This window comes from Stenotrophomonas sp. GD04145, from assembly GCF_029835135.1.
In the GTDB taxonomy this organism is placed as follows: domain Bacteria; phylum Pseudomonadota; class Gammaproteobacteria; order Xanthomonadales; family Xanthomonadaceae; genus Stenotrophomonas; species Stenotrophomonas maltophilia_P.
The window spans coordinates 1-56494 of record NZ_JAODZG010000011.1 but is presented as its reverse complement, the minus strand read 5'-3'; the positions used below and the strand labels follow the sequence as shown (position 1 = coordinate 56494).

Here is a 56494-nt window from a genome sequence, read left to right as displayed (position 1 = left end):
GAACGCTGCGGAAGCGAGCGACTGCGGGATGGTGCCGCTTATCCGAATCGAACGGATGACCTACTGTTTACAAGACAGTTGCTCTACCAACTGAGCTAAAGCGGCATGGGTGACGCACGGGCGGCAGCGCCGCAGTGGGGGGATTCTAGCGCAGTCGCGCGCATTCCAGCGACTGTTGCCGGGCGGCGCCGCTGCGCTGCTGCACCTGCGCAGGCTGTGCGGTGCCGGCCAGCTGCCCGTCCACCCACCACTGGCCGGCGTCGCCGCTGGCCACCAGGCGCGGCTGGAAGCCGGCGGCCTGCACCGCAGCGATACGCCGCTCGGCGCCTTCGCGGTTGCGGTACTGGCCCAGCGCCACGGCGTTGGCGTCCTCACCCTGGCTGATGATGTAGTAGTCGCCCAGGCCCGCAGCGACGATGCGCTTGACCGTGGCCTGCGCCTCTTCGCGGCTGGCGGCGGCCGGCAGCAGCACGCGGTAGCGGGCACTGCCGCTGGCGGCCGGCTGCTCGCGCAGGCGCGCCTGGCTGAGCAGTGCGCCGGCCCGGCCCTGCGCCACGCTGGCGGCGGCACGATCGGCGAACGGACCCAGCGCGATGCAGCGCGGCGGCTCGCTGGCGGCAGGCGCCTGCGCAACCACCGCTGCGACCGGCGCTGGCGTCGGGCTGGAGGTTGCCTCCGCAGCCGGCGCTTTGGCCGGTTCGGCTTGCGGCTTGGCCGGCGCGGCAGGGGCAGGAGTGGACGCCACGGCGGTCGCCGCTGCGGGGTCGCGCTCCACCAGTGCTGGCGCCGGTGCCTCCGACGATGCCTGCGCGGCCACCGCCGCATCGGTGCCGCCGGGCACCCAGCGCAGTTCGGCCACGCCGGCGGGCCGCGGTGGCGGCGCAGGCTTCTGCGGCGCATCGCGCAGCAGCCACCAGCAGGCAACGCCAAGATTGAGGATGGCCAGGACGACGATCAGGGCACGGGTGAGCATGCGCGGATACTAGCCTGCAGGCTGGTGCACCGCCCAGCGGGCGAGGCCGTCCAGCACCAGCGAGGGGTGGTAGTCGGCGCCGTCCAGCAATGGCATCAGCGCGGGCGCGCCGCCACCGTGCACCAGCAGCGACGGCATCACACCCAGCAGTGCCTGCGCCTGCTGCGCACTGCGCTCGACCAGCGCCACCGCAGCACCATCGCAACCGGAGGCGAGTGCGTCGGCGGTGTCATTGGCAAACTCGCTGTAATCGCCGCCACTGGCGGGCAGCTGCACGGCGCGCGCATGCAGTGCTTCGCGCATGGTGGTGGGTGATGCGGCGATGCGGCCGCCGTGATGCTGGCCACGGGCATCGAGCAGGTCGATGGTCAGCGCCGTGCCCACGCCCACCACCAGCACCGGGCGCTGCGCCTTGGCGGCGGCCAGCAGGGCAAGGAAGCGATCCACGCCGAACTTCTCCGGGCGCGCGTAGGCGATGCGCACGCCTGCGCATTCGGCGCTGGTGCGCACCACATGCACGTGGTCGAAGCGCCGCTGCAGCTGGTCCAGCATGGCGCTGGTCAGCGAAGGTGCGGCCACGCTGGCGACGAACGCCGTCGCGCCGCTGGGCAGGCTGTGCGGCGGCTGCCCGGCCATGCCTTCGGCGCCATGCGCCCAGGCCTGTACGTCACCCGCGCGATCCCCCTGCAACGGCGCGAACTTGAAGCGCGAATTGCCCAGGTCGAACAACCAGTCGCTCATGCCGCCCTCACCGTGACTTCGCCGGCATGCAGGCGGCGCTCGCAGCCGTCGATGCTCACGCGCAGCGCGCCGTCATCGGCCAGGCCCAGTGCGGTGCCGTGCTGCCACTGCCCCTCCAGCTCGACGCGCACCTCGCGGCCGGCCAGCATGTCGAAGGCGGCGTAGCGCGGCAGGAACGGGGCCAGCCCTTCGCGATCGAATTCCTCCAGCGCCGGCAGCAGCCGTGCAAGCACGCCGGCGACGACGATGTTGCGGTCGACCGGCGCGCCGGCCAGTGTGTCCAGATCCACCCAGGGCTGGGTGATCTGCTCGGCGAACGAGGGCGGCATGTGCGTGTTGATGCCGATGCCGATCACCGCGCGGGCCGGACCGGCGTATTCGCCGCCACCTTCGGCGAGCAGGCCAACCAGCTTGCGACGGCCATCGACGATCAGATCATTCGGCCACTTCAGCTGCGCCTGGGTGAAACCCAGATCGTGCAGCGCTTCGGCCACGGCGATGCCGGCAACCAGGCTCAGCCCCGCCAGCCGGCCAAGGCCCCCGGAGAACAGGCGCAGCACCGACAGATAGACGTGGGCCGCCAGCGGCGAGGCCCAGGTGCGGCCGCGCCGCCCCCGCCCTCCGGTCTGGCGTTCGGCCAGCAGGACGCTGACCCCGCGCTGGGGCGCGCTGCACCGCAGCAATTCGGCATTGGTGGAATCCACCGTCCAGGCCACCTGCAGGTCATGCAGCAGGGACAGGGCATCGGCCGGCAGGGCGGCACGGATGGCCGCCGGGTCCAGCAGCTCGACCGGGCGGGTCAGGCCATAGCCTTCGCCGGCACGGCCCTCGATATCGACACCTGCGGCCCTAAGCCCTTGAATGCGCTTCCAAATTGCCGCCCGGGTCTGGCCCAGCTCACGGGCCAGGGCGTCGCCGGACAGGCGACCGGCAGCGAGTTTGGCCAGCAATTGGCGATCGTCCACGGCAGCTTCCACGAAGTCAGGACGGAATTATGCGGGAAAGCCGCCAGCGACGCCCGCCACGGGGCCGGCGGCGGGCTTCCAATCCGGTGCCGGGTTCGGGCTAGAATCGGGAACTCACCTTACCTTAACGTGGATGTCGTCAATGCGCCGTTATGCCCATTGCCTGATCCTGCTGACGATGCCCTTCGCGGCGTCGGCCACAGCAGCACTGGATGACAGCCGCGGCGCCTGTGTGTCCTCCAACGGCGATGCCGCCTCGCAGCGCGCACCGACGGCATCGACCACCACGGCCAAGCCTGCTCCGGCACGCCCGGCGGCCAGCAGTGCCACCAGCACCGGCGGTGGCGGCAGCGATGAGGACATGCTGCAGCGGCTGCGTGCGCCGAAGTGGCACAGCTACCTGCCGGGAATGTTCCGCTGATCAAGTCGTTGCTGCAGTGGCTGCGGCCCGCACCGCGGCCGATCGAAGACGCATACTGGGATGAGGCCTGCCGCCGTGCGGCATGGCTGCAGGGGCTTTCCGACGAACGACGCGCCCGGCTGCGCACGCTGGCGGCGCGCTTCCTGCATGAGAAGACCATCACCCCGATCGGCAACCTGCAGCTGCAGGCCGCCGACGGCGTGCTGCTGGCGGCCCTGTGCTGCCTGCCACTGCTCGAGTTCGGCGAGGTGGGGCTGCAGGGCTGGTCGCAGCTGATCGTGTACCCCGACGCATTCCGCGTGCATCGCAGCCACATGGATGCGGCGGGCGTGCTGCACGAATGGGACGACGAGCTGATCGGCGAATCGTGGGACAGCGGGCCGTTGATCCTGTCCTGGGCCGACGTGCAGGCCGATCTGGCCGCACCGCACGAGGGCTACTGCGTGGCCGTGCACGAGATGGTGCACAAGCTCGATGCGCTCGATGGCGCGATGGACGGCACGCCGCCGCTGCCGCGTGCGTGGCAGCGTGAGTGGGCTGCTGTCTTCCAGCAGTCCTACGATGCGTTCTGCGCGCAGGTGGATGCCGGCCAGGAGACGCTGATCGACCCGTATGCCGCGGAAGCACCGGAGGAGTTCTTCGCGGTCGCCAGCGAGTACCACTTCTCCGCCCCGGACGTGCTGGCCGAAGCGCTGCCCGATGTTGCCGCACATCTGCGGCGCTTCTATGGTGAACCGCCGGCGCGGGGTGGCTGAGCCATGTCATGGGTTCGCCGGGCGTGGTCCGGCGCTACCGTTTGGCCGTAGGTAGCGCCGGGCCATGCCCGGCGGCGTGGATTACGGGCCCGGCGGCAGACGCACTTCGAAGCGGGCGCCTTCCAGTTCGCTGGAACGGCCGACCGCCAGTTCGCCGCGGTAATCCTTGATCAGGTCCTGCACGATCGACAGGCCGATGCCGTGGCCCTGCACGCGTTCGTCGCCACGTACGCCACGCTGCAGCACCTTGCCGATATCGTCCGGCGCGATGCCCGGGCCGTCGTCGTCCACGGCCAGCAGCAGGCCGGCGCGGCGTGCATTCGGTGCCGGCAGGGGCTGCGCGGTCAGCAGGACACGGCGCTTGGCCCACTTGAAGGCGTTTTCCAGCAGATTGCCCAGCAGTTCCTGCAGGTCACCCGGCTCGCCATGGAAGCGCGCGGCCGGATCGATGTCGAACTCGCACAGCACGCCCTTGGCCGCATAGACCTTTTCCAGGCCCCGCACGATCTCTTCGGCGTTGGACTCGATCGGCAACGGTGCGGAGAACAGCTTGTGGCCCGACGACGCAGCGCGCGCCAGCTGATAGGACACCAGGTTATTCATGCGTTGCAGCTGCACGTCCAGCTCTTCGCGCAGCGCGCCATCACCGGCACCGCTGTCCATCTGCGTGCGCAGCACCGCGATCGGCGTTTTCAGGCTGTGCGCAAGATCCGCCAGGGTGTTGCGCTGGCGTTCGAGGTTCTCGCGCTCACTCTCGATGAAGGCATTGATGCTGTCGGTCAGCGGTTCCAGCTCGCGTGGGTGGCGCTCGCTCATGCGCTCGGTCTCGCCGCGCTGCACCTTGGTCAGCTCGGTGATCACGCGACGCAGCGGACGCAGGCTCCACTGCAGGATGACGGTCTGCAGCAGCAGCAGGATCAGGCCGATGCCACCCAGGTAGAACCAGACACGGCTGCGGAACACCCGCAGCTGCGCACCGAGCGCGCGCGAGTCTTCCATTACGTAGATGGTGTACGGGAACTCGGTGGCGGGATCGGCATCGGCGTCCCACACCAGGCCCAGGCCGTAGCGGTACACCGAGCCCTGGCTGCCGTCGATCTGGATCATCGGCAGCGGGCCTTCGAATACCTCCTGGCGTGGCGCAAGCAGGCCGCCGCCGACGGTGGGCAGCATCGGGCCTTCGGCCGACATTGAATTGCCCTTGCCGTCCGGCATCACCACCTGCAGGTAGAGACCGCTGCCGGGCACGTCGAAGCGCGGGTCCGGTGGCTGCTCGCGGATGTACAGCGAACGGTCACGGGTGAAATCGATGCCCGCCGCATAGGCAGTGGCGTAGTTCTTCAGGCGCTCACGCAGGTTGGCCCTCGCCGTATCGGCGAAGGCGGCGTCGAGCGCGTAACCGGCCAGGGCCAGGAACGCGACCAGGCCCACGGACGCGGCGAACAGCTGGCGCGCCTGCAGGGAGCGCGGCCGCCAGCGTCGGAAGAACCACAGACGGCCGGACATCGTGCAATCGCCAGGGTGAGCCGGCTCAGCCCTCGTTACGCGGGATCGCGAAACGGTAGCCGCGGCCGCGCACGGTCTCGATCGGCTTCAGCTCGCCGTCCGGGTCCAGCTTCTTGCGCAGGCGGCCGATGAACACTTCCAGCACGTTCGAGTCGCGGTCGAAGTCCTGCTGGTAGATGTGCTCGGTGAGGTCGGCCTTGGAGACCAGTTCACCGGCATGCATCATCAGGTACTCCAGCACCTTGTACTCGTAGCTGGTCAGGTCGACATTGCTGCCGGAGACGCTGACCGTCTGCGCGGCGAGATCCAGTGCGACCGGGCCGCATTCCAGCGTCGGCTTGCTCCAGCCGGCGGCGCGGCGCAGCAGCGCGTTGACGCGGGCCAGCAGCTCTTCGACGTGGAACGGCTTGACCAGGTAATCGTCGGCGCCCTGCTTCAGGCCCTCGACCTTGTCCTGCCAGCTCGACCGCGCGGTCAGGATCAGCACCGGGAACTTCTTGCCCTCGTCACGCAGCGCCTTGATCAGCTCCATGCCCGACATCTTGGGCAGGCCGAGGTCGATGATGCCGACGTCGAACGGGACTTCGCGCCCCATGTAGAGGCCTTCCTCGCCGTCCTGCGCAGCATCGACGGCAAAGCCTTCGCGCTTGAGCCGGGCTGCCAGGGTCTCACGCAGCGGGGCTTCGTCTTCGACCAGAAGGATACGCATGAACTCTCCCTAGTGTCCTGGGTGTGGCCCGGAGGCCAGTGGGGTACGGGTTGATAGCGACAACTATCCCTGTTCAGGGGTTATCGCCGCGTAGTGAAGACATATCCGACCGCGGCGTGCGCGGCTGTGAACGCGACGGGGCGGGGTCGTCCATGTAGCGGACCCGGCCCCGGTCATCCATGTACTTGACCCGGTTGATATCACGACCATCGAACGGCACCCGTTCGGCGCCCAGGATGTGGCCACCGGTGGTGCGCTGCACGCGGCGCACGGCATCGGACAGCGAGCGCTCGTCGCCACGGCCACCCCGCTCGCTCCGCTCCATCATCTCCGCCCGGCCGTGTTCCGCACGCGGGGGCTGCTGTGCCATTGCCGACGACAGCGGCGCAGCCGCCAGCACCACGCAGGTGGCCAGGGCAATGCGGCAATGGAGGGGAGCGGAAGACATCGATGCGATCCTAGCCGAGCACGGCGATTCGTTCAAAAGTCGTAAATCCGGGAACCGGGTACGGGACCCGGTCTTTACAATTCCTTTGCAAATTCTTGGTTTGGGGCAGTGAATCCGATCTGAACTTTTCCGGGCGAACCGCAGGTTTGTTCATCTAAGTGAACATTCGGGACGAATCGGCCGGCGTTGTCAAGTCAGGAATGTGACGGGCATCACGCCGCGGCACGATCAGCGTCGCGCTCGGTGACGGCAAGGGCCTGTTCGACCAATGTCCAGTCGGCGCCTGGACGGTGCGCACCCTCGCTCAATACCTGGCGGAACGCGCGCCCACCGGGCTGCCCATGGAACAGGCCGAGCAGGTGACGGGTGATGTGCTTCAGGGCCATGCCCTCGCCCAGACGGGCCTCGACATACGGGCGCAACGCGCGCAGCAGATCCGCGCGCGGCCGCAGCGGCGTACCGGTGTGCAGCGCTTCCAGCTGATGCAGCAGATAGGGATCGTGGTACGCGGCCCGGCCCAGCATCACGCCATCGACATGGCCGGCCTGGGCCTGCACGGCTTCGATGCTGGCCAGGCCACCGTTGAGCACCACCGGCAACGCGGGCCGCTCCCGCTTCAGGCGGTAGGCCCAGTCGTACTTCAGCGGCGGAACCTCACGGTTCTCCTTGGGCGACAGGCCCTTCAGCCAGGCATTGCGCGCGTGCACCACCACCATCGCTGCACCGGCAGCGACCTGGCGGTCGACGAAGCGGGCGAACGCCTCGTACTCGTTGTCCTCATCCACGCCCAGACGGCACTTCACCGTCACCGGGATGTCGACCGCATCGACCATCGCGGCCACGCATTCGGCCACCAGCACCGGCTCGCGCATCAGGCAGGCACCGAAGCGGCCCGCCTGCACGCGATCGGACGGGCAGCCGCAGTTGAGGTTGACCTCGTCGTAGCCCCAGTCCACGGCGATGCGCGCGGCCTGCGCCAGCAGGGCCGGATCGCTGCCACCCAGCTGCAGGGCCAGCGGCTGTTCGCTGCGGTCGAAGCCGAGCAGGCGCTCGCGGTCACCATGGATGACCGCGTTGGCGTGCACCATCTCCGTGTACAGCCGCGCCCCGGGCGCCAGCACGCGGTGGAACACGCGGCAATGGCGGTCCGTCCAGTCCATCATCGGGGCGACGGACAGGCGCAGGGAATCGGCGTAACGGGCGGTGGCGGACGTCATCGGGGTGCTGATTGTGGAGACTGGCATTGCCAGTGAGATCAATAGTTTACACCGGGTGGCTGAATGACGCCGGGGCGTCAGGCGGTGTGCGAAGCGTCGGTGCCCGATTGCCGGTGTGGCACACGCCGCCATCCCATCAAATACGAATGAGAAGTGATATCATTTGAGCGCCGCATGACGATGTGCGGCATGGATGTCCCAAGCAGACGGAACATGTAATGCAGCAACGCACCTATATCGAACTGGTCCTGGAGCTGTTCGCCTTCATCAGCCTGTGCATGGCGATGACGACCTCCGGCACCCCGGTGCTGGTTTTTGGTCTCACAACCATCCTGCTCACGGTATGGATACCCTTCCAACGGCGCGAGATTCATCGCTTCACCCGCGCCGTGTCGATTGCGCTGGTCATTGCGGCAGCAGCCAGGATCGTCATTCATTTCCTACCCAATCCATCCATCTAGGAATCGAATTCGAGGAGGCTGTTCCGATACGCCACTGCGGTGGCGTTGTTGCTCTGTGCGCCGGGCGCGCACGCGCAGGTGGAGCAGATACAAGATACCCCGTGCGAAGGGTGTTCATACGCTCAGATGCAGGCGGCCGCGCTCCCGCCGCAGACACGCCGGTTCCGGCAACCGTATACGATGCATTGCAGAGCCCGGCCAGGATGAACAACGCGATCGAGCAGTTGAATGCCTCCTGGCTCGCCCGCGGGTATGCGGCGCACATGACGTTCGTCAATTTGGTCAGCGGAAAGAACATCTCGCTGACTGCGGGCCGCCCGGTGACCACCCTGAACTTCGCCGATGGCTCCAGCATCAAGGCCTCGTACGACATCGAGATGAAAAGCTGGGCGCCTATTCCCGGCACCGGCCGCGACGTTCACGGCAACCCGGTTCCAGAGACGAAAGCAGACGTTGCCAAGGACGGCAAGCCGGTGGTGTACGAGTTCCCCGGTGGCATCACCAGTGACGCCTACATGGACTTCAGTCGCTACCTCTTCGATCTGGGCGTGCGCCCCAACATCGGGCCGGGCGACAACCAGATGATCTGCACCAGCGAAGTGATGGACGCCGACATGCGGGTGGAAGTCAGGTGCATGGGCCGCAGGCACTGATGCAACAACGCGGGTGACCGCCGCTGCGGTCACCCGGGTGCCCCCTGCCGAAGCGCTTATGGACCCATGTCCCAGCACAGGTGGCGGCGATTGATGAGTGCGAACTCAGTGCCCGCCGCCGCGCCCACCCACCTGCTCGATCAGCGTCTGGCTGGCTGCATTGAGCCCCACCACCGTCACTTCCGCTCCATGCGCGGCCAGTTTTTCCTGCGCGCGCTCCAGCGCGGCCACGGCGGTCAGGTCCCACAGATGGGCATCGCGCAGATCAATCTGCACCTTCGGTGCCACGTGCTGGTAATCAAACGCCGCGCCCAGCTGGCCGGCGGAAGCAAAGAACACCTGTCCGCGCACGCGGTAGACCTGCGTGTCGTCCGCCTCCTCGCGCTGCACCTCCAGCATGCGGCCCACCTTGCGCGCGAAGAACAGGGCCGACAGCAGCACACCGCTGAGCACGCCCTTGGCCAGGTCGTGGGTGGCGACGGTGACCACCACGGTCAGCAACATCACGGCCGAGGAACTGCGCGGGTGCGTGCGCAGGTCGCGCAGCGAGCGCCAGCTGAAGGTGCCGATGCTGACCATGATCATCACCGCCACCAGTGCCGCCATCGGAATCTGCCGTACCAGGTCGCTGCCGTACACCACCATCGCCAGCAGCACGACGCCGGCCACCAGGCATGACAGGCGACCGCGGCCGCCGGAGCTCACGTTGATGATCGACTGGCCGATCATCGCGCAGCCGGCCATGCCGCCGAGGAAGCCGGTGACCGTGTTGGCCACGCCCTGGCCGACGCATTCGCGGTTGCGCTCGCTGGGCGTTTCGGTGATGTCCTCGACGATCTGCAGGGTCATCATCGATTCGAGCAGGCCGACCACGGCCAGCGTGGCCGACACCGGCAGCAGGATGCGCAGCGTTTCCCAGGTGAGCGGTACATCGGGAATGAGGAAGCGCGGCAGGCTGTCGGGCAGCTGGCCCATGTCGCCGACGCTGCGCACGTCGATGCCGAAGCCGATCACCACGGCAGTGAGCACCACGATCGCCACCAGCGGCGACGGCACCACCCGGGTGATGCGCGGCAGCAGGTAGATGATCGCCAGCGCGGCCGCACACAGCACGTACACGGTCGGGCCGCGGCCAACCAGCTCGGGCAGCTGGGCGAGGAAGATCAGGATCGCCAGCGCGTTGACGAAGCCGGTGATGACCGAGCGCGAGACGAAGCGCATCAGCGAGCCCAGTTTGAACACACCTGCCAGCACCTGCAGCAAGCCGGCCAGGATGCTGGCGGCGAACAGGTACTGCACGCCGTGGTCCTTGACCAGGTCGACCATCACCAGCGCCATCGCGCCAGTGGCAGCAGAGATCATGCCAGGGCGGCCACCCGCGATGGCGGTGATGACGGCGATGGAGAAGGCGGCGTACAGGCCGACCTTGGGGTCGACGCCGGCAATGAGCGAGAACGCGATGGCCTCGGGAATCAGGGCCAGGGCGACGACGATGCCGGACAACAGGTCGCCACGGACGTTGCCGAGCCATTGCTGGCGCAGGGGATAGGACGTTTGCATGGGAAAGCTCCGCGCGCAGGCGGGCGTGGCCGCATGGCGCTGCAGTGGAAAGACACGGGTTCCTGAGCCGGGCGGGCCGGCTGCCGATGTGCGGCAAGGGTCAGGGTGGCGTGATCACTGCAGGCGGGTGTCGGTACGTGGGAGGGGCGCAGTCTACGGGAAGCGGCTGCATGAAGGTAGCGCGGTCGGCCGCCAGACGCAGCGGAGCATGGCTCCGCTCTACAATCGGGTCATGGCTACCGATCGCCCCCACTTCTTCGACCCCACCACCGAACAGGGGGTGCTGCGCCTGTCGATTGCCGGTGCGTTGCTGCTGGCGCTGACTGCTGTGGTGTTCGGCCTGCTGGCCAATTCCTCGCTCATCATCTTCGATGGCATCTACGGGCTGATCGATGTGGTGATGACCTGGCTGTCGCTGCTGGTCGCGCGCCTGATCGCGCTGTCGACCAACACCGATGCGCTGCAGTCGCGCCTCAACCAGCGCTTTACCATGGGCTTCTGGCACCTGGAACCGATCGTGCTGGGCGTGAGCGGCACGCTGATGATCGGTGCGGCGCTGTATGCACTGGTCAATGCCGTGGACGCGCTGATGTCCGGCGGCCGCCACATCGCGCTGGGGCCGGCGATGATCTTCGCCGCGCTGTCCCTGCTGGCCGAGGCAGCGCTGGGCGTGTTCGTGCTGCGCGCCAACCGCCGCATCGGTTCGGAGTTCATCGCGCTGGACGCGAAGAACTGGATGATCGCGGCCAGCATGTCGGCCTGCTATCTGGTCGCCTTCCTGGGCGGCGCGCTGGTGCGTGGCACCGCGTGGGACTGGATCGGGCCGTACATCGACCCGGCCATCCTCGCCTTCGTCTGCGTACTGGTGATGATCGCGCCGCTGGGCACGGTGCGGCGGGCATTGGCCGGCATCCTGCTGGTGACTCCGCCGGAGCTGCAGGCCCACGTGGACGCGGTGGCGCGCACGATCGTCGCCAGGCATGGCTTCGTCGAACACCGAAGCTATGTGGCGCAGGTGGGACGTGGCGAGCAGATCGAGCTGTTCTTCGTGGTCCCGGCCGATGATCCGCCGCGGCCCCTGCGGGAGTGGGACCAACTGCGTGACGAGATCGGCGATGCACTGGGCGAAGCCTCGCCGGACCGGTGGCTGACGATCATGTTCACCACCGATCGGGAATGGACGATCTAGACAGGCAGGACGATCGGTCAAATTTCTCAGACGGTCTGTCACCCATCGTCCTTGGAAAGCGGGCAAAGTAGGCTCCAACGCACTACCACCCACTGACCAGGAGCATCCCGATGTCCATCGAAAAGGTTCTGTACACCGCCCAGGCGACCTCCACCGGCGGCCGCGAAGGCCGTTCCGTCTCCTCCGACAACGTGCTCGACATCCAGCTGTCGACCCCGCGCGAGCTGGGCGGCGCGGGTGGCCCGGGCACCAACCCGGAGCAGCTGTTCGCCGCCGGCTACTCGGCCTGCTTCCTGGGCGCGCTGAAGTTCGTGGCCGGCCAGGCCAAGGTCGCGCTGCCGGCCGACACCACCGTGACCGGCAAGGTGGGCATCGGCCAGATCCCGACCGGCTTCGGCATCGAGGCCGAGCTGACCATCAACGTGCCGGGCGTGCCGCGCGAGCAGGTTGAAGCGCTTGTGCAGAAGGCGCACATCGTGTGCCCGTACTCGAATGCCACCCGCGGCAACATCGACGTGACGCTGATCGTCGCCTGACCGCAAAAAAATGGGCGGATACCGGTCGAAACCAGGCATCCGCCCATCCCACCCCGGGTGGGCCCCGGCACGCGGCCGGGGACGCATTCGCTTACTTCTCGCTGGTGATGAGCTGTACGACGCTGGAGAAATCCAGCTTGCCGCGCCCGGCCTGGTGATTCATCGAATACAGGTTGCGGGCCACTTCACCCAGCGGGATCGAGGCGCCGACACTCATCGCCGCTTCCACTGCCAGGCCCATGTCCTTGAGCATGAGGTCGCTGCCGAAGCCGCCGCTGTAGCCACGCGAGGCCGGCGCATTCTCCAGCACGCCCGGCCACGGATTGCACACTTCGGTGGCCCAGCTGCGGCCGGTGCTCACCGCCATCATCTGCGACAGCACCTTCGGGTCCAGACCGTGCGCCACGCCCAGTGCGATGGCCTCGCCGGTGACGGCCATGATCACGCCCAGCGCCATGTTGTTGCACAGCTTGGCCACCTGGCCGGCACCACTGGCGCCAACGTGGAAGATGTTCCTGCCCATCGCCTGCAGCACCGGGCGCGCACGCTCCAGTGCATCCTCTTCACCACCGACGATGAAGGTGAGGGTGCCGGCCTGGGCACCGGCCGTGCCGCCGGAAACCGGCGCATCAATCATCTGCAGGCCGCGTGCAGCCGCCGCTTCGGACACCTTGCGGGCGCTGGCCGGAGCGATCGTGCTGCAGTCGATGACCAGCGCGCCGGCCGGAATCGCGGCGAGAATGCCGTCATCGCCGAGGTACAGGCCTTCGACATGGCGACTGGCCGGCAGCATCGAAATCACCACCTCGGCGTCGGCCAGGGTGTCACGAGCTGACGACGCGGCACCGGCACCGGCGTCGACGGCGGCCTGCACGGCGGCCGGCACCAGATCGAACACGCGCACGGTGTGGCCGTTCTTGACCAGATTGGCGGCCATCGGGCCACCCATGTTGCCCAACCCAATGAATGCAATGCGGCTCATGCCAGGCTCCTTTCAGCGGCAGGGGTACCCAGGTCGGCCAGCGGATGCGCGGCATCGGCCCAGGGCGAAGCGAAGAACGTATCGGCCCACGCGGCGCTGGCCTCGGCCAGCGTGGCCGGGTTCCACGACGGCGTGCGGTCCTTGTCGATCAGCAGCGCACGGATGCCTTCGGCGAAATCGCCGTGGGCGGCGCAGTGCAGGGCGACGATGTATTCCAGGCGGTAGACCGCAGCCAGATCCTGGCCCGCGCAGCGGCGCTGCAGCTCGAACGCCAGCCGCGCCGAACCGGGCGCGCCGGCCGCGAGGGTCTTCTGGGCGGCCTGCAGCCAGGCATCCTCGGTCTGCAGGTGGGCGATGCCTTCGACGATGGCATCGAGGTCATCGCCGCCGCACAGTGCGTCGACCTTCGCCGCGTTGGCCAGCAGCGGACCGGTCGCGGCATCGCTGGCATACGATTGCAGCAGGTGGCCCAGGCGCTCGTGGTTGCTCGCGGCGTCGCGCGACCAGGCCACCTGCAGCAGTGCATCGAACACATCGCTGCGGCGCGCTTCGGCCACGTGCACGTCGGCCAGGCCGGCATAGATCGCATCGCCCGGGTTGAGCAGTGCACCGGTCAAGGCCAGGAACAGGCCCCCCTTGCCTGGCACGCGCGGCAGCAGCCAGCTGCCACCCACGTCCGGGAACAGACCGACGGTGATCTCCGGGAACGCGAGCTTGGAGCGCTCGCTGACCACGCGGTGGCTGGCACCGGACATCAGGCCGATGCCCCCTCCCATGACGATGCCATGGCCCCAGCACAGGATCGGCTTGGCATAGGTGTGGATGAGGTAATCCACGCGGTACTCGACGTCGAAGAACTCGGCCGCGTAGTCGTTGTCGCGGATATCGCTGCGGCCGGCCTCGCGGAATGCACGCATGCTCTGGTACAGGCTGTGCAGGTCACCGCCGGCGCAGAACGCCTTCTCACCGGCGCCCTGCAGCACCACCATCGCGATGCCGTCGTCGTCGGCCCAGGCATTGAGCTGCTTCAGCAGCAGGTGCGCCATCGGCAGCGAGAAGCCATTGAGCGTGCGCGGCGCGTTCAGCGTGGCGATGCCGATGCGCGCGCCATTACCGGCCACGCGCTCTTCGAACAGGACCGGCGCTTCGTCGGCGACCGTGGTCATGCGTTCTTCCACTGCGCGGCGCGCTTTTCCAGGAAGGCGTTCACGCCCTCGACCTGGTCGGCGGTATCGAACAGATCGACGAAGGCCTCGCGTTCGGCCACCAGCGCCGAGGCGTGGGTACCGGTGCGGGTGGACTGCACCAGCGTCTTGCAGGCCGCGATGCTGGTCGGGCTCTGCTTGCCGGCCTTCTTCGCCCATTCCAGCGCCAGCGCCTTGGACTCGCCCTTGCCGACCTTCTCCTCGGCCAGGCCGATGCGCAGCGCGGTCTCGGCATTGATGCGCTCGCCCAGCAGGATCATGCGCTTGGCCCAGCCCTCGCCCACCAGCCGTGGCAGGTTCTGGGTACCACCGGCGCACGGCAGCAGGCCGACGGTGGCCTCCGGCAGCGCGACCTGGGCGTGGTCTTCGATGATGCGCAGGTCGCAGGCCAGCGCGCATTCCAGCCCGCCGCCCATCGCATAGCCGTTGATTGCGGCGATCGACACGCCGCGGAAGCCGGACAGCGCCTCGAAGGCTTCGCCGAAGCGGCGTGCGGCCTCGCGCGCGGCGGCCTTGTCGCCGGAGGCGAACTGGTTCAGATCTGCGCCGGCGGAGAAGAACTTTTCGCCGTCACCGGTGATCACCAGCGCGTAGATGTCGCGGTCCGCATTGAGCGCAGCCACCAGGTCGCGCAGCGCGGACAGGCTGTGCACGGTCCAGGTATGCGCCGGCGGGTTGTGCAGGGTGACCACGGCGGTGTGGCCATCGGCCTCGACCTTCAGGCCCACGTGCTCCTGGGTACGCCAATCCTTCATCGCAGTTCCTCTTCGGTGTTGAGCAGGTGACGGGCAACGATCACCCGCATGATCTCGTTGGTGCCTTCCAGGATCTGGTGCACGCGGCAGTCACGCAGCAGGCGTTCGATCGGGTATTCGCGGATGTAGCCGTAGCCGCCGTGGATCTGCAGCGCTTCGTTGCAGACAGTGAAACCGGCATCGGTGGCGAAGCGCTTGGCCATTGCGCACCACACGTTGGCGTCGCTGGCGCCGGCATCGAGCTTGCGCGCGGCGGTGTGCACCATCTGCCGGGCGGCCACCAGCTGGGTGACCATGTCGGCCAGCTTGAACTGCAGTGCCTGGAACTCGGCCAGCGCCTTGCCGAACTGGCGACGCTCGCCCATGTAGCGGCGTGCGGCATCCAGCGCGCCCTGCGCGGCACCCAGCGAACAGGCGGCGATGTTGATGCGGCCGCCATCGAGTCCCTTCATCGCCAGCTTGAAGCCACCGCCTTCCTCGCCCAGAAGGTGGCTGACCGGCACGCGGACGTTCTCGAAGGTGATGCCACGGGTGGGCTGGCTGTTCCAGCCCATCTTCTCTTCCTTGCGGCCGAAGCTGATGCCCGGCAGGTCCGACGGCACCGCGATGGCGCTGACGCCGCCGGCACCGGCACCGCCGGTGCGCGCCATCACCACCAGCAGTTCGGTGGCGCCGGCGCCGGAGATGAAGGCCTTGGCGCCGTTCAGCACGAAGTGGTCGCCATCGCGCACGGCGGTGGTTTTCAACGAGGCCGCATCGGAACCGGCGCCCGGTTCGGTCAGGCAGTACGAGGCCAGCTTGATGCCCGCCGCCAGATCGTTGCCCCACGCGTCGCGCAGTGCCGGCTGACCCCACTTGGACACCATCCACGAGGCCATGTTGTGGATGCTGATGTAGGCCGCCGTCGAGGGGTCGACACTGGCGAGCTCCTCGATGACGACGGCGGCGTCCAGCCGGCTCAGGCCGCTGCCGCCCACTTCCGGGTCCATGTACAGCCCGCAGAAGCCCAGTTCACCGGCCTTGGCGATCGCCTCGCGCGGAAAGATGCCCTCCGCATCCCATCGCGCGGCGTGCGGCGCCAGTTCGGCCAGTGCGAAGTCGCGGGCGGCCTCGCGGTAGGCCTGCTGCGCTTCTTCCAGTTCCGTCGTCATCGAGTGGCTCATGGCTGCTCCTGCCGTTACTTCAGGCTGATCGTGGTGTTGACGCCGTGGCTCAGCGTCTCGTCATCGAACCAGCGCGCGGTGACGGTCTTGGTCTGGGTGTAGAACAGCACCACCTGCTTGCCGTACGGGCCCAGGTCACCCAGCTTGGAGGCGCGCGAACCGGTGAAGGAGAACAGCGGCACCGGCACCGGGATCGGCACGTTGATGCCGACCTGGCCGACGTCGATGTCTTCCTGGAACCTGCGCGCGGCGGCGCCGGACTGGGTGAACAGTGCGGTGCCGTTGCCGTTCGGGTTGCTGTTGACCATCGCGATGGCGTCTTCCAGCGTTTCCGCTTCCAGGATCACCAGCACCGGCCCGAAGATTTCTTCCTGGTAGATGCGCATGTCGGTGGTGACACCGGCAAAGATGGTCGGGCCGACGAAGTTGCCCTTCTCGAAGCCATCGACCTGCGGATTGCGGCCGTCGAGCACCAGCTGCGCGCCCTGCTCCACGCCCGAGGCGATCAGGCCTTCCACGCGCTCGCGCGCGCTGCAGGAAATCACCGGGCCGACATCGGTACCGGACACGGTGCCACCGCTGACCTTCAGGGTCTTGGCCTTGGCCACCAGATCCTGCACCCAGCCGCGCGCTTCACCCACCAGCACCAGCGTAGAGGCCGCCATGCAGCGCTGGCCGGCGGCACCGAAGGCGGCACCGACCATCGCATTGAGGGTCTGCTCCTTGTTGGCATCCGGCAGCACCACGGCGTGGTTCTTGGCGCCCATCATGCACTGCACGCGCTTGCCGGCCAGCGACGCACGGTTGTACACGTGGGTACCCACGCGGGTGGAACCCACGAAGGAGACCGCCTTGATGTCCGGGTGGTCGCAAATCGCGTTGACCACTTCCTCGCCACCGTGGACCACATTCAGCACGCCCTTCGGAATGCCGGCTTCCAGCGCCAGTTCAACTAGGCGCATGGTGACCATCGGGTCCTGCTCGGACGGCTTGAGAATGAAGGTGTTGCCGGTGGCGATGGCCATCGGGAACATCCACAGCGGAATCATCGCCGGGAAGTTGAACGGGGTGATGCCGGCGCACACGCCCAGCGGCTGCATGATCGTGTAGGTATCCACGCCATTGGCCACGTTGTTGGCCAGCTCGCCCAGCTGCAGGTTGCCGATGGCGGCGGCGTGCTCGACCACTTCCAGGCCGCGGAACACATCGCCTTCGGCATCCGGCAGGGTCTTGCCCTGTTCGGCAGTGAGGATGTGCGCCAGCTCGCTCATGTTCTCGCGGATCAGCTGCTGGTACTTCAGGAAGATGCGCGCACGGGTGCCGATCGGGGTCTTGCGCCAGGTCTTGAACGCTTCCTTGGCGGCGGCCACGGCAGCGTCCACTTCAGCGGTGGTGGCGAACGGGACCTGGGCCAGCACGTCCTGGGTGGCCGGGTTGATCACGTCCTGCCAGTGGGAGGTCGCCGATTCGACGAACTGGCCATCGATCAGCATGCGGATACGGGGCGCTGCAACAGTCATGACGACATCCAGGGGTGCGAAAGATGCTTGGCATTATTCACAGCCGCCGCCTCGATTTCCGGCCTGAATCCGCTTAATCTGGCCAACACCCCTCACGATTCCTGTTAATTCTGTGAATCTGCCATCCTCACAGCGCCAGCTGGGCCTGCGCCTGCTGCGCCTGCGCGAGCAGCGCGGCTACAGCCAGATCGACCTGGCCCGCGCCCTGGGCCTGTCTGCCAGCTACCTGAACCAGATCGAGCGCAACAAGCGCCCGTTGACGCCCGCCGTGCAGAAGAAGCTGGGGGAGGTGTTGGGCGACGTTTCCGCCCTGTTCGACGAGGATGAACCCGCGGCATTGCAGGAATCATTGGCCGAAACCCTGCGGGACCTGGGGCTGGCCGACGTCAGTGCCACCGAGCTGCGGGCACTGGCCGGCAACCTGCCGCAGGTGAGCCGGGCGCTGCTGGACCTGCATCGCCGCCACCTGGCGTTGCGGGAACATGCCGCCGCACTGGAGTTCCAGCTGGGCGAACCCGGTGCCGGCAGCACCCTGCCGGCGGGCGACCAGGTGCGCGAGTTCTTCAACCGCATGCACAACCACATCCCGGAGCTGGATGAGCTGGCCGAGCGGTTATTCGCCGAATGGGGACTGTCGCCGGGACACGTCGCCCCGCGCCTGCGCCAGTTGCTGGCCGATCGCCACGGCGTGCTGGTGGAAGTGACTGCCTTGCAGGCCGGGCGCGAGAAGCGCCACTACGATGCCGGTGCCCGCCGGCTGTGGCTGCCGGACTACCTGGAGCCGGGCCAGCAGGCCTTCCAGATGGCCGCCGAACTGGCACTGCATGGCTACCTGCCGCAGATCGATGCGGTGATTGCCCGCGCCGGATTCAGCGACGAGGCGCGCATCGCGCAGGCGCGCATCGGCCTGTCGAACTATTTCGCCGGGGCCCTGGTAATGCCCTACCTGCGCTTCCTGCGTGCGGCCGAAGCCAGCAGCTACGACATCGAGCTGCTGGCGCACCAGTTCGGTGTCGGCTTCGAAGCAGTCTGCCACCGGCTGAGCACGCTGGCCCGCCGCAGCGCGCCCGGCCTGCCGTTCTTCTTCATCCGTGTGGACCGCGCCGGCAACGTCTCCAAGCGTCACTCGGCCACCGACTTCCACTTCTCGCAGGTGGGTGGCTCATGCCCGCTGTGGATCGTCTACGAGGCGTTCAACCAGCCCGGCCGCATCCTGACCCAGACCGCGCGCATGCCCGATGGGCGGCGCCATTTCTGGCTGGCCCGGCAGGTCAGCAGCGGCCCGGTTGGTCACGGCCAACCACGCAAGACCTTCGCAGTGGCGCTGGGCTGCGACCTGCAGCATGCCGAGCGGCTGGTGTATTCGCTGGGGCTGGATGTGCAGAGCCCCGGCAATTCGGTGTCGATCGGCCCGGGTTGCCGGGTGTGCCCGCGCGAGGACTGCATGCAGCGCGCGTTCGCGCAGCTGCCGGGGCGATAGGGTTGGCTCGGCAGGGCTGCGCCCTGCACCTGCACAGCACTAAGCAACGGCAACGGCAAAAGCTGGCATTCCGTGGGATGGCGGGGCGGGGCGGGTCCGGTTGCGGGGGACGGCGCAAGTACGTCCATGTAGCCTCGGTCGCGCCATCCATGGCGCTCACGCCCCCGCAACCGGACCCACCCCGCCTTCGACAGATCTCCGCAAGCTGTCAGAACGACGCATTGCCCTGGTGGGTGTCGACCTTGGTCGACACGAACCCTGGCGATGAGCCACCGCAGGGATCAGATCGTGCCGACCAAGGTCGGCACCCACCAGACAAGGTCGGCACCCGCCGGAACAGTTCAATCGGCTGCGGCAGCGGTCAGTAGATCGGCGTCACCTTCATCTGCGGCAGCGGCCGTGGTGCGCCGTCGGTGAGGTCCGGGCCAAGATCCTCCCAGCTGCGGCCCTGCTCCACCATCAGCCCCCACAACTGCTGTGACGCCAGCCGCTTGTCCTCCGAGCCCAGCTTGTACGACGGTGGCGACGGCACGCCGGCAGCCACCATCGTGTACGCCGCCCGATAGGCCAGCACCTGCTGCGCGGGATCGTCGGTACGCGCCACTTCCAGCGTGTAACGCTGGTAGGCCGAGGCCAGGTTGCGCCAGCGGATCCAGTAGTGATTCTCGAAGGAGAACGCGCAGAAGCGCGCACCGGCCAGGCTGCCCTTGTCGGCGATGCGGGTCAGCACCTCCTGCGGCATGTCCAGGTTCATACCGCCCTCATCCCCCTGCAGGGTGACGTGCACGATGCGGTCGCGATAGCCCGGCGCACGCGCCTGCAGCAGGTCACGCCAGTTCTGCATGGTTGCCACCACCGCGAACAGGAAACGGCCGAGCTCGCCGGCCGCCACCGGTGCGGCGATGGACTGGTAGGTGCGTTGCCAGCCATGACGGTTTTCGCTGGGCAGGAACACCGCTCGCTCCAGCGCCTGCCGTGCATTACCGCCGGAGCTGACCTCCTCCGCATGCTGTGGATAGACCAGGTTGATGGCGAAGGTCGGCCAGCGCGGCAGCGCCGCGTCGAACAGATGGATCGGGAAGTTGCTGCTGATGCCCCCATCGGAGAACCAGCAGATCCGGAAGGCGGTGATCACCGGGCCGCAGGCCTGGCCGGCACTGGTCAGCCCCTCCATGCTGTCGGCCACGTTGTGTTCCGGATCGGAGGCGGTCGCTCCAGGCTCGCAGCGGCGCTCGCGGCGCGAGGGCTCATGCAGCGGCACTGCGCTGATCAGCAACGGGAAACTCAGGCTCATCCGCGTTGCCACCAGTACCGGCAGCTGCGGCCCCTGCGGCAGGCGGTAATAGAGTCGTCCATCCACGCCCAGCGGCGGACCCGCATGGTTGACCAGCCACTGCACCACGCTGGCCGGGAACAGCTGGTCGAACTCTTCGCGCAGGAACCAGAACTGCGCGCCGCCCAGCGGCAGCGTGCGGGGTTCGTTGTGCGATACGCAGGTGGTGATCATCTGCAGGGTGATGGCATGCGGGCTGTCCGGCTCGTCGGCATAGCGCGGCGCATCGTGCAGGTCGGCAAAGGTAAGCGGCACATCGGCCGGCTTGCCTGACAGCTGCTGCAGGCAGCCGTGCAGCCATTCCGTCAACGCCGGCCGGCGCGCGTCGCTGCCGAGGCCGCTGCACAGGCCCAGCAGATTGCGTCGTGCCACCCGCGCGACCCGCAGCGCGGCCCCGGCCACGCCAGCGCCGTAGGCGCACAGCAGGGACGGCAGCAATGTTGCCGCCACTCCACTCCAGCCGCCGCCCCACGCGCCCAGCGCGAGCAGCAATGCCAGCGACACCAGCACTTCCAGCGGCGCGATCTGGAACACGGCGATGGCCAGGCACAGCAGCTTGCGGGGCCAGCCTGCATTGCCAGTCAGCACCACCAGCAGCCGATAGGCTGCACGCGCGCCCCGCGCCGGCTGGAACAGACCGTAGATGAACCCGCGCCGCGACAGCTGCGCCGACACCGCCGACAATCCACCGTACCCGGCATCGCCGGGCAGCGACTCGCCCGCCTGCTGGCGGCGATCACCATAGGCCGCCGCCGCCGCCACCGCGGCGGCGATGGCGCCCGCCGAGGTGCCACCGATGCTCTTGAAGCGATACTCGCGCGCCAGCGCCAGTACCGCATTGGGGTACACGATGCCGCTGGTGATGCCACCTTTCATGACCAGATCGCAGTACTTCGCCGCCACACGTCACCTCCCGTCCGTCGGTGGCCAGTATCGCAAGCCGGCCTCTCACTGCCTGAGAAAGGCGCCACATCCCGGTGGTGTGATGCCAGGCCTTGACCATTGCTGCCAACCGGCCTACCTTGTGCACGCCGAAGGTATTCATCTCTTCATGCGAATGAAGGGATGAATTTAAACGGGAATCCGGTGAAGGCGCTTCGCGCGCCCATTCCGGAGCTGCCCCGCAGCGGTGAATGGAAACGAATCCTGCCAAGAGCACTGGGCTCGCGCCTGGGAAGCGGCAGGTAGTAGGTGGGCTGCGGCCCGCGTCCAACAGCCCGAATACCGGCCCCGGCCGGGGGACACGACCGTCCCCTGACTCGACCTGGAATCTCCGCGGGGAGGTTGCCGGGGCCGTCGTCGTCCTGCGCCTGCAGGGTGCGCGGCCACGTGCGTCCTTTTCACGGCATCCGGTTCGCCCGCGGGGGCGAAGGTCGCTGGCAAGACGCCCGTGGGCCGGCAACGGCACGCGTCGTCCTGCGGTTCCTTCGTTCCTCAATGCCGACATGCAATGAGGACACGCTGCAATGACCACTGTTACCAACCTGGGCTTTCCCCGCATCGGCGCCAAGCGCGAACTGAAGCGGGCGCTCGAACGCCATTGGGCCGGCGAGGACGACGCCGCCACCCTGCAGGCCACCGCCGCGGCGCTGCGTGCCCGGCACTGGCAGCTGCAGATCGAGGCGGGCGTCGATGTACCGCCGAGCAACGACTTCAGCCTGTACGACCAGGTGCTCGACACCGCATGGCTGTTCGATGCCATTCCCGAACGCTACCGCGAGCTGGCCGCGCACGATCCACTGGCCGCCTACTTCGCCACGGCCCGTGGCCTGCAGCGCGATGGCATCGACCTGCGCGCGCTGGAGATGACCAAGTGGTTCGACACCAACTATCACTATCTGGTGCCGGAACTGCACGCGGGCCAGGCCTTCGCCCTGCGCGGTGACAAGCCGCTGGCCGAGTTCAACGAGGCCAGGGCGCTGGGCATCCATACCCGTCCGGTGCTGCTGGGGCCGGTGAGCTTCCTGCTGCTGTCCAAGACCACCGACGGCAGCACCGCGCTGGACCTGCTGGATGCGCTGCTGCCGGCCTATGTGCAGCTGCTCGGCCAGCTGGCCGACGCCGGTGCCGACTGGGTGCAGCTGGATGAGCCGCTGCTGGTGCAGGATCTCGACGCCGATGCGCAGGCAGCCTATGAGCGCGCCTATGCCCGGTTGGCCACGGCACGGCGTCCGAAACTGCTGGTCGCGACCTATTTCGGTGCGCTCGAGGACAACCTGGCGTTGGCCACCGGCCTGCCGGTGGACGGACTGCACGTGGACCTGGTGCGCGCGCCGGAGCAGCTGGACGCCGTGTTGAAGGCGCTGCCGGCCGAGCGCGTGCTGTCGGCCGGCCTAGTCAACGGCCGCAACATCTGGCGCACCCATCTGGACAACGCACTGATCCTGGCCCGGTTTGCCCAGGTGGACCGCGGCGCCGACCGGCTCTGGCTGGCACCGTCCTGTTCCCTGCTGCACACGCCCGTGGATCTTGCGCTGGAAAAGAAGCTTGATGACGAACTGAAGGGCTGGCTGGCGTTCTCCCGGCAGAAGCTTCAGGAACTGCGCCTGCTGGCCGACGCGCTCGATGGCAGGGTGGATGCGGAAGCAGGCCTGGCTGCCAACCGCGCTGCGCTGGAGGGGCGTCGTCGCTCGCCACGCGTACACAACCCGGCCGTGGCCGCACGCCTGGCCGCGCTGACCGTTGCCGATGCGCAGCGGCACACCGCCTACCCGCAGCGCCGCGCAGCGCAGCATGCGGCGCTGCAGCTGCCGCTGCTGCCCACCACCACGATCGGTTCCTTCCCGCAGACGCTGGAGGTGCGCGAGGCACGGGCCCGGCACAAGTCCGGCAAGCTGGGCCTGGCCGAGTACGAGGCATTCCTGGAACAGCAGACCGCGCATGCGGTACGCGTGCAGGAAGCGCTGGGCCTGGACGTGCTGGTCCACGGCGAGTTCGAGCGCAACGACATGGTCGAGTACTTCGGCGAGCAGCTGGAAGGCTTCGCCTTCACCGGCAACGGCTGGGTGCAGAGCTATGGCTCGCGCTGCGTCAAACCGCCGGTGATCTTCGGCGACGTCAGCCGCCCGCAGCCGATGACGGTGCGCTGGTCCAGTTACGCGCAATCGCTCACCGACAAGCCGATGAAGGGCATGCTGACCGGTCCGGTGACGGTACTGCAGTGGTCGTTCGTGCGCGACGACCAGGAACGCGATGTGACCTGCCGGCAGATCGCGCTGGCCCTGCGGGACGAAGTGCAGGACCTGGAAGCAGCCGGCATCGGCGTGATCCAGGTGGACGAGCCGGCCATCCGCGAGGGGTTGCCGTTGCGCCGCGCCCACTGGCGCGCCTACCTGGACTGGGCGGTGGAATCGTTCCGCATCAGTACCAGCGGCGTGCGCGATGCCACCCAGATCCACACCCACATGTGCTATTCGGAGTTCAACGACATCATCCACTCGGTCGCAGCGATGGACGCGGACGTGATCTCGATCGAGACCTCACGCTCGCGCATGGAACTGCTGGATGCCTTCGTGAAGTTCAACTATCCCAACGAGATCGGCCCGGGCGTGTATGACATCCACTCCCCCCGCGTGCCGGACAAGGCGGAGATGGTGGACCTGCTGCGCAAGGCGCTGGCCGTGCTGAAGCCGGAGCAGCTGTGGGTCAACCCGGACTGCGGGCTGAAGACCCGCGGCTGGCCGGAAACCCGCGCTGCACTGCAGGCACTGGTTGCCGCCGCAGTGGAACTGCGTGCCGAGCACACCGACGCCCGCGTCGCCTGACCTGTCTCTCCACCCCGATGCACGGGCCGCCGCCGTTGCCGGCGGTCCGTGCGGTACCTGATGATGACCGAGCTCCAACGCCCCACCCTGTCCCTGCCCGCCGACGGCAAGCGCCTGCTGCTGCATTCGTGCTGTGCGCCCTGCTCCGGCGAAGTGATGGAGGCGATCACCGCCTCCGGGATCGACTACGCGATCTTCTTCTACAACCCCAACATCCATCCGGTGAAGGAATACGAGCTTCGCAAGCAGGAGAACATCCGCTTCGCCGAGCAGCATGGCATCCCCTTCATCGACTGCGACTACGACACCGACAACTGGTTCAGCCGCGCGCGCGGCATGGAGAACGAACCCGAGCGCGGCATCCGCTGCACGATGTGCTTTGACATGCGCTTCGAGCGCACGGCGCTGTACGCGCATGAGCACGGCTACGACACCATCAGCTCGTCGCTGGGCATCTCGCGCTGGAAGAACATGGCGCAGATCAATGACTGCGGCATCCGCGCCGCGGCGCGCTACGAGGGCCTGCAGTACTGGGATTACAACTGGCGCAAGGGCGGTGGTGCCAGCCGCATGATCGAGATCAGCAAGCGCGAGCGGTTCTACCAGCAGGAGTACTGTGGCTGCGTGTACTCGCTGCGCGATGCCAACCGGCACCGCCGGGAGACCGGCCGCGAGCGGATCCGGATCGGGCTGCTGTATTACGGCCAGGACAACGAAACGCCGCAGGACGATTGACGTGTGGCGAGGGGGCGGCCACGCTGGTCGCCTCTTCCGCCGCGCTGGAACGTCCATGCCCACCCTGCCCGCCACTGTCGCCCTGCTGGTGATCGATCTGCAGCCGGACTTCATGCCCGGTGGCGCGCTGGCCTGCGACCGTGGCGATGCGTTGGTCGCGCCGATCGCGCAGCTGCTGGCGCAGCGCCGCTACCGCACCGTAGTGGCCACCCAGGACTGGCATCCCGCGGACCATGCTTCGTTCGCCAGCCAGCACCCCGGCCATCGTCCGTTCGAAACGATTCTGCTGCATGCGCAACCGCAGACCCTGTGGCCGGACCACTGCGTGCAGGGCAGCGCCGGTGCCGCCCTGCATCCGCAGGTGGACTGGAATATGGCCGACCTGATCCTGCGCAAGGGCACCCGCCAGCAGGTGGATTCCTACAGCGCCTTCCGCGAGAACCACGGCCCCGATGGCGGACGCCCCGCCACTGGCCTGGCCGGCTGGCTGCATGAGCGCGGCATCGACGAGGTGCACGTCTGTGGCCTGGCCCGCGACTACTGCGTGCTGTGGAGCGCGCAGGACGCAGCCACGTCCGGCTTCAGGGTGAAATTCCTCTGGGACCTGACCCGGCCGGTGACCGAGGCCAACGACGGGATGGTGCGCGAAGCACTGGGCACTGCGGGGATCGGGATCCTCTGACGCACGTCCGGCCGGGCAGGTATCAGCGGAACACCACCGTGCGGTGCCCGTTGAGCAGGATGCGGTGCTCCACATGGCGGCGCACGGCACGCGCCAGCACCTGCGATTCGGTATCGCTGCCCAGGCGTACCAGGTCGCGCGGCGTCATCGCATGATCGACCCGGGCCACGTCCTGTTCGATGATCGGACCTTCGTCCAGATCCTCGGTGACATAGTGCGCGGTGGCGCCGATGATCTTGACCCCGCGCGCGTGCGCCTGGTGATAGGGCTGCGCGCCCTTGAAGCTGGGCAGGAAGCTGTGATGGATGTTGATCGCCCGGCCGGCCAGCGCGCGGCACAGGGTGGGTGAAAGAATCTGCATGTAGCGCGCCAGCACCACCAGGTCGATACGCTCGTGTTCGACCAGATCGATGATCTGCTGCTCCTGCACCGCACGCGTATCCGCGTTCACCGGCAGATGGTGGAACGGCACGCCGTAGGACGCGGCCAGCGGTGCGAAATCGGCATGGTTGGACACCACTGCCGCGATATCCACTTTCAGCTGCCCGCTGTGCGCGCGGAACAGCAGGTCATTCAGGCAGTGGCCCTGCTTGCTGACCAGCACCAGCAGGCGCGCACGACGCCGACCGTCCTGCAGCTGCCAGTCCATGCCGAACTCGCGGGCCAGTGCCGCCATGGACGCATGTACCGTGTCCAGGGGCAGGCTGGCGTCGCGGTCGAAATGCACGCGCAGGAAGAAGCGGCCGCTTTCCTCGTCGCCGAACTGCTGGGCGTCGAGAATGTTGCAGCCATGATCGAACAACAGGCCCGACACGCGGTAGACGATGCCGGTACGGTCGGGGCAGGACAGGGTGAGGATGGAATCGGGTCGCATCCTGCAAGTGTAGGGCAGCACCCCGCCCGCGTGATCCATTGTCACCGATGCAACGAACCACTTCGGACAGTTCCAAGTGATCGTGGCGGGCTTTCGTGGCACGCTGGCGGGTCATGAACCTGTTGCAGCTGATCCGCAGCTTCACCCGCACCGCAGACACCGGCAGTATTGCCGCTGCGGCCCGCAGCCTTGGCATCAGCGCCACCGCCGTCGGCCAGAACATCCATCGCCTGGAGGCACACCTGGGCGTGCGCCTGCTGAACCGCAGCACGCGCCAGCTGGCGCTGAGCGAGGCCGGTGCGCTGTACCTGGCGCAGGTGCGCCACATCGAAACCGATCTGGCGCGGGCGCAGGCCCTTGTCACCAGCGGTGACATCGAGCCTGCCGGGCCATTGCGCATCGCCAGCAGCCGCGCGTTCGGCCGCCACGTGCTGGCGCCCCTGCTGCCTTCACTGCAGCAACGCTATCCGCAGCTGCAGCTGGAACTGCGGCTGTCCGACCGGGCCGTGCAGCATGGTCCGGAGGCGGTCGATGCCAGCATCCGCATCGGTGCGCAGCTGGAGGACGGCGTCGTGGCGCGGCCGCTGGCACGCATTCCCTTCGTCTTCTGCGCCTCGCCTGCCTACCTGCAGGCGCATGGCTGGCCACAGGAGCCGTCCGAACTGCGTGGGCATCGGGGTGTGCTGCATCGTTTCCCCACCGATGGGCGGCCTCTGCGCTGGGGCCTGCGCAAGGGCGACCAGCGCGCGGATGCGCCGCTGCCGCCCGGCATGGTGTGCGATGACATCGACGCGCTGGCCGAACTGGCCGCGGCCGGTGCCGGCATCACCCGGCTGGCGGCCTTCGTGGCCGATCCCTTTCTGCGCGATGGCCGGTTGCAGGCGGTGTTCGGCGCGGACAGCGCATGGCGCCCGGAACCGATGGAGGTCTATTTCTGCGTCAGCGACCGCCGCGACTTCACCGCCAGGATCCGTGCGCTGTTCGATCACCTGCAGGCCGGCCTGCCGCCGACCTGGCGGGCATGACCTTCAGCGCGGGGTGAACACGCCGCGTGCCTCACGCGGCTCGCAGCGCAGGTACTGCGCAGCCGGCACCACGCTGTCGCCCAGCGCGGCTGCCGCGTGCCAGGGCCAGCGCGGGTCGTAGAGGATGCGGCGGGCCAGGGCGATGGCATCGGCGTGGCGATGACGCAGGATCGATTCGGCCTGCTCCGGTTCGGTGATCATCCCCACCGCGATGACCGGCATGCGCACCTTGGCCTTGATCGCGGCCGCGAACGGCACCTGGTAGCCCGGCCCGACGCTGATCTTCTGGCGCTCATCCAGGCCGCCGCTGGAGACGTGCAGGAAATCGCAGCCACGCGCGTCCAGCACCTGGGACAGCGCTTCGCTCTGCAGCAGATCCCAGCCACCGTCGACCCAGTCGCTGGCGGAGATGCGCACGCCGACGGCCACCTTGTCGGACACTGCCGCGCGCACGGCATCGAATACCTCTACCAGCAGGCGCAGGCGATTGGGCAGCGAACCCCCGTAGCCATCGGTGCGCCGGTTGCTCAGCGGTGACAGGAACTGGTGCAGCAGATAGCCGTGCGCGGCATGCACTTCGATCAGTTCGAAGCCCAGGCGTTCGGCGCGCACCGCGCTGGCGGCGAAGGCAGCAACGATTCCCGCGATGCCCGCCTCATCCAGTTCCTGCGGCGCGGGATCGGCAGCATGGAACGGCAGCGCTGACGGCGCCACCGTGGTCCAGCCACGTGCATCATCGGCCGGCAGCTGGCCACCGCCGTCCCAGGGACGCTGTACCGAGGCCTTGCGGCCGGCATGGCCCAGCTGGATGCCCAGCGGCATCGGCGACCAGCGCCGCACGCTGGCCAGCACGTGTGCCAGCGCAGCTTCGGTACCGTCATCCCACAGGCCGAGGTCGGCCCAGCTGATGCGTCCACGCGGCTCAACCGCCGTCGCTTCCAGGATCAGCAGGCCGGCACCGGATTGCGCCAGGTTGCCCAGATGCATGGCATGCCAGTCGCTGGCGCGCCCGTCTTCGGCGGAATACTGGCACATCGGCGCGATGACGATGCGGTTGGACAGGGTCAGGCGGCCGAAGGTGATCGGCGAGAACAGCTGGCTCACGAGGGGTGCAGGGACGGGCAGAGGGGGGTGCGTATTGCACCGCTGCAAGGGCGGCGAATCAACCATGTGGATGGATCGCTGTTTCGCGGTGGCGCTGCATGCTCGCCGGGCATGGCCTGGCGCTACCCGATGACGAACCCGGCCAGCGCTTCAGCGCAATCGCGCTCGTCCTTGAACTGCAGCAGGTCGTCGGCACGGGTGCGGCCACGGTTCACGGCAGCCACCGGCAATCCGGCCTTTGCTGCGGCCTGCACGAAACGGAAGCCGGAATAGACCATCAGCGAAGACCCCACCACCAGCACGGCATCGGCCTGCTGCAGGTGCTCATGCACTGCCGCCACGCGTTCACGCGGCACGTTCTCGCCGAAGAACACCACGTCCGGCTTCAGCAGGCCGCCACAGGACGGACAGTCGGGCACCACGAAGGAGGAAAAATCGGTCTCCAGATCAGCGTCGCCGTCGGGGGCGATGCCGGCCTCGAGCGTGTCCCAGCCGGGATTGGCGTCCAGCAGGCGCTGCTGGAACGCTTGGCGACCGTTGCGGCGCTCGCAGCGCATGCAGCGCACCAGGTCCAGCCGCCCATGCAGGTCGATCACGTTCCGGCTGCCGGCGCGCTGGTGCAGGCCATCCACGTTCTGGGTCAGCAGCAACTGCACCTTGCCTTGCTTCTCCAGCGCGGCCAGCGCCTGGTGGGTGCCGTTGGGCTGGGCCAGGCCGAAGCGCGGCCAGCCCAGCAGGCTGCGTGCCCAGTAGCGCTGGCGGGTGGCGGCCTCGCCCATGAATGCCTGGTAGGTGACCGGCGGCGTGCGTTTCCATTGGCCATCGGTATCTCGGTAATCGGGGATTCCCGAGGCCGTGCTGCAGCCAGCGCCGGTCAGCACGAACAGGCGCTGGGCGCGGTCGATGAAGTCGGTCAGCGGCGGGGTCATGCCGACCAGATGGGGGCAGCACGGCGCCCCCACAAGCGCCGGCTCAGGGCGCCGGCAGCGGCGGCACCGCGATCGGCTGGCCCGCCTCGTCCAGCGCGATCATCACGAAGTGGCCGCGGGTGCAGAGCCTGCGCTCGCCGCTGTGCAGGTCTTCGGCAATCAGTTCCACCTCGACCTTCATCGAGCTGCGGCCGACCTCGACGATGCGGCCGATCGTTTCCACCATCTGGCCGATGCGGATCGGCAGCTTGAAGTCGACCTGGTCGCTGCGCGCGGTCACCACGGTGCGGCGCGAGTAGCGGGCGGCGGCGAGGAAGGCGGCCTTGTCCATCCACGCCAGCGCCTGGCCACCAAACAGCGTGCCCATATGGTTGGTATGGTTGGGAAAGACGATTTCGGCCATGCGCACTTCGATCGGTGGCACGGTTTCAGGGATCGGGGTCATGGGCAGGGCTTCGGTGTGGGGTGCGGCAATGTTAAGCCAGGCCCCGTACAGGCAGCGCTACACTGCGCCACGCCCACTGCCAGGACTGCCCATGCCCGCGACCTCCGATCTGCTGGCGTTCGCCCTCATCTCGCTGGGCATGGTGCTCACGCCCGGCCCGAACATGATCTACCTGGTCTCGCGCTCGATCTGCCAGGGCCGCCGCGCCGGCCTGGTCTCGCTGGGTGGGGTGGTGCTGGGTTTCGTGTTCTACATGCTGTGCGCGGCGCTGGGCATCACCGCCCTGCTGATGACGGTGCCGTTCGCCTACGACGCGCTGCGCATCGGGGGGGCGTTGTACCTGCTGTACCTGGCCTGGCAGGCGCTCAGACCCGGTGGCCGCTCGCCGTTCGCGGTGCGCGACCTGCCGCCGGACAGCCCACGCAGATTGTTTGCGATGGGCTTTCTGACCAATCTGCTGAACCCGAAGATCGCGGTGATGTACCTGTCCCTGCTGCCGCAGTTCCTGCATCCGGACGGACACGGCAGCGTGCTGATGCAGTCGCTGGTCCTGGGTGCTACCCAGATCGTGGTGAGCCTGAGCGTGAACGCGGTGATCGTGGTGCTGGCCGGCAGCATCGCGGCATTTCTCGCCGCGCGCCCCACCTGGCAGGCGGCACAGCGCTGGCTGATGGGCACGGTCCTGGCCGGGCTGGCGGTGCGCATGGCGGTGGAAGGGCGGCGGTAGCGCCGGGCCATGCCCGGCGAGCGCGCAGCGCGGTCGACGCTGCGCGCAGCCCCGGGCGGTACCCGCCGGCCATGGCCCGGCGCTACCCACAAAAAACCCCGGCATCGGCCGGGGTTTTCGCTGCGACAGGCCTGACCGGACGGGTCAGAAGTTCATGTCGAAGGCAACTTCGCCCTGCACGCCGACCTGGTAGGCCGAAACGCGGCGTTCGAAGAAGTTGGTCAGCTCCTGCACGTCCTGCAGTTCCATGAACGGCAGCGGGTTGCGCACGTTGTACTTCTTTTCCATGCCCAGCTTGGCGAAGTGCTGGTCGGCGCAGTGCTGCAGGTACTGGCGCATGTCGCGCGTGGAGATGCCCGCCACGCCGCCGGACAGCACGTCCTCGGCGAACTGCACTTCGCATTCGATCGCTTCGGCCAGCATGTCGTACACCTGCTGCTTCATCTCGTCATCGAACAGGTCCGGCTCTTCCTCGCGGACCACGCGCACCGACTCGAACGCGAACTCCATGTGGGCGCTTTCGTCGCGGAACACCCAGTTGGTGCCCGAGGCCAGGCCCGGCAGCAGGCCGCGCGAACGGAAGTAGTACACGTAGGCGAACGCAGCAAAGAAGAACAGGCCTTCGATGCAGGCGGCGAAGCAGATCTGGTTGAGCAGGAACTGGCGGCGCTGTTCGCGGGTCTCGATGCGGGTCAGGTCCTGGATCGAGTCGATCCACTTGAAACAGAAATCGGCCTTCTTCTTGATCGAGTCGATGTTCTCCACCGCCGAGAACGCCTTGGCGCGCTCTTCCGGGTCCGGCAGGTAGTTGTCGAGCAGGGTCAGGTAGAACTGCACGTGCAGCGCTTCTTCATACAGCTGGCGCGACAGGTACATGCGCGCTTCCGGCGCATTGAGGTGCTGGTACAGGTTCAGCACCAGGTTGTTGGACACGATCGAATCGCCGGTGGCGAAGAACGCGACAAGGCGATGGATCAGGTGGCGCTCACCCGGCGACATCTTGCTGTGCAGGTCGGTGATGTCGATCTGGAAATTGATCTCTTCCACCGTCCAGGTGTTCTTGATCGCATTCCGGTACATGTCATAGAACTGCGGGTAGCGCATCGGGCGCAACGTCAGTTCAAAACCGGGATCGAGCAGCATCTGCTTGGGCTTGTCGGCCATGGGTGTTTCCTTGTCTTCTCGGGTCAAAACGCCGGGCATGGCCCGGCGCTACCTTGTCATTGCGCAGCCGGGCCGAGCCCGGCTCCATCTACGGCACAGCGCGCGATTACTGGCAGGCCTCGCAGGCTTCCGGGTTCTCCAGCGAGCAGGCGATGGCTTCGTCCGGGCTGAACACCTTGGCCGGGGCCGCGTTGCTGACCGTGGTCTTGGCGATCTTGGTGGCCGGACGCGAGCGCAGGTAGTAGGTGGTCTTGATGCCCTGCTTCCACGCGTACATGTACATGGACGACATCGCGCCGATGTTCGGGCTTTCCATGAACAGGTTGAGCGAGGCCGACTGGTCGATGAAGGCGCCACGCTCGGCGGCCATGTCGATCAGCGAACGCATCGGCAGTTCCCACGCAGTGCGGTAGACCTCACGCAGGGTTTCCGGAATCTGCGTCAGGCCGGCGATGGAACCTTCGGCCAGCTTGATGGCATCGCGCATGTCCGCGGTCCACAGGCCCAGCTTCTTCAGCTCGTTCACCAGGTAGCGGTTGACCTGCAGGAAGTCACCGGACAGGGTTTCGCGCTTGAACAGGTTGGACACCTGCGGCTCGACGCACTCGTAGCAGCCGGCGATGGAGGCGATGGTCGCGGTCGGGGCAATGGCGATCATCAGCGAGTTGCGCAGGCCGTGCTCCTTGATGCGGGCACGCAGGGCATCCCAGCGCGCGGTGTCTTCCGGCACCACGTTCCAGGCGTCGAACTGCAGTTCGCCACTGGCGGCACGGGTGTCGTTGAACGACGGGTGCTTGCCGCGTTCCTGGGCCAGCTCGGTCGAGGTTTCCAGCGCGTGGAAGTAGATCGTCTCGGCGATCTTCTTCGACAGGGCACGGGCTTCGGCGCTGTCGAACGGCAGGCGCTTGCGGAAGAACACGTCCTGCAGGCCCATGCAGCCCAGGCCGACCGGGCGCCAGCGCAGGTTGGCGCGGCGGGCGGTTTCGATCGGGTAGAAGTTCAGGTCGATGACACGGTCGAGCTGGCGCACGGCCAGGCGCACGGTCTCGGCCAGCTTCTCGAAGTCGAACTCGTTGTGCTCGTCGAAGTGGTTGCCCAGGTTGATCGAACCCAGGTTGCACACCGCGGTTTCATCGTTGGAGGTGACCTCCAGGATTTCCGTGCACAGATTGGACAGGTGGATCACGTTGCCCGGACGCAGGGTCTGGTTGCTGGCGCGGTTGCACTTGTCCTTGAAGGTCATCCAGCCGTTGCCGGTCTCGGCCAGCGTACGCATCATGCGGGCGTACAGCTTGCGGGCGGAGATGGTGCGGTTGGCCTTGCCCTGGGCTTCGGCCTGCAGGTAGGCCTGCTCGAAGGCTTCGCCGAACAGATCGGTGAACTCCGGCACGACGCGCGGATCGAACAGCGACCATTCCTGGTCGGCCTCGACGCGCTTCATGAACAGGTCCGGCACCCAGTTGGCCAGGTTCAGGTTGTGGGTACGGCGGGCTTCGTCACCGGTGTTGTCACGCAGCTCGAGGAAATCCTCGATGTCGGCGTGCCAGGTTTCCAGATACACGCAGGCCGCGCCCTTGCGCTTGCCGCCCTGGTTCACCGCCGCCACGGACGAGTCCATGGTCTTCAGCCACGGCACGATGCCGTTGGAATGGCCGTTGGTGGACTTGATGAGCGAACCACGCGAACGCACGCGGGTGTAGCTGACGCCGATGCCGCCGGAGAACTTCGACAGCTGGGCGATGTCGCCGTACTTGGAGTAGATCGACTCCAGCGAGTCCTGCGGCGAATCGAGCAGGAAGCACGAGGACAGCTGCTCGTGGGTGGTGCCGGAGTTGAACAGGGTCGGGCTGGACGGCAGGTAGTCCAGGTTGCCCATGCGCTTGTACAGCGCCAGGGCCTCGGACACGTCCTCGCTCAGCGCGCTGGCGATGCGCAGGAAGAACTGCTGCGGGGTCTCGATCACCTTGCGGGTGTGCGGATGGCGCAGCAGGTAGCGGTCGTACAGGGTACGCAGGCCGAAGTAATCGAAGTTCAGGTCCAGCGAGATGTCGATCGCATCGTTGAGCTTGCGCGCGTTGGTCTGCACGAAGTTCAGCAGGCGGTCGTTGATCAGGCCGACTTCATGGCCACGGCTGACCGACTGCGAGAAGGCATAGATTTCCTGGCCCGACACTTCCTTGGCGATGTAGTTGGCCAGCAGGCGCGCGGCCAGACGGCCGTACTCGGGTTCTTCACCGATCAGCAGGGCGGCGGTGCGGATGGACAGCTCGTCCAGCTCGCGGGTGGTGGCGCCGTTGTACAGGCCGGAAATGGTGCGGGTGGCCACGCGCATCGGATCGACGGCGTGCAGGCCTTCGGAGGAACGCTGCACCGCACGCACGATCTTGTTCAGGTCCACCAGTTCGGTCGTGCCATTGCGCTTGGTCACACTCATCGCGTTGGCCGTCGGCGGCGACGTCAACAGGAACTCGCTTTCCTTTTCGATGGTGGCGCTGGTTTCGGTGGTCACGGCGTGTGTCCTCTTGGCGTGATGGGGTGGTTGCAGTTGCATCGGTGGCGCGGCCCAGGACATGACGGCCCAGGATGGCAGCTGGGCGTCGCAGGAGGTGAGACCTGCGCCTGCCGCTGCCGTGACGGTCGCCGACGGGTATCGCTGTGGACGGGGGTGCCGCGTGGCTCCCGCCTCTGCGCCTTCCCCGTTGTCCTTGCGACTTGGGGTCGCTGCGACCGATGGCCACAAGATAGTGGGGGTGGTGGGGTCCGTCAACGCCAAATGTAGTGAAATTCGGCAATCCCTTGCGCCGCAAGGATCGTGCCATCGGCGCCCGGATCGGACGCTTTGGACCTGCCGGAACGGGCCGCGCAGTCAAGACCGGAACGCGTCATTCCGGCGGTACAACGGCGTGCGGAAACAGAACAATGACAGCTTCACATGACAGTAACGGAATGACCAAGGGACAACCCTGTGGATAGAAGGTGGGCAGCCGGTGGGAATCCGGTGGACGGCGTGACTTCCGGCCGATGACGGACAGGCCGGAGAGGCGGACGCTGGGCTCTGGCGACTGGAAAAGGAATGTCCAATGGACCTGCGACTGCCTGCCCTGGCAGTGCTGTCGGCGCTGTGCATCATGCCGGCGCAGGCGGCCGACGCGCCGAAGCTGCACGCGGACCAGTGTGGCATCCGCACGGACTATGACGTGCTGGTGGACAGCGGCGGCATCTGGCTGCGACACGGCCCACAGGCGCCGCACGAGGTGGTGTTCCACGATGGTGTGCTGAGCCTGGATGACACGATCGTGCCGGTCAGCGACGCCGATGCCGCCCGCCTGCGCCAGCTGGAGGCCGGCGCGCGCCGGTTGATGCCCGCCGCCACGGCATTGGCGCGCGATGTCAGCCAGCTGAGCTTCGACGCGCTCGATGGCGTCTACGAGAGCCTGACCGGCACCGCCAACAGCCGCAAGGTCAGGCGCCTGCGGCGGCAGGCGGATGACTGGATCGAGGGGACGCTCGGAAAGGGCTACTGGGAACAGGCGACCTTCGGTCCCGGATTCGAGGCGAAGGTGCAGGACATGGCCGAGACGCTGTCCGGCTCGATCGCCCGCAGCGTGCTCTGGCAGGTCTTCACCGGCCGCAGCGACGCCATGGAGGAACGCGCCGAGCGCCTGGATGCCGAGCTGGACCGGCGCCTGGAAGCCGGTGCCCAGCGCGTGGAGGCCAGCGCCATGGCGTTGTGCCCGCTGGTGCGTGCGCTGGCCGATACCCACGATGCGCTGGAAGTGCGTTACCAGGGCCAGCCGCTGCGGCTGCTGGAGCGCAGCGACGACGGCCTGCAAGTGTCGACCGGGCCGGAGGAGCGGCCGCAGGGCAACGCACTGGCGCCCAGCCGGTAACCTCGAGCTGCCGCTGCAGCGCCTGCGCGCGGCTGCCTTTCCGGCAGATCGTGCAGCTCCCGGGCCCTCACGCCCGGTGCGGGGTACCCAGGTATTCAGCGCTCTGCATCTCGATCAGGCGCGAGGCGGTGCGCTCGAACGCGCCCTGCAGGCGCTGGCCGGTGTACAGCTCGACCGGCGAGGTGCTGGCGGTACAGACCAGGTTGACGTGGCGGTCGTACAGTTCGTCGATCAGGTTGACGAAGCGGCGCGCGGCGTCCTCGTTCAGGCGATCAAAGGCGGGAATGCCGCCCAGCAGCACCGTATTGAACTCGTGTGCGATCTCGATGTAGTCCGATGGGCCGCGCGGGCCTTCGCACAGGGCGGCGAAGTCGAACCAGGCGATGCTCTTGCCCCGGCCGCGGACCGGAATCTTGCGGCCTTCGATCTCGATGTTGCCGGCCTTGGCGGGTTGGCCGCCACTCAGTTCGTTCCAGCGCGTGGCGAGCCAGTCGTCGCTGTCGGCGGCCAGCGGCGCGCGGTACACCGGCGAGCGGGTCAGCGCGCGCATCCGGTAATCCTCCGTGCCTTCGGCGTACAGCTCGACGCAGAAGCGCTGCAGCAGACTGATGGCGGGCAGGAAGCTCTCGCGCTGCAGGCCATTGAGATACAGGTTCTCCACCGCCGTATTGGAGGTGGTGACCAGGGTCACGCCCTCGGCGAACAGGCGTTCGAGCAGGCGCGCCAGCAGCATGGCGTCGCCGATGTCGGTGACGAAGAATTCGTCCAGCACCAGCACGCGCAGGTTGCTGCGCCATTCCTGGGCGATCTTCGCCAACGGGTCGCTCTGGCCCTGGTGCTCGCGCAGGCGCTCGTGGACGCTGCGCATGAAACGATGGAAGTGGGTGCGGTACTTCTGCTTGATTGGCAGCCCGTCGTAGAACAGATCCACCAGGAAGGTCTTGCCGCGGCCGACCCCCCCCCAGAAATACAGCCCCTTGACCGGCTCGGGCTTCTTCCAGAACGAGGACAACCGGTCCAGCCAGCCGTCGTCGGCGTTGTCCAGCAGGCCCACGTGGATGCGGTCCAGCTCGGCCAGCGCCGCGTGCTGGGCGGGGTCGTCCTGCCAGTCACCCCGGGCAACCCCGGCCGCATACCGCTGCGACGGGGTCAACTCGACTGCACTCATGCCGCTGCGCCCAGCCAGTGCTTGACGCCGTGGGTCAACGCACCGCGCAGGTCGATCAGCTTGCGATGGAAGAAGTGGCTGGTGTCGGGCATCCGCACCAGCTCATGCGGAGCCTGCAGCGCGTCCAGCCACTGATAGACCGCCTGCGGGTCGACGATCTCGTCCTGCTCGCCCTGGATCACCAGCCAGCGGGCCGGTGGCTGCACGCCGTCGAAATCCCAGCGGCCGGCCGGCGGCGCGATCGAGATCAGCGCCTCCGGCTGCAGCGTGGCGGCTGCCTTCAGCGAAACGAACGCACCAAAGCTGAAGCCGGCCAGCCACAGGCGGTCGTCGGGGCGCTGGCTGCGCACCCAGGCGGTCACGGTCTTCAGGTCATCCTGCTCGCCCACGCCGCCATCGAAGGTGCCCGCCGAACCACCGACGCTGCGGAAGTTGAAGCGCACCGTGGCGATGCCCAGCTCGCGCAGGGTGCTGGCGGTCATGGTGACCACCTTGTTGTGCAGGGTGCCGCCCTCGGTGGACAGCGGATGGCAGACGATGGCCACGATCGGCTGCACCGGCACATCGGCCTTGGGCAGGTCGACGACCACTTCCAGCGGGCCGGCCGGGCCGTCCAGTTCGAGGCAGGCGGTTTCGCCAGGGGCGACGGGGAACGAAGGCTTGTGCATGGCACCATGATACCGTCCCCCGCCCCTGCCCTGTGCCCGCCCCATGCTCTACCTGTCTTTGGCCGTGATCTGCAGCGTGCTGGTTTCGGTGTTGTTGAAGGTGGCCGGACGCCGCCAACTGGATGTTGCGCAGATGGTCACCTGGAACTATCTGGTGGCTGCGACCCTGACCGCCGTGGTGCTGCAGCCGCCGCTGGATGCGCTGCGCGCGCCGCATGCCCCGTGGCCGTCGTTGCTGGCGCTGGCGGTGGCGCTGCCCTCGATCTTCCTGGTGCTGGGCCGCGCGGTGGCGGTGGCCGGCATCGTCCGCAGCGACGTGGCGCAGCGGCTGTCGCTGCTGTTGTCACTGGCGGCGGCGTTCCTGTTCTTCGGCCAGACCGCCACGCCGTGGAAGCTGGCCGGGCTCGGCCTGGGCCTGCTGGCGATGGTGGCCATCAGCCTGCGCCCGCGCGGTCCGGCGGTGGCGTCCTCGCCGGGTGGCTGGGGCTGGCTGCTGGGCGTGTGGGGCGGCTTCGCGGTGGTGGACGTGCTGCTCAAGCAGGTGGCGCTGTCCGGCACGCCGTCGATGGCGGCGGTGCTGGCCAGCTTCAGCGTGGCCTTCGTACTGATGCTGGCATTGCAGCTGTGGCGGCACTTCAGCGGTCGCAGCCGGCTGGCCTGGCACAACCTCGGCGCGGGTGCGCTGCTGGGCCTGCTCAACGGCGGCAACATCCTGTTCTATGTGCACGCGCACCAGGCGATGCCGGACAGCCCGGCCACGGTGTTCGCCGGCATGAACATCGGCGTGGTGGTACTGGGCGCGCTGGTGGGCGTGTTTGCCTTTGGCGAACCGACCACGAAGTGGAACCGGGCCGGCCTGGCGCTGGCGGTGCTGGCGATCGGATTGATCGCCTGGGGGTGAGTACGGGTTGCGCCGGGCCATCCCCGGCAGATCGTTTCCGCGTCCGCGCAGAGGTGTCACTTTCTTTGCGCGCAAAGAAAGCAACCAAAGAAACGCTCCGCCGACCGCGAGCCGGTGCGGCCCCATGCCCGGCTCCATCCGGGCGGATGCCTCACAGCTGGGTCATTTGTCGAAGCCCAGCAGCAGCGGGTCGTGGTCGGAGCTGCGCCATGGGCCGGGCACATTGCGCCCCTGGTAGCCGCTGGCGTCCTGCTCGTCGGCATTGCTGTGCCATTCGGCGGCGCCCGCCAGGCGGCGGGCCATGGACGGACTCAGCAGGGCGTGGTCGAGGCGGCCGCTGTAGCCGTTGTAGACGTAGCTGTAGGGATGTTCGACCTTGGCCACCTTGAAGGCGTCCTGCCAGCCCAGCGTGTGCAGCGTGCGGATCGGATCCTCCATCGCATAGGCGTTGAAATCGCCCAGCATCACTACATCCTTCACCTTCAGGCGCGCGGCTTCGGCCTGCACCCACTGGTTGAGCTGGCGGGCCGATTCGACGCGCGTCGCATTCCAGCAGCCCTGGCCATCGTTGCGGTCGGCGTCGGCACCGCTGGCGTCGCGGCACCCCTTGGACTTGAAGTGGTTGGCGACCACCATGAACGGTGCGCCCTTGCCCTGGAAAGCCTGTGCCAGCGGTGCGCGGCTGTGCTCGGCAAACGGGCCGTCAAGCTTGGTCAACGGCGGGCCCAATGTCTTGAATGCACCGCGCTTGTAGATGATGCCGACGCGGATGGGATTGGTGCCGGGGCCTTCGCCCGGATCGACCGCCACCCATGCGTCGTCCGGTCCGGCGTGTGGCCGGTCATTGAGCGCGGCCAGCAGCTCGGCAATGGCCGACTGCGGTCCGTAGCCATCGTTCTCCAGCTCCATCAGGGCGGCGATGTGGGTATCGAGCGCATTGATGGTGGCGACCAGCTTGGCCACCTGGGCCTTGTGCTCCTCCAGCGTGCGGGCACCGCGCAGCGTCGGGAAGCCGCCGCCCTGGCCGTCGCCATTGAAGTAGTTTTCCAGGTTGAACGCCGCGATACGCAGGCTGCCAGGCACGTCCGGCACCGCCGGCCGCTGCAGTGCGGGCAGGCTCAGCGTGCCTTCCACCTGCAACTGCGGGCGGCCCTGCGCGTCCACGCGGACGATGCCTTCCACATTGCGCAGCAGCATGCCGGTGCGCAGCACCGGGTTGCCCGGCAGGTAGGCCACGCTGCCCGGATCACGCACGTCGCTGCCATCGTCCAGGACCAGGCGGCGGCGCAGGTTGTCAGCCATCACCTGTTCGATGCCGGCGGTGCCCGGCGCGGCCACTTCGGTCGGCTGCCACAGGCGACCGCCGAAGGCGACCGTCAGCTGGCCGGAGCGTTCCAGAGCGTCGGTGCCGGCCAGGGTCAGCGGCGCAGCGATGCGCACACGCTGGCCGTCCAGCGCGCGCCAGTCGGCCGGCGCGGTGGCCAGTACAACGGTGGAGTTGCGCGGGGTGGACGTCGCCGGGGCCGGCATGGCCTGCGGCTGGGCCTGGGCAAAGGCAGGTGCCGGCAGCAGCAGGGACAGGGCGAGGACAAGGGAACGGCGGCGCATCGACGGGCGACTCCACGGAAGGGAGGCACAGACTAACCCCGAAATACGAACGCCCGACTGCAGCCCGGCGATCGGCCCAGGTGGGCAAAGCCCCCGGGGCCGTCGATGGCGCGATCGCAGCGCCGGGCCCATGCCCGGCAGCCGCCCACGCAGGTGGAGCAGAGGCTGCCGAGGGCAGGCCCGGCGCTGCGGAAAGGTCCTACTTCAGGTTGCCCAGCATCCAGTCCACGGTGGCGTGGATCTGTTCCTCGGTCAGCGCCGGGTTGCCGCCCTTGGGTGGCATGATGCCGCCGTCCGGGCCGGTGTAGCCCTCGATGGCGTGCTTGTAGAGCGTGTCCTTGCCCTGCGTGATGCGCTGGTCCCAGTGCGCGCGGTCCAGGGTCGGCGCCTGGCCCACGCCGGTGGTGTGGCAGGCGGTGCACAGGTTGTCGAAGATGACCTTGCCATCCGTGGTGCCGCCGTACGCCACCTGCGAGGCGGCCTTGGCCAGCGCGGCCGCCTTGGCGGCCGCCTGCGCGGCCGCACCGGTACTGCCGGCGTACACCGCTCCGGTCGGCGCGATGCGCTGTTCGGTGCGTTTGGCCGCAGTGGGCGACACCTCGGGCGGAATCCGGGTGTGCAGGAAGGCGGCAAGGAAGATCAGACCCAGAGTGATGGCCATCAACAGCGCGATCACCATGGAGAAGCGTTTCAGGAACTCCAGATCGTAATTCCGCACTCTTCGTTACCCCTGGCTGGTAGTCGTTGGACCACGGCTGAGCGACTGCGTGATGGGCCGAGTATAGAACGCGCCCTGCGCGCGACAACAGGCTTCGCTGCTGGTGCGTCGCAGCATTGCGGGATCGGCCACATGCGGTAGCGCCGGGCCATGCCCGGCGAGCACGCAGCGCCGCAGAAGCCACCGGGCATGGCCCGGCGCTACCGATTTACCGGTGCGCCGATGGCACGCAGGCAGAAGCTGCAGATGGCGTCGACCAGCGCATCCTCGTCGCGATGCGCTTCACGGCTGGGCGCAGTCGGGCCAACCATCGCTTCGGTGAAGGCGCCGACCAGGCACGCGGCCGCCACATGCGCATCCTGCGCAGGCAGTTCGCCGGCAGCCACGCCTTCCTCCACCAGGCGCAGGAACACATCACCGAAGGCACGGCGGCCGCGCATGCGCTCGGCTTCCACGTCCGGATCGACCGGTTCGACGATGAAGGCGTGGGCCAGCCCCGGACCCGCCAGGGCGCGACGCACGAAGGCGGCGATGGCCAGCCGCAGGCGCTCGCTGGCGGCCTCCGGGCCGCTGGCGATGCGTTCCATGATCGCCACTTCATGGGCCACCGCCGCGTTGAGCACCTCCACGAACAGGTCGGCCTTGGAGGGGAAATGACGGTAGATCAGGCCGGTGGAGACCCCCGCCTGGGTTGCCACGGCGGTCACCGGGGCGTTTCGCCAGCCGCCGGTGGCGACCCGTTCACGGGTTGCCAGCAGGATCCGCTCGCGGGCCCCGGCCAGGCGTTCTTCCATCAGTGCAGAGCGTTTGTAGGCCATGTTTTGATTCTGGTTTCAATTTTTGAATTTGTGTTCACTTCTTTCCCGAACCCCGTTACGCTGGGGCCTCGCCCGTGCCGGCGTGGTCCTGGAAACCATCGCCGGCAAGCCCTGGGTGCGTCCATCCCCCACTTTGCCGCCGTGGAGCCGCTGTAATGCACGTGCCATCCCTGAACTTCGATCTCGGTGAAGAGATCGACCTGCTGCGCCAGAGCGTGGCCCATTTTGCCGCCGCCGAGATCGCGCCGCTGGCGGCCGAGGCCGATGCGACCAACCAGTTCCCGCAGGCACTGTGGCCGAAACTGGGCGAACAGGGCCTGCTCGGCCTTACCGTCGAGGAAGAATACGGCGGTACCGGCATGGGCTACCTGGCCCACGTGGTGGCGATGGAAGAGGTCTCGCGCGCCTCCGGCGGCATCGGCCTGTCCTATGGCGCGCACTCCAACCTGTGCGTGAACCAGCTGCGCAAGAACGGCAGCGAGGCGCAGAAGCAGCGCTTCCTGCCCGACCTGTGCAGCGGCGCCAAGGTGGGCGCACTGGCGATGAGCGAACCCGGCGCCGGTTCGGACGTGGTATCGATGAAGCTGCGCGCCGACAAGCGCGGCGATCGCTATGTCCTCAACGGCAACAAGATGTGGATCACCAATGGCCCGGACGCCGATGTGCTGGTGGTCTATGCCAAAACCGACATGGACGCCGGCGCCAGGGGCATCACCGCCTTCCTGGTTGAAAAGGGCATGCCGGGTTTCTCCACCGCGCAGAAGCTGGACAAGCTGGGCATGCGCTCCTCGCCGACCTGCGAGCTGGTGTTCCAGGACTGCGAGATTCCCGAAGAGAACGTGCTCGGCAGCGTCGGCGGTGGCGTGCGCGTGCTGATGTCCGGCCTGGACTACGAGCGCGTGGTGCTGTCCGGCGGCCCGCTGGGGCTGATGGCTGCGGCCATGGACGTGGTGATGCCGTACGTGCACGAACGCCACCAGTTCGGCGAAGCGATCGGCAGCTTCCAGCTGATCCAGGCCAAGATCGCCGACATGTACGTGGGCCTAGGCGCCTGCCGCGCCTACGTGTACGCCGTGGCACGCGCCTGCGACCAGGGCCGTACCACCCGCCAGGACGCGGCCGGTGCGATCCTGTACGCCGCCGAGAAGGCCACCTGGCTGACCGGGCAGGCGATCCAGATCCTCGGTGGCAACGGCTACATCAACGAGTACCCGACCGGCCGCCTGTGGCGCGACGCCAAGCTGTACGAGATCGGTGCGGGCACGTCGGAGATCCGCCGCATGCTGATCGGCCGTGAATTGTTCCAGCGCACTCTGTAAGGCCACCCCATGACCGTCCTGAACAGCCAGCTGCAACCGGGCAGCGACACGTTTGAAAGCAACCGCGCGGCGATGCAGGCCGTGGTCGACGATCTGCACGCCACCCTCGCCCGCACTGCCCTGGGCGGCAGCGAGGCGGCACGCGCCAAGCACACCGCGCGCGGCAAGCTGCTGGTACGCGACCGCATCGACGCCCTGCTCGATGCCGGCAGTGCCTTCCTGGAAATCGCGCCGCTGGCTGCTCATGGCATGTATGACGACGCTGTGCCGGCAGCCGGCGTGGTCGCCGGCATCGGCCGGGTCAGCGGCGTGGAGTGCGTGATCGTGGCCAACGATGCCACGGTCAAGGGCGGCACCTATTACCCGATGACGGTGAAGAAGCACCTGCGTGCACAGGAGATCGCCGAGCAGAACCACCTGCCGTGCATCTATCTGGTCGACTCCGGTGGCGCCTTCCTGCCGCTGCAGGACGAGGTGTTCCCCGATCGCGACCACTTCGGCCGCATCTTCTACAACCAGGCCAACCTGTCCGCGCAGGGCATTCCGCAGATCGCCTGCGTCATGGGCAGCTGCACCGCCGGTGGCGCCTACGTGCCGGCGATGAGCGATGAAACGGTGATCGTGCGCGAGCAGGGCACCATCTTCCTCGGCGGCCCGCCGCTGGTGAAGGCGGCCACCGGTGAAGTGGTGACGGCCGAGGAACTGGGCGGCGCCGACGTGCACACGCGCATTTCCGGTGTGGCCGACCACATGGCCGACAACGACCTGCAGGCGCTGGCACGGGTCCGCGCGATCATCGCCCAGCTGAACTGGCGCAAGCCGGAACCGGCGATGGCGATGCAGCCGCCGGAGGAACCGTTGCTGCCGGCGCACGAACTGTACGGCGTGATCCCGGCCGATACGCGCAAGCCCTACGACGTGCGCGAGGTGATCGCACGCCTGGTCGATGGCTCGCGCTTCGATGAGTTCAAGCCGCGCTATGGCGCCACCCTGGTCACCGGCTTCGCCCATCTGAACGGCTACCCGATCGGCATCATCGCCAACAACGGCATCCTGTTCTCCGAGTCCGCGCTGAAGGGCGCGCACTTCATCGAGCTGTGCACCCAGCGCGGCATCCCGCTGCTGTTCCTGCAGAACATCACCGGCTTCATGGTCGGGCGCAAGTACGAACAGGGCGGTATCGCCAAGGACGGTGCCAAGCTGGTGATGGCGGTCGCCTGCGCGAAGGTGCCCAAGTTCACCGTGGTGATCGGCGGCTCGTTCGGCGCCGGCAACTACGGCATGTGTGGGCGGGCCTATTCGCCGAATTTCCTGTGGATGTGGCCCAACGCACGCATCGGCGTGATGGGTGGCGAACAGGCCGCCAGCGTGCTGGCCACGGTGCGTCGCGATGGCATCGAAGCCAAGGGCGGGCAATGGCCCGCCGCGGAAGAGGACGCGTTCAAGGCGCCGATCCGCGAGCAGTTCGAGCAGCAGGGCCACCCGTACTACGCCAGCGCGCGCCTGTGGGACGACGGCGTGATCGATCCGGCCGATACCCGCCGGGTGTTGGCCCTGGCGCTGTCGGCCAGCCTCAACGCCGCTCCGCAGCAGACGCGCTTCGGCGTGTTCCGCATGTAACCCGCGCCATGACCGAGCCTGTCGCCATGTTCACCAAAGTCCTGATCGCCAACCGTGGCGAAATCGCCTGCCGCGTCATCGCCACCTGCCGCCGCCTCGGCATCGCCACCGTGGCGGTGTATTCCGATGCGGACCGCAATGCCCGCCACGTGCGCCTGGCCGACGAGGCCATCCACATCGGACCGGCCGCCGCACGCGAGAGCTATCTGCGCGGCGAGGCCCTGCTCGACGCCGCACGCCGGAGCGGCGCGCAGGCGATCCATCCCGGTTACGGCTTCCTGTCCGAGAACGCCGACTTCGCCGATGCCTGTGCCGCCGCCGGCATCACCTTCATCGGACCGCCGGCCAGCGCGATCCGCGCGATGGGTGACAAGAGCGCGGCCAAGGCCTTGATGGCCAAAGCCGGCGTGCCGCTGACGCCGGGTTATCACGGTGACCAGCAGGCGCCGGACTTCCTGCGCGCGCAGGCCGATACGATCGGCTATCCGGTGCTGATCAAGGCGAGCGCCGGCGGTGGCGGCAAGGGCATGCGCAAGGTCGAACGCAGCGAGGACTTCATCGATGCGCTGGCCAGCTGCCAGCGCGAAGCCGCCTCGGCGTTCGGCAACGACCACGTGCTGGTCGAGAAGTATGTCGAGCGCCCGCGCCATATCGAGATCCAGGTGTTCGGCGACAGCCACGGTGATGCGGTCTACCTGTTCGAGCGTGACTGCTCGGTGCAACGCCGGCACCAGAAAGTGCTGGAAGAGGCCCCGGCACCGGGCATGAGTGCCGAGCGCCGCGCCGCGATGGGCCAGGCGGCGGTCGACGCTGCACGCGCCGTGGGCTACGTCGGCGCGGGCACGGTGGAGTTCATCGCCGGCCCGGACGGTGATTTCTACTTCATGGAAATGAACACCCGCCTGCAGGTCGAGCACCCGGTCACCGAGTTCATCACCGGTACCGACCTGGTGGAATGGCAGCTGCGCGTGGCCTGCGGCCAGCCACTGCCGCTGCGCCAGGACCAGCTGGCCATCCACGGCCACGCGATCGAAGCACGGCTGTACGCCGAAGATGCCGACCGCGGCTTCCTGCCGTCCACCGGTACCCTGCGCCGCCTGCGCCTGCCGGCTGCTTCGGCCAACGTGCGCGTGGATACCGGCGTGGAGGAAGGCGACGCCATCACGCCGTATTACGACCCGATGATCGCCAAGCTGATCGTCTGGGATGTGGACCGCGACAGCGCATTGCGGCGCATGAGCCAGGCGCTGGCTGACTGCCAGGTGGTGGGCGTGACCACCAATGCCGGTTTCCTGCGCCGGCTGGTCCACACCGATTCATTCGCGCACGCCCGGCTGGATACCGCACTGATCGAACGCGAGCAGGCCGCCCTGAGTGCCGTCGGTGACAGCGACGATGCACTGTGGCAGCTGGCCGCGGTCGCCGCGGTTGCCAGCACGGCCGACGCCGGCAGCGACCCGCGCGATCCCCATTCGCCCTGGCGCGCACAGGATGGCTGGCGCCTGGGTGCGCCAGCGCCCCGCGTGCTGCCGCTGCAGCAGGGAGAGCGCCGGCACGTGCTGAAGGTGTGGGCACAGGCCGATGGCTGGCGTGTGCAATGTGATGATGCGGCCCCGCAGTCGGTGCTCGGTCGCCTCGACAGCCAGCACCTGACGGTGCAGCTGGACGGCCGTCGCTGGTCACTGCAGCTGCTGCGCGAGGGTGACCAGCTGTATCTGTTCGGCGCCGATGGCCAGCACCGCTTCACCCTGCACGACCCGGTCGGCGAGTCGGAGCATGCGGTGGCCGATGCAGGCAGCCTGCTGGCGCCGATGCCCGGCAGGATCGTGGCCACGCTGGTCGAGGCCGGTGCCCAGGTCAAGCGCGGCACGCCGCTGGTGGTACTCGAGGCGATGAAGATGGAGCACACCCTGCAGGCACCGGCCGACGGCACAGTGAAGGGTTACCGGGCGAAGGCCGGCGACCAGGTCGGCGACGGCGCGGTCCTGGTCGACTTCGAAGCGGCCTGAGCCACGCTACGGCGTGATCCTGGCGGGCCAGACACGGCCCGCCGGGTCCATCTCCGAGGTCTGCATCGTTGCCGCGCGCCAGCCGAAGCCGCATACCGCCAGCGCGCCTTCCGCCATCGGCTGCAGGGCAAGCGCGCGCGCGGCCTCGGCCTCGTTGATGGCCGCCGTGACGAACGCGCCCAGGCCCTGTGCGGTGGCCGCGCTGTAGAACGCCTGCGAGATGTGCCCGGCGTCGAGCATGACCGCACGGTAGGCCTTGGCGTGGTTGCGGTACTTCCAGAAGGTGCGCTCGAAGCGGCACACCAGTACCAGCAGCACGTGGGCATCGGCGAACCAGTGCTGGCCCGCCAGCAGGCGCAGGCGGAACCCTGCGGGATCGTCGGGCTGCACCGGCAGCGGGGCCAGTTCATGCGCGACTGCGTGGTAATGGTAGAGCCCCGGCGCCAGGCCCTGCACGTCGCGCACCATCAGATAGGCTTCCAGCGGATGCAGGCTGCCGGCCGAGGGCACGTTCTTCTTCAGGAACCGCACGTCCGGATCGGTTTCCACCTGTGCCTGCGCCATCAGCACCTGCTGCAGCAGCCGTGCCAGCAACGGCAGCGGCAGCGCGCGGGTCGCATCGAAATTCCGGCAGGTGGCACGCGCCTGCAGCAGTTCCTGCATCGGATCATCATCGCAGCGGGGCAGCGCAAGCGCGCCGGGCTGGCGTGGCGGCGCCTCCGGCGGCGGATTGCCGAAGCTGCGGACCAGGTCGCGCGCGGTCACCAGCTGCTGACGCTGCATGTCCGCGCTGCTGTCCACGCCATCCCAGCAGGATTGCTGGTAGTGCAGCGCCGACAGCGGCCACCAGTGGCTGTCGCGCACGCGCTGCTCGGCCGCACAGGCCTCGGCATGGGCCGGATCGTCGCTCACCAGGAGTCCCTGCTGCAGCAGCGCCAGTACGCGGCGGCGGCAGGCCGCATCCTCCGGCATCGGCTGCCAATGCTCGGCGCTGCAGGCCAACAGCCAGGCGCAGCTGTCGGCATCGATCTCGCATGCCGAAGGCAGGTGGGCGGTACGCACCTGCAGCCGCTGCTCGAAGGTCACCCCGGTGCCGCCGGCCATCAGGTCGGCCAATGCAAAGGCCGGGCGTTCGACCGGCTCGACGAACAGTGTCCGGCAACGGCGGAATCTCATCGGCGTGCAATCGAAAGGCCTGCGGGGGCGCCGATCATAGCGCGATGCACGTGCCTGCCATCAACTTCGCACGATCGCCGCCGATACTTCCATTTTCCCAGCCCGTCGGTTGCACGCCATGTCTTCTTCACCGCTTCCCACCCACGTCGTCCAGCAGCTGCTGGAACGCCTGTCCAGCGACGATGACTTCCGCAAGGCTTTCGCCGCTGATCCGGGCCAGGCACTGCTCGATCTGGGCGCCGATGAAGACTGCGTGCGCGCCTGCCATACGCCGCTGGCCACGCTGGGCAGCAAGGCCGAGTTCGCCAAGGCCGCTCCGCGCCTGCGGGAGCTGCTGGACGCGCGTGCCTCGTTCACCGTGCCGTTCCTGTTCGAGGATGGCCTGCCCGGCCTGGATCGATAGACCGGCCTCAGGGCGCGGCCACCGTGCCCTTGTCAGGCATCACTGCGGCGGCGCGGCCTGCCGCCAGCCGCTGCACATCCATCGCGTTCAGTGGCAACAGAGCGTAGTCACCGGTGTCTTCAGCAAATGCCAGGCCGGCGTGGCGCTGCAGCCACGCCGCCTGCCGTGCGACCGCGGCCTGGTCGCCGCGCGCGGTCACCAGATCCAGCTGCAGCACCCGCCACTGGAACAGGTTCGCCGACGGCTGCTGCGCCAGCAGGTCCTGCGCCTGGTCCAGGTCACCCTGGTCGAAGGCCATGCGGGCACGCAGCAGGTTCCAGAGCTCGCGCAGACGCGGATCCGCGTCGCGCTCGGGCAGGGCCTGCAGCGGGTCCCTGCGCTGCATCACCACCGAGGCGTGGCCTGCGCGCGCGGCATGATAGGCCGCCGCCAGGGCGATGAATGCATTGCGGCGCGCTGGCGCAGGATGGCGACGGTCGACCGCGGCCAGCGCCCGGTCCAGCACACGCAGGTATTCCTGCGCCGTCACGTGGTCGCCTTCCTGTTCGCGCCAGGCCAGTGCCTGCAGCGCGTAGATGTCGCACAGCCCACCGACCGTCGTGCACTGGGCAGCCACCTGCCGCATGTCGGTGGCTGCCTCGTGCGCGCGCTCCTGCATGGCCAGCACCGCCGCGCGCAGCATGCGCGTCCCCGGCCCCGATACGAGCATCGCCGCAAAGCCGGCATTGGCGGCCTCGAAATCACCAGCCAGCGCGGCGATCACCGGCTCCATGCCATCGCCATTCCAGCCCGGATGAAGGCGTGCGCCACGCAGCGCCGCTTCGGCTGCGGCGACTTCGCCACGGGCCAGCTGCACCCGCGCCACGAACACCAGCACCAGTGCACGCCGTGAATGCTGGCGGGCCAGCAGCGGCTGCGTTGCGGCCAGGGCGCCGTCATAGTCGCCCTGGGTGTACAGGATCTTGGCGTAGTTCATCCAACCGGCCGGGTCGTCCGGGTACAGCTCGGTCAGCAGGCGCCACTTGTCGGCGATGCGCATGGGCGGTGCACCTGCGAAATCCGCTGCCCACGCGTCCAGGTACAGCTGGTCGCGTGCCGTCAGATGGGCACGCTGGCTGACCGCCTTTCGGTACAGCACGGCGGCCTGCTCCAGGTTGCCCTTGGCGTGCTGGATGGTCATCTGCCCCACATAGGCAAAGGCGAATGCGGGATCGAGCCGGGTGGCCTGCTCGTAGAACATCAGTGCGTCGTCGTAGCGGGCGGCCGCCGTGGCATCGACGCCCTTGGCGTAGGCATGCAGGGCATCGAGATTGGCCGTCGCCACGGTGGGCAGTGGTCGCTGATCGCGACCGACATCACGCAACGCTTCGCCCAGGTCGGCGCGCAGCGCTGCCACCACGTGGTCGGTGGAGGTCAGGATCGATTCCAGGCCTCGACCATCGGCGTAGCGCGTATAGACGGTCTGGCCGCTGTGCGGATCGACCACTTCGACACTGACCCGCACCTTGCCGTTGAGCTCGAGCACGCTCGGTACCAGCACCGCGCGTGCGCCGTCGCGCAGGGCCACCTCGATGGCCAGGCCTCGGTCGAGCCGTGCCTGTGGCGAGCGCTGCATCAGCTGCAGGGTGTCGCGCACCTTCAACTCGCTGAGGATGTTGACGAAGCGTGACTGACCCAGGCTGATGTACAGCGCCTGCTCCAGGCTGCTGTCCAGCTGCGGATAGGCGGTGGTGTTCTGCACCGCGGCCAGGATCACCCAGTCCCGTTCGGCGAAGGCGATGGCCGGCGCCGGGCGCAGCAGCATCCACAGCAGCACGCCCAGCGTCACCGCCAGCGCGGCCTCGGTGACCACAGCCGCGGGACGCCGCCACAAGGGTAGATCGCGCCATGCCTTCTCGCCCGAACGCGGTCGACGCAGCGGCGCACTGCCACGCAGGCCGATCTCGAACACATCCTGGCGCTCGGTGATGCCCTTGAAGCGCCAGCGCCCATGGTGCTTCCAGCGCAGCGCCTCGCTGGCCCAGGGCAGCGTGGAGGTAGCGCGCCGTGCCATCTGCTCGGCGGTGGCCGACAGCAACACCTGGCCCGGCCAGGCCAGCTGCATCAGCCGCGCCGCCATCGGCTTGGCCAGGCCCTCCACCTCCACCGGCTTGGCGCCATGGGCCATTGCTTCGGCACTGTTGTTCCACAACAGCACGTCACCGACATGCAGGCCCGCACGCGCGCGCAGCACGATGCCGCGCTCACGCCCCAGCGCCTCCACCGCAGTCTGGTAGGCCAGGGCAAAACCGACGCCATCGATGGTGCGCTCGAACAGTACGAACAGGCCGTCGGAACGGTCGATCAGCTGCCCGTTCCAGCGCTGCTGCAGACCCAGCACCAGACGGTCATGCTGCTGGAACAGCTCGGCCGCCGCCACATCACCGATCCGCTCAACCAGCTGCAGCGAATCGCACAGGTCGGTGAACAGCAGCGCGCGCAGCTGCTGGTTGTGTGGCGCCGACGTTCCTTTGTCGCCCTTCATCACCGGTGTCTCCGCTCTAGTGCCCGTCCGGCGCGTCCACCCAGCGCAGGCAGTTGCCGCCATCGCGCTTGGCCTGGTACAGCGCGCGGTCCGCACGCGCATACCACTCGCTCCAGTCCGCATCCGGCGCCAGCAGGCTGGCGCCGATGCTCACCAGGCTCACATGGGGCGTGCCATGGCTGCGTTCGAGTAGACCATGCACCGCGCTGAGGATGAACTCGGCGGCATGCTGCACGATTTCGTGGGTGCCGCGCCGCAGGATGAGGCAGAACTCATCGCCGCCCAGGCGGCAGGCCAGGTCGTGTTCGCCGGCCATCGAGCGCAGGATGTTGCCCATGCTCTGCAGCACCCGGTCGCCGGCCTGGTGACCGTGCCGGTCGTTGATCTGCTTGAAGCGATCACAATCGATCAGCAGCAGGCCCTGCGGTGCGCCCTGCCCATCGGCCCGGCACTCCTGCAGGTACAGGGTCAGCCCGCGGCGGTTGTGCAGCCCGGTCAGTTCGTCGGTACGCACCAGCTCACGGGTGTGCGTGAGCTGGTGGGTGGTGATGTACAGATTGTCGAGCGCCGTTTCCAGATCGTGGTTGCGGCGCCGCAGCTGGCTGATCAGGGCCTGCTCGTTGGTCAGCACGCGCATGATCGTACGGCGCAGGAAGTAGGCCACCAGCCCTGGATCGGCATCGACCAGACGCTGGAAATCGGCCGGCCCCAGTTCCAGCACCTGGCAATCGACCAGCGCACGTGCACCGGCACTGCGCAGGTGATCGCCGACCAGCAGGCCCAGCTCGCCGAAGAACTCCTGGTGGCCGAGGACCTTGATCACCAGATCCTCGCCGAAATCCAGTTCGATCCGGCCTTCCAGGATCACGTACATGCGCTCGCCACGATGGCCGCGCTGGAACAGCCACTGCCCGGCTTCGAGCCGGCGCGGCCGGCCGAATCTGGCGAACAATGCGACCTCGGCATCGGACAGCAGCGCATGCACGATCTCGGCCATGGCCACATGGGCGATACCGGTCGTTGCATCAGTGTTCTCGGCCGCACCCCTGCCGGTCATTCCCTGCACCCGCCGCCAGCGTCCCCTGGTGAGCCGCGGAGCATAGCACCGCTTTAAAGTGTGCGCCCTATCTCATTTTTACGAATCGACAGCCGGTAGGTGCGTGGAGACCGGGGGCTGCACCTTGGGAGCACGACTGTCCGTAAAAATTCCTGCCGGATCAAGCTGATGCCCGTCTTCACAGGGTTTGGGCCAAGTTGCGTGGCGAGGCGTGCGCCCGATTGACGCGGATGCCATGCGGGACCGGGCCGAGGGGATACAACAACGCCGGCAGGTCCCCCGACCGGCCGGCGTTGTCTGGCCCTTCCCTGGCCACCCTGAGCGGTGTCGGCAGCCGATCGCACGGCCACCGTTGGATCAGGCCGCGCGTTCGCTGTGGAACTGCTCTTCTTCGGTCGAACCGGTCAGCGCGGTGGTGGAGGACTGTCCCTGCTGGATCGCCTGGGTGACCGCGTCGAAGTAACCGGTGCCGACCTCGCGCTGGTGCTTGACCGCGGTGAAGCCGCGCTCGGCCGCTTCGAACTCCGCCTCCTGCAGCTCGACGAAGGCGCTCATCTGCCGGCGCGCGTAACCGTGGGCCAGGTTGAACATGCCGTAGTTCAGCGCGTGGAAGCCGGCCAGGGTGATGAACTGGAACTTGTAGCCATAGCTGCCCAGCTCCTTCTGGAACTTGGCGATGGTGGCGTCGTCCAGGTTCTTCTTCCAGTTGAAGCTCGGCGAGCAGTTGTAGGCCAGCAGCTTGCCGGGGAACTTCGCATGGATGGCTTCGGCGAACCTGCGCGCGAACTCCAGGTCCGGCTTGCCGGTCTCGCACCACACCAGATCGGCATACGGTGCATAGGCCAGGCCGCGGCTGATGGCCTGTTCCAGGCCGTTGCGGGTCTTGTAGAAGCCTTCGACGGTGCGCTCGCCGGTGGTGAACGGCTTATCGTTGCCGTCGATGTCACTGGTCAGCAGGTCGGCCGCTTCGGCGTCGGTGCGCGCCACCAGCAGGGTCGGCACACCCAGCACATCGGCCGCCAGCCGTGCCGCGTTGAGCTTCTCGATAGCCTCGCGGGTCGGCACCAGCACCTTGCCGCCCATGTGGCCGCACTTCTTCACCGATGCCAGCTGGTCCTCGAAATGCACGCCCGCGGCGCCGGCTTCGATCATCGCCTTCATCAGTTCGAACGCGTTGAGCACGCCACCGAAGCCGGCCTCGGCATCGGCTACGATCGGCTGCAGGAAATCGATGTCGTCCTTGCCTTCAGCGTGATGCAGCTGGTCGGCGCGCAGCAGCGTGTTGTTGATGCGCTTGACCACCGCCGGCACCGAATCGGCCGGATACAGCGACTGGTCCGGATACATCTGCCCGGCCAGGTTGGCATCGGCCGCCACCTGCCAGCCGGACAGGTAGATCGCCTTCAGGCCGGCCTTGACCTGCTGCATGGCCTGGTTGCCGGTCAGTGCGCCCAGCGCGTTGACGAACTCGCGCTCGTGCAGCGATTTCCACAGCTTCTCCGCGCCCAGCCGGGCCAGCGAATGCTCGATATGGACAGTGCCGCGCAGGCGCACCACGTCGGCGGCGCTGTAGTTGCGCTGGATGCCTTCCCAGCGCGGGTTGGTATCCCAGTCGTGCTGGATCTGTTCGGCAGTGGGCAGGGTGCTCATGTCTTTCTCCAGTTCAGTGGTGCGTGCAGCGGGAAGGGAAGCGGCGTGGAAACGGGCGCGGGGATCAGTCGATGCGCGCGTAGGCCGGCAGGGTCAGGAAGTCGGTCAGTTCATCGTTGCGGCTCAGTTCGCCAAGCAGGGCGATGGCTTCGCCGATGCGCGCGCCGCCGGGCAGCGCGGTGGTATCACCCAGGCGTGCGGGCAGCTGCGCCAGGGTGGTGTCGAGCAGTGCCAGGTCGATGGCAGTGCCGTCGTCCAGCTGCTGGCCCGGGGTATGCAGCCACTGCCACAACTGGCTGCGGCTGATCTCGGCGGTGGCCGCGTCTTCCATCAGGTGATGGATGGGCACGCAGCCGTTGCCGTCCAGCCACGCGGCCAGGTAGCGCACGCAGACTTCGACATTGCCCTCGAAGCCGGCGCGGGTGATGGTGCCCGGCGGACGCGCGATCAGTTCGTCGCGGCCCACGCGCACGTCCTGACGCAGGACGTGGTGCTGGTTGGGCGCAGGCATGTGCTCGTCGAAGATCGCCATCGCCACCGGAATCAGCGCCGGATGCGCGACCCAGGTGCCGTCATGGCCTGCACTCACCTCGCGCAGCTTGTCGGCACGCACACGCGCCATCGCCTGCTCGTTGGCAGCGGCGTCGTTGTTGATCGGAATCTGCGCCGCCATGCCGCCCATCGCATGTGCCCCCCGGCGGTGGCACGTCTGGATCAGCAGTTCCGAATACGCCTTCAGGAACGGCTGGGTCATGGTCACCTGGCCGCGCTCGGGCAGCACGCGGTCGGCGTGGCGGCGGAAGGTCTTCAGGTAAGAGAAGATGTAGTCCCAGCGCCCGCAGTTCAGGCCGACGATGCGGTCGCGCAGCGCGTGCAGGATCTCGTCCATCTCGAACACCGCCGGCAGCGTTTCGATCAGCACGGTCACCTTGATCTGCCCGTGCGGCAGGCCCAGCATGCCTTCGATGTGCGACAGCGCGGTCTCCCACAGGGCCGCCTCTTCCATGCTCTGCAGCTTGGGCAGGTAGAAGTACGGGCCACGATCCTTGCGCTGCAGCGTGCGGGCGTTGTGGAAGGCGAACACCGCCGCGTCGAACAGGCCACCGGCCAGGAACTGGCCATCGATGCGGACGTGCTTCTCGTCCAGATGCCAGCCACGCGGGCGCACGATCAGCACGGCCTGCTCGTCGTACGGGCGCAGGGTGTAGTGCTTGCCATTGGCCGCGGTGTACTCCAGGTCACCACGCACCGCAGCGGCCAGCGACTGCTGCCCGGCCAGCAGGTTGCGCCAGGTCGGCGAGGTCGAATCCTCGAAGTCGGCCATGAACACCTTGGCGCCGGAGTTCAGCGCGTTGATGACCATCTTCGGATCGGTCGGGCCGGTGATCTCGACGCGGCGGTCCTGCAGCGCGGCCGGCAGCGGTGCGACGGTCCAGTCGCCGCTGCGGATCGCGGCGGTGTCCTCACGGAAGTCCGGCAGGCCGCCGCGGTCGAAGAACGCCTGGCGCTCACGGCGAGCCTGCAGCCGCGCCTGCCGACCCGGCTCCACCGCCCGGTGCAGCGACACCAGCAGGGCCAGCAGCGGCGCCGGCAGCAGGGTGTCCTGGCCGGCCACCCGGGTCGCCAGGGCGATGCCGGGCGTGGCCTTGGCGGCGGGGGAGGGAACAGCGGAAGCGACGGCGGACATGGGACGACTCCAGCAGTGGGGAACGTCTCCACCGTGCCGCTGGCGCTCAGTATTTGGCAAAACAGTTTTTGCAATGCTTTACATAAATTGTGCTAATACTCGTTACGCCATGACCACGCGCAGCTCGCCAAGTCCTCGTTTTTCCTACAAATCCGACCGCCTGAAGCCCTTGCGTGCGTTCTGCCAGACCGTGCGTCTGGGTTCAGTCTCACGGGCGGCTGAGGCGCTTTTCGTCAGCCAGCCGGCCATCAGCCTGCAATTGCAGGCGCTGGAGCGGGAGCTGGGCGTGCCGCTGTTCGAGCGCAGCGGGCGCCGCCTGGTGCCCAGCCGCGAGGGCCAGCTGCTGTATGAAATGGCGCAACCGCTGGTGGAGAGCCTGGACGGGCTGGAGGCACGCTTCCGCGACAAGGTGCGCGGGCTGGATGCGGGCGAACTGAACATCGCGGCCAACAGTTCGACCATCCTGTACCTGCTGCCGAAGATCGTCGAGCGCTTCCGCATGCATCACCCGGACGTGCGCCTGACCCTGCACAACGCGATCAGCGCGGACGGCACCGACCTGCTGCGCGAGGACGCCGCTGACCTGGCCATCGGCTCGATGACCGACGTGCCTGCCGACCTCAGCTACGCCCCGGCCTATCGTTTCGAGCAGGTGCTGATCGCGCCGCATGACCATCCGCTGGCCCGGGGCGCGGAGCTGGAGCTGGCCGACATCGCCCGCTATCCGCTGGTGCTGCCGCCGAAGCGGCAGATCACCTACCGTCTGGTCGACCAGGTGTTCCAGCGCCATCGCATCGCGTACACCGTCGCCCTTGAGGTAGGCGGCTGGGAAGTAATCAAGCAGTACGTGGCGATGGGCATGGGTATTTCCATCGTGCCGGCGCTGTGCCTGAACGAGACCGACCACGAGCGGCTGGCGGCGCGGTCGATGAAGCGCTGGTTCCCGGAGCGCAGCTATGGCGTGATCGTGCGCCGCGGCAAGGCGCTGTCGGCGCAGGCGCGGGCGTTCATCGAGCTGATCCAGCCGGAACTGTTCAGCCCGCGCGATTACGACCAGAGCGGGCACTCCGAGCGGTGAGGGGGTTCTGGTTTGCAGGGCTGCCGCCCTGCACCTGCCGAAGCCTCAAGCCGAAGCAACGGCAACAGCTGGCTATGTGTGGGACGGCGGGATGGGTCCGGTTGCGGGGGGCGCCGTAAACCCGTCCATGGGGGCTTGGTCGCGGCATCCATGCCGCTCACACCCCCGCAACCGGACCC

At 67.8% G+C, this 56494-nt stretch carries 49 protein-coding genes, 1 tRNA gene and 1 riboswitch; of the genes, 19 read left to right on the top strand and 31 right to left on the bottom strand.

The window, feature by feature from the left end:
* Nucleotides 1-29: 29 nt before the first annotated feature.
* The 4 genes from N7367_RS08380 to birA form a co-directional block, all read right to left on the bottom strand.
* Nucleotides 30-105, bottom strand: a tRNA-Thr gene (locus N7367_RS08380).
* A gap of 40 nt (nt 106-145) precedes the next feature.
* The gene (locus tag N7367_RS08375) at nt 146-973 is read right to left on the bottom strand and encodes an SPOR domain-containing protein (RefSeq protein WP_279942183.1); all 828 of its coding nucleotides are present in this window, start codon (nt 971-973) and stop codon (nt 146-148) included.
* 9 nt (nt 974-982) lie between these two features.
* Nucleotides 983-1714, bottom strand: coding sequence for a type III pantothenate kinase (locus N7367_RS08370; protein WP_053520152.1), 732 nt, complete (start codon nt 1712-1714; stop codon nt 983-985).
* A complete protein-coding gene (gene birA / locus N7367_RS08365) occupies nt 1711-2679 on the bottom strand; it encodes a bifunctional biotin--[acetyl-CoA-carboxylase] ligase/biotin operon repressor BirA (RefSeq protein WP_279942182.1) in 969 nt (322 codons plus the stop codon). Before birA ends, N7367_RS08370 begins: the two co-directional genes overlap by 4 nt.
* A gap of 142 nt (nt 2680-2821) precedes the next feature.
* Between birA and N7367_RS08360 the strand changes: the two genes are divergently transcribed.
* A complete protein-coding gene (locus N7367_RS08360; RefSeq protein ID WP_053520154.1) occupies nt 2822-3100 on the top strand; it encodes a hypothetical protein in 279 nt (92 codons plus the stop codon).
* A complete protein-coding gene (locus tag N7367_RS08355; protein WP_193395749.1) occupies nt 3067-3855 on the top strand; it encodes a M90 family metallopeptidase in 789 nt (262 codons plus the stop codon). The genes N7367_RS08360 and N7367_RS08355 overlap by 34 nt, the downstream gene beginning before the upstream one ends.
* Before the next feature lie 81 nt (nt 3856-3936).
* Here N7367_RS08355 and N7367_RS08350 read toward each other — a convergent pair whose 3' ends face one another.
* The 4 genes from N7367_RS08350 to dusA all read right to left on the bottom strand — a co-directional run bounded on the left by N7367_RS08350 (nt 3937) and on the right by dusA (nt 7762).
* Entirely contained in the window at nt 3937-5361 is a 1425-nt protein-coding gene (locus N7367_RS08350; RefSeq protein WP_279942181.1) for a sensor histidine kinase, read from the bottom strand.
* 25 nt (nt 5362-5386) lie between these two features.
* The gene (locus N7367_RS08345; RefSeq protein ID WP_053520384.1) at nt 5387-6070 is read right to left on the bottom strand and encodes a response regulator transcription factor; all 684 of its coding nucleotides are present in this window, start codon (nt 6068-6070) and stop codon (nt 5387-5389) included.
* 73 nt (nt 6071-6143) lie between these two features.
* A complete protein-coding gene (locus N7367_RS08340) occupies nt 6144-6518 on the bottom strand; it encodes a hypothetical protein (RefSeq protein ID WP_053520383.1) in 375 nt (124 codons plus the stop codon).
* Between the two features lie 212 nt (nt 6519-6730).
* Nucleotides 6731-7762 carry a tRNA dihydrouridine(20/20a) synthase DusA gene (gene dusA, locus N7367_RS08335; protein WP_279942180.1) on the bottom strand — a complete coding sequence of 344 codons (1032 nt, stop codon included), beginning with the start codon at nt 7760-7762 and terminating at the stop codon, nt 6731-6733.
* A 191-nt stretch (nt 7763-7953) separates the two neighbouring features.
* Between dusA and N7367_RS08330 the strand changes: the two genes are divergently transcribed.
* Both N7367_RS08330 and N7367_RS08325 read left to right on the top strand, forming a co-directional pair.
* A complete protein-coding gene (locus tag N7367_RS08330; protein ID WP_279942179.1) occupies nt 7954-8196 on the top strand; it encodes a hypothetical protein in 243 nt (80 codons plus the stop codon).
* Between the two features lie 203 nt (nt 8197-8399).
* Nucleotides 8400-8849, top strand: a complete 450-nt coding sequence (locus tag N7367_RS08325; RefSeq protein WP_253119909.1) for a hypothetical protein — start codon at nt 8400-8402, stop codon at nt 8847-8849.
* 105 nt (nt 8850-8954) lie between these two features.
* Here N7367_RS08325 and N7367_RS08320 read toward each other — a convergent pair whose 3' ends face one another.
* On the bottom strand, nt 8955-10409 hold the full coding sequence (locus N7367_RS08320) for a SulP family inorganic anion transporter (protein ID WP_279942177.1): 1455 nt from the start codon (nt 10407-10409) through the stop codon (nt 8955-8957).
* 208 nt (nt 10410-10617) lie between these two features.
* On the opposite strand from N7367_RS08320, the gene N7367_RS08315 reads away from it, so the two are divergent.
* Nucleotides 10618-11598: a cation transporter gene (locus N7367_RS08315; RefSeq protein ID WP_053520135.1), complete on the top strand. Its 981-nt coding sequence runs from the start codon at nt 10618-10620 to the stop codon at nt 11596-11598.
* Nucleotides 11599-11708: 110 nt separating this feature from the next.
* The gene (locus N7367_RS08310; protein WP_049464150.1) at nt 11709-12134 is read left to right on the top strand and encodes an organic hydroperoxide resistance protein; all 426 of its coding nucleotides are present in this window, start codon (nt 11709-11711) and stop codon (nt 12132-12134) included.
* A gap of 91 nt (nt 12135-12225) precedes the next feature.
* Here the strand turns inward: N7367_RS08310 and mmsB are convergent, their stop codons facing one another.
* The 5 genes from mmsB to N7367_RS08285 are packed head-to-tail and all read right to left on the bottom strand — an operon-like array spanning nt 12226 to nt 17759.
* Nucleotides 12226-13116, bottom strand: a complete 891-nt coding sequence (mmsB, locus tag N7367_RS08305; RefSeq protein ID WP_065174196.1) for a 3-hydroxyisobutyrate dehydrogenase — start codon at nt 13114-13116, stop codon at nt 12226-12228.
* Nucleotides 13113-14282 (bottom strand): enoyl-CoA hydratase/isomerase family protein, encoded by a 1170-nt coding sequence (locus N7367_RS08300; protein WP_279942176.1) that lies wholly within the window; start codon nt 14280-14282, stop codon nt 13113-13115. Before N7367_RS08300 ends, mmsB begins: the two co-directional genes overlap by 4 nt.
* Entirely contained in the window at nt 14279-15076 is a 798-nt protein-coding gene (locus N7367_RS08295) for an enoyl-CoA hydratase (RefSeq protein ID WP_053520138.1), read from the bottom strand. Before N7367_RS08295 ends, N7367_RS08300 begins: the two co-directional genes overlap by 4 nt.
* Entirely contained in the window at nt 15073-16239 is a 1167-nt protein-coding gene (locus N7367_RS08290; RefSeq protein ID WP_065174194.1) for an acyl-CoA dehydrogenase family protein, read from the bottom strand. The genes N7367_RS08295 and N7367_RS08290 overlap by 4 nt, the downstream gene beginning before the upstream one ends.
* A 14-nt stretch (nt 16240-16253) precedes the next feature.
* A complete protein-coding gene (locus N7367_RS08285) occupies nt 16254-17759 on the bottom strand; it encodes a CoA-acylating methylmalonate-semialdehyde dehydrogenase (protein ID WP_053520140.1) in 1506 nt (501 codons plus the stop codon).
* A 112-nt stretch (nt 17760-17871) separates the two neighbouring features.
* Here N7367_RS08285 and N7367_RS08280 point away from each other — a divergent pair, with 112 nt between their 5' ends.
* Nucleotides 17872-19239: a short-chain fatty acyl-CoA regulator family protein gene (locus N7367_RS08280; protein ID WP_053520141.1), complete on the top strand. Its 1368-nt coding sequence runs from the start codon at nt 17872-17874 to the stop codon at nt 19237-19239.
* 361 nt (nt 19240-19600) lie between these two features.
* On the opposite strand, the gene N7367_RS08275 is transcribed toward N7367_RS08280, so the two are convergent.
* Nucleotides 19601-21448: a patatin-like phospholipase family protein gene (locus N7367_RS08275; protein WP_279942175.1), complete on the bottom strand. Its 1848-nt coding sequence runs from the start codon at nt 21446-21448 to the stop codon at nt 19601-19603.
* Nucleotides 21449-21590: 142 nt separating this feature from the next.
* Nucleotides 21591-21820: riboswitch (cobalamin riboswitch) on the top strand.
* 218 nt (nt 21821-22038) lie between these two features.
* On the opposite strand from N7367_RS08275, the gene metE reads away from it, so the two are divergent.
* From metE to pncA, 3 genes are all read left to right on the top strand, one after another.
* Complete coding sequence (metE, locus tag N7367_RS08270; RefSeq protein WP_279942173.1) at nt 22039-24336, top strand: 5-methyltetrahydropteroyltriglutamate--homocysteine S-methyltransferase; 2298 nt, start codon at nt 22039-22041, stop codon at nt 24334-24336.
* 63 nt (nt 24337-24399) lie between these two features.
* A complete protein-coding gene (locus tag N7367_RS08265; RefSeq protein WP_279942172.1) occupies nt 24400-25071 on the top strand; it encodes an epoxyqueuosine reductase QueH in 672 nt (223 codons plus the stop codon).
* Nucleotides 25072-25126: 55 nt separating this feature from the next.
* Entirely contained in the window at nt 25127-25753 is a 627-nt protein-coding gene (gene pncA, locus N7367_RS08260) for a bifunctional nicotinamidase/pyrazinamidase (RefSeq protein ID WP_065174191.1), read from the top strand.
* A 22-nt stretch (nt 25754-25775) separates the two neighbouring features.
* On the opposite strand, the gene purU is transcribed toward pncA, so the two are convergent.
* Complete coding sequence (gene purU / locus N7367_RS08255; protein ID WP_053518573.1) at nt 25776-26627, bottom strand: formyltetrahydrofolate deformylase; 852 nt, start codon at nt 26625-26627, stop codon at nt 25776-25778.
* Nucleotides 26628-26740: 113 nt separating this feature from the next.
* On the opposite strand from purU, the gene N7367_RS08250 reads away from it, so the two are divergent.
* Nucleotides 26741-27652: a LysR family transcriptional regulator gene (locus tag N7367_RS08250; protein ID WP_279942171.1), complete on the top strand. Its 912-nt coding sequence runs from the start codon at nt 26741-26743 to the stop codon at nt 27650-27652.
* Between the two features lie 3 nt (nt 27653-27655).
* On the opposite strand, the gene N7367_RS08245 is transcribed toward N7367_RS08250, so the two are convergent.
* From N7367_RS08245 to N7367_RS08235, 3 genes are all read right to left on the bottom strand, one after another.
* Nucleotides 27656-28756: an NADH:flavin oxidoreductase/NADH oxidase gene (locus N7367_RS08245; protein ID WP_279942170.1), complete on the bottom strand. Its 1101-nt coding sequence runs from the start codon at nt 28754-28756 to the stop codon at nt 27656-27658.
* Between the two features lie 122 nt (nt 28757-28878).
* On the bottom strand, nt 28879-29685 hold the full coding sequence (locus N7367_RS08240) for an NAD-dependent protein deacetylase (RefSeq protein WP_279942169.1): 807 nt from the start codon (nt 29683-29685) through the stop codon (nt 28879-28881).
* Nucleotides 29686-29728: 43 nt separating this feature from the next.
* Nucleotides 29729-30130 carry an acyl-CoA thioesterase gene (locus tag N7367_RS08235; protein WP_053518579.1) on the bottom strand — a complete coding sequence of 134 codons (402 nt, stop codon included), beginning with the start codon at nt 30128-30130 and terminating at the stop codon, nt 29729-29731.
* 91 nt (nt 30131-30221) lie between these two features.
* Between N7367_RS08235 and N7367_RS08230 the strand changes: the two genes are divergently transcribed.
* Complete coding sequence (locus N7367_RS08230) at nt 30222-30857, top strand: LysE family translocator (RefSeq protein ID WP_279942167.1); 636 nt, start codon at nt 30222-30224, stop codon at nt 30855-30857.
* Between the two features lie 144 nt (nt 30858-31001).
* Here the strand turns inward: N7367_RS08230 and N7367_RS08225 are convergent, their stop codons facing one another.
* Both N7367_RS08225 and N7367_RS08220 read right to left on the bottom strand, forming a co-directional pair.
* Nucleotides 31002-32021, bottom strand: coding sequence for a ribonucleotide-diphosphate reductase subunit beta (locus tag N7367_RS08225; protein ID WP_005420683.1), 1020 nt, complete (start codon nt 32019-32021; stop codon nt 31002-31004).
* Nucleotides 32022-32127: 106 nt separating this feature from the next.
* Entirely contained in the window at nt 32128-34530 is a 2403-nt protein-coding gene (locus N7367_RS08220) for a ribonucleoside-diphosphate reductase subunit alpha (protein ID WP_279942166.1), read from the bottom strand.
* Nucleotides 34531-35101: 571 nt separating this feature from the next.
* Between N7367_RS08220 and N7367_RS08215 the strand changes: the two genes are divergently transcribed.
* A complete protein-coding gene (locus tag N7367_RS08215; protein WP_279942164.1) occupies nt 35102-35911 on the top strand; it encodes a DUF2884 family protein in 810 nt (269 codons plus the stop codon).
* Between the two features lie 67 nt (nt 35912-35978).
* Here N7367_RS08215 and zapE read toward each other — a convergent pair whose 3' ends face one another.
* Nucleotides 35979-37079 carry a cell division protein ZapE gene (zapE, locus tag N7367_RS08210; RefSeq protein ID WP_053518589.1) on the bottom strand — a complete coding sequence of 367 codons (1101 nt, stop codon included), beginning with the start codon at nt 37077-37079 and terminating at the stop codon, nt 35979-35981.
* Nucleotides 37076-37747: a CocE/NonD family hydrolase gene (locus N7367_RS08205; RefSeq protein WP_111186532.1), complete on the bottom strand. Its 672-nt coding sequence runs from the start codon at nt 37745-37747 to the stop codon at nt 37076-37078. Before N7367_RS08205 ends, zapE begins: the two co-directional genes overlap by 4 nt.
* A gap of 43 nt (nt 37748-37790) precedes the next feature.
* On the opposite strand from N7367_RS08205, the gene N7367_RS08200 reads away from it, so the two are divergent.
* Nucleotides 37791-38648 (top strand): EamA/RhaT family transporter, encoded by an 858-nt coding sequence (locus N7367_RS08200; RefSeq protein ID WP_253119925.1) that lies wholly within the window; start codon nt 37791-37793, stop codon nt 38646-38648.
* Between the two features lie 162 nt (nt 38649-38810).
* Here N7367_RS08200 and N7367_RS08195 read toward each other — a convergent pair whose 3' ends face one another.
* The 3 genes from N7367_RS08195 to N7367_RS08185 form a co-directional block, all read right to left on the bottom strand.
* The gene (locus N7367_RS08195) at nt 38811-40256 is read right to left on the bottom strand and encodes an ExeM/NucH family extracellular endonuclease (RefSeq protein WP_111186531.1); all 1446 of its coding nucleotides are present in this window, start codon (nt 40254-40256) and stop codon (nt 38811-38813) included.
* A 199-nt stretch (nt 40257-40455) separates the two neighbouring features.
* Complete coding sequence (locus N7367_RS08190; RefSeq protein WP_053518595.1) at nt 40456-40974, bottom strand: c-type cytochrome; 519 nt, start codon at nt 40972-40974, stop codon at nt 40456-40458.
* A gap of 200 nt (nt 40975-41174) precedes the next feature.
* Nucleotides 41175-41792: a TetR/AcrR family transcriptional regulator gene (locus N7367_RS08185; protein ID WP_053518597.1), complete on the bottom strand. Its 618-nt coding sequence runs from the start codon at nt 41790-41792 to the stop codon at nt 41175-41177.
* Nucleotides 41793-41947: 155 nt separating this feature from the next.
* On the opposite strand from N7367_RS08185, the gene N7367_RS08180 reads away from it, so the two are divergent.
* Genes N7367_RS08180 through N7367_RS08170 form a run of 3 tightly spaced genes read left to right on the top strand, consistent with a single transcriptional unit; the run spans nt 41948 to nt 46740 of the window.
* Nucleotides 41948-43111 carry an isovaleryl-CoA dehydrogenase gene (locus N7367_RS08180; protein WP_053518598.1) on the top strand — a complete coding sequence of 388 codons (1164 nt, stop codon included), beginning with the start codon at nt 41948-41950 and terminating at the stop codon, nt 43109-43111.
* A gap of 9 nt (nt 43112-43120) precedes the next feature.
* The gene (locus N7367_RS08175) at nt 43121-44731 is read left to right on the top strand and encodes a carboxyl transferase domain-containing protein (protein WP_065174183.1); all 1611 of its coding nucleotides are present in this window, start codon (nt 43121-43123) and stop codon (nt 44729-44731) included.
* Nucleotides 44732-44757: 26 nt separating this feature from the next.
* Nucleotides 44758-46740: an acetyl/propionyl/methylcrotonyl-CoA carboxylase subunit alpha gene (locus N7367_RS08170; protein ID WP_279942163.1), complete on the top strand. Its 1983-nt coding sequence runs from the start codon at nt 44758-44760 to the stop codon at nt 46738-46740.
* 6 nt (nt 46741-46746) lie between these two features.
* Here the strand turns inward: N7367_RS08170 and N7367_RS08165 are convergent, their stop codons facing one another.
* Complete coding sequence (locus tag N7367_RS08165) at nt 46747-47916, bottom strand: putative peptide maturation dehydrogenase (protein ID WP_053518602.1); 1170 nt, start codon at nt 47914-47916, stop codon at nt 46747-46749.
* A gap of 118 nt (nt 47917-48034) precedes the next feature.
* On the opposite strand from N7367_RS08165, the gene N7367_RS08160 reads away from it, so the two are divergent.
* Nucleotides 48035-48319 (top strand): NHLP-related RiPP peptide, encoded by a 285-nt coding sequence (locus N7367_RS08160; protein WP_053518604.1) that lies wholly within the window; start codon nt 48035-48037, stop codon nt 48317-48319.
* A 7-nt stretch (nt 48320-48326) separates the two neighbouring features.
* Here N7367_RS08160 and N7367_RS08155 read toward each other — a convergent pair whose 3' ends face one another.
* The 4 genes from N7367_RS08155 to aceB form a co-directional block, all read right to left on the bottom strand.
* Nucleotides 48327-50843: a putative peptide modification system cyclase gene (locus N7367_RS08155; RefSeq protein ID WP_279942162.1), complete on the bottom strand. Its 2517-nt coding sequence runs from the start codon at nt 50841-50843 to the stop codon at nt 48327-48329.
* 16 nt (nt 50844-50859) lie between these two features.
* On the bottom strand, nt 50860-51900 hold the full coding sequence (locus N7367_RS08150) for a GGDEF domain-containing protein (RefSeq protein ID WP_053518607.1): 1041 nt from the start codon (nt 51898-51900) through the stop codon (nt 50860-50862).
* 357 nt (nt 51901-52257) lie between these two features.
* Nucleotides 52258-53550: an isocitrate lyase gene (gene aceA, locus N7367_RS08145; RefSeq protein WP_053518608.1), complete on the bottom strand. Its 1293-nt coding sequence runs from the start codon at nt 53548-53550 to the stop codon at nt 52258-52260.
* A 64-nt stretch (nt 53551-53614) separates the two neighbouring features.
* The gene (gene aceB / locus N7367_RS08140; protein WP_053518609.1) at nt 53615-55237 is read right to left on the bottom strand and encodes a malate synthase A; all 1623 of its coding nucleotides are present in this window, start codon (nt 55235-55237) and stop codon (nt 53615-53617) included.
* Nucleotides 55238-55346: 109 nt separating this feature from the next.
* Here aceB and N7367_RS08135 point away from each other — a divergent pair, with 109 nt between their 5' ends.
* The gene (locus N7367_RS08135) at nt 55347-56315 is read left to right on the top strand and encodes a LysR family transcriptional regulator (RefSeq protein ID WP_053518611.1); all 969 of its coding nucleotides are present in this window, start codon (nt 55347-55349) and stop codon (nt 56313-56315) included.
* Nucleotides 56316-56494 lie beyond the last annotated feature (179 nt).

Excerpts from the sequence above, each read along its gene's own strand:
- N7367_RS08375 (WP_279942183.1), bottom strand. The coding sequence starts at position 973 with ATGCTCACCCGTGCCCTGATCGTCGTCCTGGCCATCCTCAATCTTGGC.
- N7367_RS08370 (WP_053520152.1), bottom strand. The coding sequence starts at position 1,714 with ATGAGCGACTGGTTGTTCGACCTGGGCAATTCGCGCTTCAAGTTCGCG.
- N7367_RS08360 (WP_053520154.1), top strand. The coding sequence starts at position 2,822 with ATGCGCCGTTATGCCCATTGCCTGATCCTGCTGACGATGCCCTTCGCG.
- N7367_RS08350 (WP_279942181.1), bottom strand. The coding sequence starts at position 5,361 with ATGTCCGGCCGTCTGTGGTTCTTCCGACGCTGGCGGCCGCGCTCCCTG.
- N7367_RS08345 (WP_053520384.1), bottom strand. The coding sequence starts at position 6,070 with ATGCGTATCCTTCTGGTCGAAGACGAAGCCCCGCTGCGTGAGACCCTG.
- N7367_RS08340 (WP_053520383.1), bottom strand. The coding sequence starts at position 6,518 with ATGTCTTCCGCTCCCCTCCATTGCCGCATTGCCCTGGCCACCTGCGTG.
- dusA (WP_279942180.1), bottom strand. The coding sequence starts at position 7,762 with ATGCCAGTCTCCACAATCAGCACCCCGATGACGTCCGCCACCGCCCGT.
- N7367_RS08330 (WP_279942179.1), top strand. The coding sequence starts at position 7,954 with ATGCAGCAACGCACCTATATCGAACTGGTCCTGGAGCTGTTCGCCTTC.
- N7367_RS08325 (WP_253119909.1), top strand. The coding sequence starts at position 8,400 with ATGAACAACGCGATCGAGCAGTTGAATGCCTCCTGGCTCGCCCGCGGG.
- N7367_RS08320 (WP_279942177.1), bottom strand. The coding sequence starts at position 10,409 with ATGCAAACGTCCTATCCCCTGCGCCAGCAATGGCTCGGCAACGTCCGT.
- N7367_RS08315 (WP_053520135.1), top strand. The coding sequence starts at position 10,618 with ATGGCTCCGCTCTACAATCGGGTCATGGCTACCGATCGCCCCCACTTC.
- N7367_RS08310 (WP_049464150.1), top strand. The coding sequence starts at position 11,709 with ATGTCCATCGAAAAGGTTCTGTACACCGCCCAGGCGACCTCCACCGGC.
- mmsB (WP_065174196.1), bottom strand. The coding sequence starts at position 13,116 with ATGAGCCGCATTGCATTCATTGGGTTGGGCAACATGGGTGGCCCGATG.
- N7367_RS08300 (WP_279942176.1), bottom strand. The coding sequence starts at position 14,282 with ATGACCACGGTCGCCGACGAAGCGCCGGTCCTGTTCGAAGAGCGCGTG.
- N7367_RS08295 (WP_053520138.1), bottom strand. The coding sequence starts at position 15,076 with ATGAAGGATTGGCGTACCCAGGAGCACGTGGGCCTGAAGGTCGAGGCC.
- N7367_RS08290 (WP_065174194.1), bottom strand. The coding sequence starts at position 16,239 with ATGAGCCACTCGATGACGACGGAACTGGAAGAAGCGCAGCAGGCCTAC.
- N7367_RS08285 (WP_053520140.1), bottom strand. The coding sequence starts at position 17,759 with ATGACTGTTGCAGCGCCCCGTATCCGCATGCTGATCGATGGCCAGTTC.
- N7367_RS08275 (WP_279942175.1), bottom strand. The coding sequence starts at position 21,448 with ATGAAAGGTGGCATCACCAGCGGCATCGTGTACCCCAATGCGGTACTG.
- metE (WP_279942173.1), top strand. The coding sequence starts at position 22,039 with ATGACCACTGTTACCAACCTGGGCTTTCCCCGCATCGGCGCCAAGCGC.
- N7367_RS08265 (WP_279942172.1), top strand. The coding sequence starts at position 24,400 with ATGACCGAGCTCCAACGCCCCACCCTGTCCCTGCCCGCCGACGGCAAG.
- pncA (WP_065174191.1), top strand. The coding sequence starts at position 25,127 with ATGCCCACCCTGCCCGCCACTGTCGCCCTGCTGGTGATCGATCTGCAG.
- purU (WP_053518573.1), bottom strand. The coding sequence starts at position 26,627 with ATGCGACCCGATTCCATCCTCACCCTGTCCTGCCCCGACCGTACCGGC.
- N7367_RS08250 (WP_279942171.1), top strand. The coding sequence starts at position 26,741 with ATGAACCTGTTGCAGCTGATCCGCAGCTTCACCCGCACCGCAGACACC.
- N7367_RS08240 (WP_279942169.1), bottom strand. The coding sequence starts at position 29,685 with ATGACCCCGCCGCTGACCGACTTCATCGACCGCGCCCAGCGCCTGTTC.
- N7367_RS08235 (WP_053518579.1), bottom strand. The coding sequence starts at position 30,130 with ATGACCCCGATCCCTGAAACCGTGCCACCGATCGAAGTGCGCATGGCC.
- N7367_RS08230 (WP_279942167.1), top strand. The coding sequence starts at position 30,222 with ATGCCCGCGACCTCCGATCTGCTGGCGTTCGCCCTCATCTCGCTGGGC.
- N7367_RS08225 (WP_005420683.1), bottom strand. The coding sequence starts at position 32,021 with ATGGCCGACAAGCCCAAGCAGATGCTGCTCGATCCCGGTTTTGAACTG.
- N7367_RS08215 (WP_279942164.1), top strand. The coding sequence starts at position 35,102 with ATGGACCTGCGACTGCCTGCCCTGGCAGTGCTGTCGGCGCTGTGCATC.
- zapE (WP_053518589.1), bottom strand. The coding sequence starts at position 37,079 with ATGAGTGCAGTCGAGTTGACCCCGTCGCAGCGGTATGCGGCCGGGGTT.
- N7367_RS08205 (WP_111186532.1), bottom strand. The coding sequence starts at position 37,747 with ATGCACAAGCCTTCGTTCCCCGTCGCCCCTGGCGAAACCGCCTGCCTC.
- N7367_RS08200 (WP_253119925.1), top strand. The coding sequence starts at position 37,791 with ATGCTCTACCTGTCTTTGGCCGTGATCTGCAGCGTGCTGGTTTCGGTG.
- N7367_RS08195 (WP_111186531.1), bottom strand. The coding sequence starts at position 40,256 with ATGCGCCGCCGTTCCCTTGTCCTCGCCCTGTCCCTGCTGCTGCCGGCA.
- N7367_RS08185 (WP_053518597.1), bottom strand. The coding sequence starts at position 41,792 with ATGGCCTACAAACGCTCTGCACTGATGGAAGAACGCCTGGCCGGGGCC.
- N7367_RS08180 (WP_053518598.1), top strand. The coding sequence starts at position 41,948 with ATGCACGTGCCATCCCTGAACTTCGATCTCGGTGAAGAGATCGACCTG.
- N7367_RS08175 (WP_065174183.1), top strand. The coding sequence starts at position 43,121 with ATGACCGTCCTGAACAGCCAGCTGCAACCGGGCAGCGACACGTTTGAA.
- N7367_RS08170 (WP_279942163.1), top strand. The coding sequence starts at position 44,758 with ATGTTCACCAAAGTCCTGATCGCCAACCGTGGCGAAATCGCCTGCCGC.
- N7367_RS08165 (WP_053518602.1), bottom strand. The coding sequence starts at position 47,916 with ATGAGATTCCGCCGTTGCCGGACACTGTTCGTCGAGCCGGTCGAACGC.
- N7367_RS08160 (WP_053518604.1), top strand. The coding sequence starts at position 48,035 with ATGTCTTCTTCACCGCTTCCCACCCACGTCGTCCAGCAGCTGCTGGAA.
- N7367_RS08155 (WP_279942162.1), bottom strand. The coding sequence starts at position 50,843 with ATGAAGGGCGACAAAGGAACGTCGGCGCCACACAACCAGCAGCTGCGC.
- N7367_RS08150 (WP_053518607.1), bottom strand. The coding sequence starts at position 51,900 with ATGACCGGCAGGGGTGCGGCCGAGAACACTGATGCAACGACCGGTATC.
- aceA (WP_053518608.1), bottom strand. The coding sequence starts at position 53,550 with ATGAGCACCCTGCCCACTGCCGAACAGATCCAGCACGACTGGGATACC.
- aceB (WP_053518609.1), bottom strand. The coding sequence starts at position 55,237 with ATGTCCGCCGTCGCTTCCGCTGTTCCCTCCCCCGCCGCCAAGGCCACG.
- N7367_RS08135 (WP_053518611.1), top strand. The coding sequence starts at position 55,347 with ATGACCACGCGCAGCTCGCCAAGTCCTCGTTTTTCCTACAAATCCGAC.